We start from the raw sequence: 57,297 nt of genomic DNA on the forward strand, positions 1-57,297 counted from the left end.
TCCGCCTCGAAGGCCTTGAGCGCCTTGGGGCCGACATAGTCGGACCAGCTATAGATGTTGAGGACCTTCTCCTCGGCGTGGGCCGGTAGCGTGAGGGCGGCGAGGAGGGGCAAGAGGATGGCTTTCATGGCAAGGCTCCCAGGGGTAGGTGAGGGGGAGCATGGAGGGGCTGAAACATTGGTGAAATACAAATTCATTCAAGCTGACATTCGCGCGGTTTAATGTTTCTCGCCCGATTCGTCAGCCTTCCTGACGGCCATTTCGGGTCGCGTTTCGACCGTCCGGTGCCTACCGTTTGAAACGGTTTTTCCCCCTGCGACAGCGCGATGCGGCGTTGTGTCGCAGCTGCTGCGACAGCTTCCTGAGACTGTCGAATTCAACCTTGATCGAGATCATTGGCGGTGGCGATTTTGAGGGGTAAAGGGCGCTTCGCTGAAGCGTGACAATCCGGCGCCATGCCGCGCCGATTGGGGCTTCTGACAGAATTGGATGACATTCGGAATTGGCCTTCAGAGCGCTCCGCAGACCCTTTCGTAATCCGTCAGGATTGGTCATTTCTTCGCCGCTTTTTCCGGCGACTTTTAACCCTGCGGCGATAATGTCTTGTTAAAAATGAGACGGCAGGGCCTTGCCAGTCCTTTCTGAAATGTCTTGTAATACCGCCCGCTCACTCAAGACCCCATAGCGCCCCGGTTCCAGCGTCGCGGATCCGTGGCAGGCACTCGCCGCAGGGTGGTGCCGAATAACAACGAGGGGCTGACTGTAGTGGGTTTCTGCTCAACAACGAGTAGGGCAATCCGCTCGTGAATCAGGTACCGGCAGTGCTCGGTTTTTCGGAGCCGGCAGGGCAGGTGCCACCACGCTGAATAACACGGAACGAATCAGCACACGGATCGGTTTCGCTTCGCGAGAGCCGGGCTGGGTTCCTTTTGCCTTGTCTTCTTGCAGCGCCGATTCGCTACCCCATGGATCTACTAACGTCGCGCCTTGGATGTCGCGGCGGGCAGTTCGTCGAGCATGAACCCTGCGTGGGTAAATCTCATGGGCGGTGTAGCTATGTTCATCCATTAAGGCCGCAAGATGAAAATAGACCAGTACTCTGGATACCTGAAGAGATTGTCCTTGCTGCTCCCCCTGCTCTCGCTGGGCGGTTGCAACATGGTCCTGTTCGACCCGAAAGGGCAGATCGGCGCCGACGAGAAGTCGCTGATCATCACCTGCACCCTGCTGATGCTGCTCGTGGTAGTGCCGGTCATCTTCATGACCCTGGCATTCGCCTGGAAATACCGCGCATCCAACACCAAAGCCACCTACATGCCCGACTGGTCGCACTCGACCCGTATCGAGGTCGTGGTCTGGCTGATCCCGTGCATCATCATCGCCATCCTCGGCTGGATCACCTGGGAATCCACCCACAAGCTGGACCCGTACCGTCCGCTGGATTCCGACGTCAAGCCGGTTACCATCCAGGCCGTCTCGCTGGACTGGAAGTGGCTGTTCATCTACCCGGACCTGGGGATCGCCACCGTCAACGAGATCGCGTTCCCGAAAGACACTCCGGTGAACTTCCAGATCACTGCTGACACCGTGATGAACTCCTTCTTCATCCCGCAGCTCGGCAGCCAGATCTACTCCATGACCGGCATGCTGACCAAGCTGCACCTGATCGCCAACGAAGAAGGCGTGTTCGACGGTATCTCCGCGAACTACAGCGGCGCAGGCTTCTCCGGCATGAAGTTCAAGGCCATCGCCACTTCCGAGCAGGGCTTCCAGGACTGGGTCGCCAAGGTCAAGACCGCTCAAGCCGGCCTGACCGAGGAAGGCTTCCCCGAGCTGGCCAAGCCGAGCGAAAACGTTCCGGCTACCTACTTCTCCTCGGTCACCCCCGACCTGTTCATGCACATCCTGACCAAGCACGAGCGTGCCGGTCTGGCCATGGGCAAAGGCAAGGGTGAGCACGCCGAAGGCGAAGCTGCCACGCAATCCAATCCGAGTATCCAGGAGTAACCGCGCAGATGTTCGGGAAACTGACTCTGTCGGCCGTGCCCTATCACGAGCCGATCATCATGATCACGCTGGCCGTCGTCGCCCTGGTGGGCCTCGGCGTCTTCGGCGCGATCACCTACTACCGCAAGTGGACCTACCTGTGGACCGAATGGCTGACCTCCATCGACCACAAGAAAATCGGCGTGATGTACATCATCGTCGCCCTGATCATGCTGCTGCGCGGCTTTGCCGACGCCATCATGATGCGCGGCCAGCTGGCCCTGGCCGAAGGCGCCAACAAAGGCTTCCTGCCGCCTGAACACTACGACCAGATCTTCACCGCTCACGGCATGATCATGATCATCTTCATGGCCATGCCCTTCATGACCGGTCTGATGAACCTGGCCGTGCCGCTGCAGATCGGTGCCCGTGACGTTGCCTTCCCGTTCCTGAACTCCCTCAGCTTCTGGCTGCTGGTGGTCAGTGCGATGCTGGTCAACGTATCCCTGGGCCTGGGCGAATTCGCCCGTACCGGCTGGGTCGCCTACCCGCCGCTGTCCGAGCTGGCCTACAGCCCGGGCGTGGGTGTGGACTACTACATCTGGGCACTGCAGATATCCGGTATGGGTACGCTGCTGACCGGCATCAACTTCCTGGTGACCGTGTTCAAGATGCGTACTCCGGGCATGAAGCTGATGCAGATGCCGATCTTCACCTGGACCTGCACCTTCGCCAACGTCCTGATCGTTGCGTCGTTCCCGATCCTGACCGCTGCCCTGGGCCTGCTGTCGCTGGATCGTTACTTCGACATGCACTTCTTTACCAACGAGCTGGGCGGCAACGCCATGATGTACATCAACCTCTTCTGGGCCTGGGGCCATCCTGAGGTGTACATCCTGATCCTGCCGGCTTTCGGTATCTTCTCCGAAGTCACCTCGACCTTCGCCGGCAAGCGCATGTTCGGCTACACCTCGATGGTGTGGGCGAGCGCCGCGATCACCTTCCTCGGCTTCACCGTGTGGCTGCACCACTTCTTCACCATGGGTTCGGGCGGCGACGTCAACGGCTTCTTCGGCGTTGCGACCATGCTGATCTCCATCCCGACCGGCGTGAAGCTGTTCAACTGGCTGTTCACCATCTATCGCGGTCGTCTGCGTTTCGACACCCCGATCCTGTGGACCCTGGGCTTCATCATCACCTTCAGCATCGGTGGCATGACCGGCGTTCTGCTGGCCATTCCGGGCGCTGACTACCTGCTGCACAACAGCCTGTTCCTGATCGCCCACTTCCACAACACCATCATCGGTGGTGCGGTGTTCGGCTACCTGGCCGGCTTCGTCTTCTGGTTCCCGAAAGCCTTCGGCTTCAAGCTGGACGAGAAGTGGGGCAAGCGCTCCTTCTGGTGCTGGCTGGTCGGCTTCTACGTGGCCTTCATGCCGCTGTACATCCTCGGCTTCATGGGCATGACCCGTCGCCTGAACCACTACGACAACCCGATGTGGAAGCCGTACCTGGTCGTGGCCTTCTTCGGCGCCGTGCTGATCTTCTGCGGCATCGCCTGCCAGCTGATCCAGCTGTTCGTCTCGATCAAGAACCGCAAGGCTCTGGCCGACGTGACCGGCGACCCGTGGGGCGGCCGTACCCTGGAATGGTCCACTTCCTCGCCGCCGCCGTACTACAACTTCGCCGAACTGCCGGTCGTGCGTGACATCGACGCCTTCCACGAGATGAAGCAGAACGGTCGCGCCTACCAGGCTCCGGCCTCGTACAAGCCGATCCACATGCCGAAAAACACCGCAGCGGGCTTCTCCATCGCCCTGGGTGCCTTCATCTTCGGCTTCGCAGCGATCTGGCACATCTGGTGGCTCGTGGGCGTCGGCTTCGTCGGCATGATCGCCTCCGTCATCGTGCGCAGCTACGTCACCGACCTGGACTACTACGTCCAGCCGGACGAGATCGAGCGCATCGAGAACCGCCACTTCCAGCAACTCGCCAAACAGGTCTAATCCATGTCTTCGGCAGTATTGAGCCAACACTCGGTCGCCCACGAAACGGGGCATGACCACGATCACGACCACGAACACCACGATACGGGTGGCATGACGGTATTCGGCTTCTGGCTGTACCTGATGACCGACTGCATCCTGTTCGCCAGTGTCTTCGCTACTTACGCTGTGCTCGTCGGCCATACGGCCGGCGGCCCCAGCGGCAAGGACATCTTCGAACTGCCCTACGTGGCCGTCGAAACCGCGATCCTGCTGATCTCCTCCTGCACCTACGGCCTGGCCATGCTGGCCGCGAACAAGGGTGCCAAGGGCAAGGCCATCGCCTGGCTGGGCCTGACGTTCCTGTGCGGTGCCGCGTTCATCGGCATGGAGCTCAACGAGTTCCACCACCTGATCGCCGAAGGCTTCGGCCCGCAGCGTAGCGCCTTCCTGTCGTCCTTCTTCACCCTGGTCGGCATGCACGGTCTGCACGTGACCGCCGGCCTGCTGTGGATGCTGGTGCTGATGGCGCAGATCGCTACCCGCGGCCTGACCCCGCAGACCAACACCCGGATGATGTGCCTGAGCCTGTTCTGGCACTTCCTGGACATCGTCTGGATCTGCGTATTCACCGTCGTCTACCTGATGGGGGCCCTGTAATGAGCGCTGCTGCACACGATTCCCATGGCGCCGGCCACGGCAGCCTGGGTTCCTACGCGATCGGCTTCGTGCTGTCGGTGATCCTGACCGCGATTCCGTTCTACATGGTCATGGACGGTGGCTTCTCGCGTCACGCGACCATCCTCACCATGGTCATCCTCGGCCTGGTTCAGGTAGTGGTGCACCTCGTGTGCTTCCTGCACATGAACATGTCCTCGGAAGGCCGCTGGAACGTCATGGCGTTCATCTTCACGCTGATCGTCATCCTGCTGGTCGTGGGTCTGTCGCTGTGGATCATCTTCAGCGCCGACATCCTCATGATGGCGCCGATGCACTGAGGCCGATGACGTGAAACTCAAGCGTTACCTTCTGATCGCCAAACCGGGGATCATCTTCGGCAACCTGATCGCCGTGGCGGGGGGGTTCTTCCTCGCCGCCCGCGGCAGCGTCGATCCGATGCTGCTGCTGGCGACGGTGATCGGTCTGTCCCTCGTGGTGGCCAGCGGGTGCGTGCTGAACAACTGCATCGACCGTGACATCGACCGCCACATGGAACGCACCCGCGGGCGCGTCCTGGTGACCGGGCAGATCTCGCTGAAGGCCGCCCTGGCCCACGGCGTGGTGCTCGGCATGGCAGGCTTCGGCCTGCTGTGGTGGAAGACCAACGTGCAGGCGACCCTGCTCGCGGCGTTCGGCTTCATCGTCTACGTCGGCTTCTACAGCCTGTGGCTCAAGCGCAGCTCGGTGTACGGCACCCTGGTCGGCAGTCTCTCCGGAGCCATGCCGCCCGTGGTCGGCTACTGCGCCGCCAGCGGCCAGTTCGACATGGGCGCGGCGGTGCTGCTGCTGATCTTCTGCCTCTGGCAGATGCCGCACTCCTACGCGATCGCCATCTTCCGCCTGGCCGACTACCAGGCCGCGGGCATCCCGGTCTGGCCGGTTGCCCGTGGCATCGAAGCGACCAAGCGGCAGATCCTCTACTACGTGCTGGCCTTCGGTGCCGCCACCCTGCTGCTGACCCTGACCGGCTTCGCCGGCTACGGTTACCTGGTGGTAGCCCTGGCGGTCAGCGCCTGGTGGGCGTTCATCGCCGTCTCCGGCTTCAAGGCCCAGGACGACCGCCTGTGGGCGCGCAAGCTGTTCGCGTTCTCGATCATCGTCATCAGCGCGCTGAGCGTGATGATGTCGATCGACTTCCGCGTAATGCCCGGCCATGCGCTGATGGGCCTGCTGTAACAGGCGCACCGGCAACGAAAAAGCCGCCCCTCGGGGCGGCTTTTTTGTGCCTGCGATTCGCAACGCCGTAGGAGCGGATCTCATCCGCGAATATCCCTGAGCCGATGCCTCCCAGTAGGAGCGGGCCATGCCCGCGAAATCGCGGAAAAGGTCCGCTCCTACATATCCAGGGAGATGGCGGACCTTAGCGTCAGTGCAGCTTCAGCCGCGGCTCGGTGCTCCGCCCAATGCGGTCACCGATCATCATCAGCGTCGTGCGGGTGAGGCCGTACAGCGCCACCTGGTGCATGCGGTACAACGACACGTAGAACATCCGTGCGAGCCAGCCTTCCAGCTTCACGCTGCCCATCAGGTTGCCCATGAGGTTGCCCACCGCGCTGAAGCGCGACAGCGAGATCAGCGAGCCGTAGTCGGTGTAGCGGTACTCCGGCAGCGGCTTGCCTTCCAGGCGCGCCACTATGGCTTTGGCCAGCAGCGATGCCTGCTGGTGCGCAGCCTGGGCGCGCGGCGGAACAGTGCGCTCGCTGCCATCGCCAAGCGGACAGGCGGCGCAGTCGCCAAAGGCGAAGATGTCGTTGTCGCGGGTGGTCTGCAGCGTCGAGCGCACCACCAGCTGATTGATGCGGTTGCTCTCCAGGCCATCCAGGTCCTTCAGCAGGCTGGAGGCGCGGATGCCGGCGGCCCAGACCTTGAGGCTGGCCGGGATGAACTCGCCAGTCGCTGTCTTCAGGCCTTCGGCGGTGACTTCCTTGACCGGCGCGCCGATCATCACGCGCACGCCGAGCTTCTCCAGGGTGCGGTGCACCGGCTGGCTGATGCGCTCGGGCAGCGCCGGCAGAACGCGCGGGCCCGCCTCGATCAGGGTGATGCGCATGTTTTCCGGCTGGATGCCGTTCAGACCATACGCAGCCAGTTCGCGGGCGGCGTGGTGCAGTTCTGCCGACAGCTCAACACCGGTGGCACCGGCGCCGACGATGGCGACGCTGATCTGGTCGTCCTTGTCGCGGTTGGCGTGGGCACGCAGGTAGTGGGTGAGCAGTTGCTTGTGGAAGCGCTCGGCCTGCTCGCGGGTGTCTAGGAAGATGCAGTGCTGAGCGGCTCCGGCCGTGCCGAAGTCGTTGGTAGTGCTGCCGATCGCCAGGACCAGGGTGTCGTAGCTCAGGGTGCGTGCAGGCAGCAGCTCACGGCCGTCCTCGTCGAGGGTGGCTGCCAGTTGGATGCGTTTGGTCGCGCGCTCCAGGCCGCTGAGGCGGCCGAGCTGGAACTCGAAGTGGTTCCATTTCGCCTGGGCGACGTAGTTCAGCTCATCCTCCGAGGAGTTGAGCGAGCCAGCGGCGACTTCGTGCAGCAGGGGTTTCCAGATGTGGGTAAGGTTGGCGTCGACCAGGGTGACCTGTGCCTTGCCTTTTTTACCCAGGGTGCGGCCAAGACGGGTCGCGAGCTCCAGCCCGCCGGCGCCGCCGCCGACGATCACGATACGATGGGACATGGGACATTCTCATAGCTTGGGGAATCCTGTGCGGGCCGGGCGGTGAGTCAGTTCACCAGATAGGCCAGGAGGCGGCTGAGCAGTCCCAGGGCGATGACCACGAGGGTGAGCCCGGCCATCATCAGCCAGGGCTTGAAAGGTGCACGCTCGACTTGGTGAACAGGCGAGCTCAGGTACTGCTCGACCTTCTTCTGGTCTTCGGGGCTCAAGCGACTGGGCATGGGCGGCCTCCGTTTCTAATGCCGAGCATTCTAGTCGGACGCCCGGCGCCGCTCAATCCGACTCGCTGGTCAAATTCCGACGCCGTTATCCAGCACGACCACGCGACCTAGGTTGTCGCGAAGGAATTCCGGCGCGCTCCGGTTGGCGAAGATCACCCGGGCGAAGTTCGGCCCGACCAGCGACAGTGAGCGCCAGCCCTGGCGCAGGTACTCGGTGGGCGGCGGAAAAGGGGTGTTGAAGTCCGGCGTGTCGCGCTTGAGGCTGACGAAGGCGAGCAGGTCGAGTTCGCCCGGATCGATCCCGCGTTCGCCATAGTTCTGCGCCTTCTTGCGCAGGGTCGGGGCCAGGCGTCGTTGCAGTTCGCTGCAATTGATCCGTTGCGGTTTCTGCTCGCGGCGGATCAGCTGGCGCAGGCTTTGTGCCAGGCGCCGGCGCTGCAGTTCATCGCGCCATTCCTCGTTCAGCCGGCGGCCTTCGTCGAGGACGAGGAACACCTCGAAGCAGGCGTCGCGGAACAGCACGTCCGGCGGCTGCTGCTCCGGCTCGACGAACTCCTCCTGGTGATAGCTCACCTGGAGCGTCTGCAGCAGCCGCTGGCAGATCCAGCACTCCCGCTCCCACTTGCGCGCATTGGAGAGGAAATCGTTGGCGAGTTCCGCCTGGCGCCGCAGCAGGTACAGATAGTCGGTCTCGTTCATGCCCCAAGCTTAGCCTGCGTCGACGCGGACCTGCGTGGCGCCGGTCCGAATGCGAGGCGCTGTGTAAACTATGGCGATTTAGCCGAGGAGTTCCGCCATGCGCCTGCGCAGCGTTACCGCCACCGATCATGCCGCGCTAGTTTCGCTCTGGAAGCGCACGCCAGGCATCCAGTTGCGCCGCGACGACGAGTACGAACCCTTCGTCGCCTATCTGGCGCGCAACCCCGAACTCAGTCTGTTGCTGGAAGAGGACGGAGAGGTGATCGGCAGCCTGCTGGTTGGTCACGACGGCCGCCGCGGCTATTTGCAGCACCTTGTAGTGGACCTGCCGCATCGCGGGAGCGGTTACGCTCGCCTGCTGCTCGACGAAGCGCTGGCGCGGCTTGCCGCCCAGGGTATCGGCAAATCCCACGTATTCGTCCTGCGCGACGCCCCCGAGGCGCTGGAATTCTGGGAAGCGCAACGCAGCTGGGGGCGGCGTGAAGACATCCTGGTTTACTCGGTTGGAGCCTGAAGCATGAAAAAGATCTGCATGGCATTGCTGTTGTCGCTGGTCCCGCTGCTGGGGATGGCCGCGGAGGAGGGCGCCCCGGCGGGCTGGACGCTGCTCGACCAATACGACAAGCCCTACACCCAGGACAACGACCTGCGCATCCTCCTGGTCGCACGCGACATGGCGGGCGGCAAGCTGGTCAAGGCGGCGCTCGAAGGGCTGCCGAAGGACTACCTGGAGCGGCGCCACGCGATGTTCGTCGCGGACATCAGCAAGATGCCGGCGCTGATCTCGAAGATGTTCGCCGTGCCGGCCATGCGTGATTACAACTACCGCGTGCTGCTCGACCGCGAGTCGCGCGTAGTCAGTCATTACCAGGTTCCCGAAGACGGCGTGCTGTGGATAACCCTGCAGCAGGGCAAGGCGGTTTCGAGCCAGGCCTTTGCTGCCGCTCCACAACTGCGTGATGCCCTGGAGCGCACGCCGCAGTGATCGCTGCCCAGCTGCTCTCTGCGCAAAGCCTGGAGCTTGGCTGGGCGGTCTATTTGCCGGCGCTGGCATTCGCTGCCTGGCGCGCACCCTGGGTCGAGTTGGTCAGCGACTTCCGCCGCCAGCACCTGGTGTTCGGCACCATGCTGGCGCTGTTCCTGCTCTGGCTGGTGCGGCGGGATTTCGCTTCCGGGGTGTCGTTCCACTTCATCGGCATGACAGCGGTGACCTTGCTGCTCGACTGGCCTCTGGCGGTCCTTGTTGGCCTGGTCGCACAGGCCGGCCTGTGCTTGCTCGGCCGCCAGGATTGGGCGGCCATGGGCGTCAACGGCGTGCTCCTGGTGTTGGTGCCGGTGACCATCACCGAGCTGGCGGCGATCTACGTGGAACGTCGCCAGCCGCGCAACCTGTTCGTCTACATCTTCTGTTCCGGCTTCTTCCCGGCGGCGCTGGTCGCGTTATGCAGCATCCTGCTGGGGCTGGGCCTGCTTTGGTGGGATGGCATCTTCCCCATGCCGCTCTCGCTGGAGGACTTCATCGGCTACCTGTGGCTGGTGATGTTCCCCGAAGCCTTCATCAACGGAATGGTCGTCACCGCCCTGGTGGTCTTCTACCCGGACTGGCTGGAAACCTTCAACCGTACCCGCTACCTGCAGGCGCCGTGGAAGGACGAGAGCAAGGACGACGGTCCGGATGATCCCTCGTGATGGCTACCGATTCGCTGCGCGCATCCGCTCTTGAGGTTTGATCCAGGTCAGTTCGCTGCCAGCGCTGCGCCGGGAAACTCGGCGGCCCCACAGCAATGGAGACCGCCATGAGCATTCACAGTTGGGCCGAACAACGCCTTCACGACCTGCTACTGGAAGCGGAAGCCGCAGGAATGGACACGCAGCTGGTGCTGCGCGCCCTGCTGAGTGCGGTGGTGCAGGGCAACGCCCAGGTGCGTAGCGAAGAGGACCTTGCGCACGAACTGCACTTCCTCGCCGACAACCTCGACGAAGAGCGGGACTACGCCTTTATGCGGCCGTGATGGAGAGGTAAGGCTGAGCGAGCTTGCTCGCGAACGCTTCGTCGCGGGGCCGATCAATGCCCGCGCAGCGGCGGTGCATCCAGCTCGGCGGAGAACACATCGTCCTCCAGTTCGTTGCCGGGAATGGCGTGCTCCTCGGCGGCCCAGGCGCCAAGGTCGATCAGTTTGCAACGCTCGGAGCAGAAGGGGCGGTTGGCGCTCTTCGCGCTCCACTCCACCGGGGCGCCGCAGGTGGGGCATTCGACGGTCAGGGGCTGGCTCATGGGCGTCCTCCGCGCAGGTTCAGATAGAAATCGTGCAGGCGCTCCACTTCGCGCTGCAGGTGGCCGAGGTCGCTGTCGTTGAGCAGTACTTCGTCGGCGTGCTTCAGGCGCTCTTCACGCTGCGCCTGCGCCTTGAGGATGGCGCGGACCTGCTCCTCGGGAACGCTGTCCCGACGCATGGTGCGCTCCAGTTGCAGGTGTTCCGGGGTGTCCACCACGAGAATGCGCTTGGTCATCTGCCGCTGCCCGGACTCGACCAGCAGCGGCGAAACGAGGATGGCGTAAGAGGATTGCGCCTGCTCGAGGTTGGCGGCGATCTCCTGGCCAATGAGCGGGTGCAGCAGCAGCTCCAGCCAGCGGCGCTCCTCCGGTGACTGGAAGATGCGCTCGCGCAGGGCGGCGCGGTTCAGTGTGCCGTCGGCTTGCAGCATGCTCTCGCCGAAACGCTCGACGATGCTCGCCAACGCGGGCCGGCCGGGTTCGACCACCCACCGCGCGGCATGATCGGCGTCCACCGTATGCACGCCCAGGCTGGCGAAATGCGCGGCGGCGGCGCTCTTGCCGCTGCCAATGCCGCCGGTGAGGCCAAGGATCCAGGGTTTCATCGTACTCCTCGTGCCGGCCCGCGAGCCCCGAACCCGCGGTCATCCCCGCAAATGCGGGGACCCAGCAAAAGGCAGCGAGGAAAAATCAGCGGAAACCGGCGAACTGCAGATAGGAAGTGGTTATTTGATCACCCCAGAGCAGCGCAATCCAGCCGGCAATGGCCAGGTAGGGCCCGAAGGGGATGGGCGTGCCGCTTTCGGCATTGCGAAGGCGCAGCATGATGACACCCAGCACCGCCCCAACCAGCGAGGAAAGCAGGATGGTCAGCGGCAGCACTTGCCAGCCACCCCAGGCGCCAAGCATGGCCAGCAGCTTGAAGTCGCCATAGCCCATGCCTTCCTTGCCGGTGACCAGCTTGAACACCCAGAACACCGTCCACAGGCTGAGGTAGCCGAAAACGGCGCCCCAGAGCGCATCGCTCAGCGAGGTGAAGAGGCCGAAGGCATTGACGATAAGCCCGAGCCAGAGCAGCGGAAGCACCAGGGCATCGGGCAGCAACTGGTGATCGACGTCGATCATGCTCATCGCCAGAAGCCCCCAGCTCAGCAGCAACATCGCGCCCGCCTGCCAGGTGAAGCCAAAGTGCCAGGCAACGAAAGCGGAGAGGAGGGCGGTAGCCACTTCAATCAGCGGATAACGCGCACTGATCGGCGCCTTGCACGACGAACACTTGCCCCGCAGAGCGAGGTAGCTCACCACCGGGATGTTCTCCCAGGGGCGAATCTCATGGTCGCAATGCGGGCAATGCGAGTTGGGCAGGATGAGGTTGTAGGTTTCGCGCTTTTCGGGTTGCGGAAGAGCCAGCGTATCCCTGGCCTGCTGCTCCCAGTCGAGCTGCAGCATCTTCGGCAGGCGGTGGATGACTACGTTGAGGAAGCTGCCAACCAAAAGGCCAAGTAGGGCAGCACACAAAACAAAGGCCAGCGCGTGGCTGGCCAGAAAGTTAAATATTGTCATTGTCAGCGAACTGCATTGCCCAATTGGAATATGGGGAGATACATCGCAATAATAAGTCCGCCTACAAGCACCCCTAATACTGCCATAATCATTGGTTCCATCAGTGTAGTTAAATTGTCAACGGCATTGTCGACTTCTTCCTCGTAAAAAGATGCAACTTTGTCTAGCATGGCATCGAGAGAGCCGGACTCCTCACCGATGGCTGTCATTTGAATAGCCATGTTAGGAAACACTCCAGTTGTACGCATTGAGAAGTTCAACTGCGTGCCGCTGGAAACGTCTTGTTTTACCTTTTCAACTGCATTTCTGAATACTACGTTTCCAGTCGCTCCGGAAACAGAGTCGAGAGCTTCTACTAGCGGGACGCCTGCTGCAAACGTCGTAGAAAGCGTGCGGGCATATCTCGCAATGGCCGATTTGTAAAGTATTCCTCCGATGACTGGAATTTTTAAGGAGGCCTTGTCGAGAGCGTCTCTAAATTTCTCAGATCGTGTGTGAAATTGTTTTAGAGAAAATGCGGCTGCGAATAGTGCAACCAAGACTATCAGCCACCATTTTTGAAGGATCTCTGATAAATGGATCACCATCAAGGTAAATGCGGGTAATTCAGCGCCAAAATTGGCAAATACTTCTTGGAACTGAGGTACTACCTTGATTAGCAAAATGGCAGAAACGATGACTGCAACTACTACCACTGCGATGGGATAGGTCATTGCTTTTTTGATTTTTGCTTTAAGGGACTCTGTTTTTTCTTTATAGGTGGCAACTCGGTCAAGTAGTGTTTCTAGTGCGCCAGACTGCTCTCCGGCGTCTACGAGATTGCAATAAAGATCATCGAAATATTGCGGTTTCTTTCGGAGAGAGTTGGCAAGACTATTGCCCGAAGCAACCTCTTGCTTTATGTCGTCCACCAGTTTGCGCATGTTAGGGTTGTCAAAGCCATCTGCAATTATATCGAAGGCTTGAAGCAAAGGGACACCTGCACCCATCATGGTGGCCATTTGCCTGGTGAAGAGCGCAATGTCCATAGGTTGGATTTTTTTGCCCTTACCGAGCAAAGATATGCCCTTCTTGCGCACTTTGGTTGGATTTATGCCTTGCTTTCTAAGTTGCGCTTTGACTAGCGCAGCATTTGTTCCCGAAAGCTCCCCTTTTATTTTGCCGCCCTTGCGATCCGTGCCTTCGAATATGAAAACACTGGTTTTCAACGCTTTTTCCGCCATGGATTAATCCTTGGTCACGCGGTTGACTTCCTCGAGGCTCGTAATGCCTTGCATAGCTTTCAGGAGGCCCGAGGTACGCAAATCATTGAAGCCTTCCTTGCGGGCTTGCTCCGCGATCTGAATGGAGTTGCCTTCTTCCATGATAATCCGCTGCAGCGCCGGCGTGATTTTAACCACTTCATAAATACCCACACGGCCCTTGTACCCACCGTTGCAATTTTCACACCCCACCGGCGAGTAGAGCTTGAAGGTACCGATCCTGTCTTCCGGGAAGCCTTCGTGGAGCAGGGCTTCGCGCGGAACCTCGTGTTCCTTCTTGCAAGCCGAACACAACTTGCGTGCCAGACGCTGGGCAATGATCAGGTTGACCGAGGTAGCCAGGTTGAACGAGGCCACGCCCATGTTCAGCAGGCGGGTCAGGGTTTCCGCGGCGCTGTTGGTGTGCAGGGTGGACATCACCATGTGCCCGGTCTGCGCGGCCTTGATCGCAATCTCGGCGGTTTCCAGGTCGCGGATCTCGCCGACCATGATCACATCTGGGTCCTGACGCAGAAACGCGCGCAAGGCTGTGGAGAAATCCATGCCCTGCTTGGGATTCACATTGACCTGGTTGATGCCTTCCAGGTTGATCTCCACCGGGTCTTCGGCGGTGGAAATGTTGATGTCCGGGGTATTGAGGATATTCAGGCCGGTATAGAGGGATACTGTCTTGCCCGAACCGGTGGGGCCGGTTACCAGGATCATGCCTTGCGGTTGCTTCAGCGCCTCCAGATAGAGTTGCTTCTGGTTGTCTTCGTAACCTAGAGCATCGATACCCATCTGTGCGCTGGCCGAGTCGAGGATCCGCATCACGATCTTCTCGCCCCAGAGGGTCGGGAGAGTGTTGACGCGGAAGTCAATGGATTTGGTTTTCGAGACGCGCATCTTGATGCGGCCGTCCTGCGGCTTGCGGCGCTCGGAAATGTCCAGCCCGGCCATGACCTTCAAGCGTGCGGAGAGACGGCTGGCCAACTGGATCGGCGGCTTGGCTACTTCGTGCAGCATGCCGTCAGTACGAAAACGCACGCGGTAGATTTTCTCGTAGGGTTCGAAGTGCAGATCTGATGAACCGCCCTTAATAGCATCCAGCAGCATCTTGTTGACGAATCGCACCACCGGCGCATCGTCGGCATCGCCACCGATTGCCTCTTCTTTGCGTTCAACATTCCCACTTTCGATATCAAGTCCTTCGAGGTCGACCTCGCCAAGGTCATCCAGTCCCCCAGTCGGGCTCTCGAAAAGCTTCTCGATGGCGTCCCCGAGTTTGTCATCCTCGACCAGGATTGCCTCAGTAGTAAGGCCCGTACTGAATTGTACGTCGGTGATGGCTTGGTGATTGGTAGGATCGGAAAGCCCTACAAACAGCTTGTTGCCTCGCCGCCACAAAGGGAGGACTCGATGCTGGCGGACCAGTCTCTCGCTTATCAAGTCCCTTGGAATGCTTTCTCGATCAAGGCTGCCAAGGTCGAAGTAGGCGATGCCGAATTGCTCTGCTGCAAGCTCAATCAGAGGTCGGCTTTTCACCAGCTTGTTTTGCACCAGGTAGGTTACCAGCGGAAGCTTGTTACGTTGCGCTTGTTGCTGAGCCTGCTGTGCGCTCTTTTCGTCGAGCAGCTCAGCTATCACCAGTTGGCGTGCGAGGCCGGTAAGTACGGCTTGGTCGTTCATGGGAAGGGGCCGAGGAGGAATGTGCAGATTTTATAACCTTACAGTGGATGTGGTGCCAAATTGCATTGCTTGAGGTGTCATTTTTTGTCAGTTATTGCCTAGTCGCGTTTGTATCCAAGAGAGGAGAGCTGCTTTCATCCGATAATCTCGTGGCTGCAGGCTTGGCACAGCTTGTGCATTGTCAAGCTTAGGTCAACAGACCGTATCTCACCTAAGGAGAGTCATATGAAAGCTCAAAAAGGTTTCACCCTTATCGAATTGATGATCGTAGTAGCGATTATCGGCATTCTGGCCGCTGTGGCCATTCCCGCCTACCAGGATTACACCGTACGAGCTCGTGTTTCCGAGCTTATTCTTGCGGCGAGCAGCGCTCGTACCTGTGTAACAGAGGCATCGCAGCTGGCCAGTGCTGTATCTGCAGGCAACTGCCAGGCTCCGGCTGTGGTTGGTATGGTCGCGAGCTCCAGTATTACCGGCGGAACAATTTCGGTCACCGGTACTACCGGTAGCAATAGCCCGCAAGGCACTAATATCACTCTGACTCCCACCTGGAACAGTACTGCCAATACTGTTACCTGGGCTTGCACTGGCTCGCCGGCCAAGTATCTGCCCGGTTCTTGCGCCGCTGCTGCGGCTCCTGCTCCGTAAGTAAACAGCGAGAAATATAGAGTGCGCCGCATCGCGGCGCATTTTTTATGGGTGACTCTATGCTGGCTCGCAGAAAAGTTTTTTTCTCCCCTCTCCTAGATTTTTTTTTGATAGGTGGCGGTGCTCTTGTTGCATATTTTATTGTCTTGGCGTGTCAGCTCGACAGGGCAAGCTTCGATATAGTTTGGCTAGCATGGATATTGGCATTTTTTGTCAACGGACCACATTTTTTGATCAGCTATGAAATCTTATATCTTGGGCATAGGCATCGCCTGATAAGTGATCCGAAATTCTTTTGGGCTGGTGTTCTGGCTCCTTCGCTGTTAATCGCTTGTGTCGGATATGCTCTTTGGGAGGGTAATGTAAGTCTGTTTAAGGCTGCACTATATACAATGTTTTTCACGGTGGGTTGGCATTATATTAAGCAAGCCTATGGTTGTTTTGTTGTTTATTCTGCGGGGCAGGGAGTCTTCTTCAGTGCTTTAGAGCAGAAGATTATAAAATACGCGCTATTTCCATTGTGGTGGTCGTCATTTCTTCGGTTGTTCACTGTGGATGCGGTAGGTGAATATTGGGGGTTAAAGTATTCTCTTCCTCCGGTTCTCATACAATGGGCGGGTTGTGTTTATTGGTTGTCGCTAATCGGCGTCCTTCCGCTTGCGTGGGTTTTTCTACGGCGCTGGAAAAATGGTAAAGAATGGCCCGGATTGACAGCCGTAACCCCGTTGGTAGTGGTCTATATCTGGCTCTCTCCATTGCTGCGCCATGATTTATTCTTCTACATAATTCCATTATTTCATTCTCTGCAATATCTATTGTTCAGTGGGGCATATACCCGTGGTAAAGTTCGTAGAGCGGGCTCTGGCTACCGTGGTTATATTATGTGGTGGGGGATGGCCTTCGCCCTGGCGGCCTTGCTTTTCTACCTTGTTCCTACTCGACTGGATGCTCTTAAAATTCTCCCTGGTGGGCTTCCGTACAATTCATTTTTGATAGTATTCATAGTCTTTATAAATATTCACCACTATATTATAGATAGTGTAATTTGGCAGGGTGGTAATAAAGAGGTTCGAGATAATCTGCAGATGCGTCCGTTGAAACCTTCCGAAGGCCTTGGGCAATTGAAAATGGATTGAGCTTCGTTTGGAAGCTAGGTATCATGCGGCAGCTTAAATGCAGTTCCATCCCGCCGGTGTAGCTCAGTCGGTAGAGCAGCTCATTCGTAATGAGAAGGTCGGGGGTTCGATTCCTCTTACCGGCACCAGATGTACCGCTCCGAATGATCCTGAATCATCTCGGAGCTCAGGAAAACCGGCCTCTTGGCCGGTTTTTTTGTGCCCGTATAAATCTGTATGCTGATACACAATCCAGGTTTTTAGGGGTACAAATAGGGGTACGACCCAGTTCGATATTGCTCGTACCCCTAAAAGTGACGCTATGGCCCGTCCCATCACGCCTCTGAGCGATTCCAAGTGCGAAGCTGCCAAGCCGCGCGAGAAAGCCTACAAACTCGCTGACGGCCAAGGCCTGTACCTGTTTGTCCGCCCTAACGGCAGCAAGGTCTGGCGGATGAAGTACACCCGCCCCAATGGCAGCGAAAACACGCTTACCTTCGGCGAGTACGGCCGGCAGGGTATTTCCCTTGCCAAGGCACGTGAGAAGCGCAGGAAGGCCCGCGATCTGCTGGCGCAGGGTATCGATCCGGCCGAGCAGGCAAAGCGCGAGGAAGCCCAGGCGAAAAACGCCACTACCTTCGAAGCCGTCACCCGTGAGTGGCACGCCGCCCAGGTGAAGCGAGGGAAGTGGTCAGCGGGCCACGCGGAGCGAATTCTTCGCGAGATGGAAGGGGATCTGTTCCCCGCCCTGGGCAAACGGCCGGTGGAGCAGTTGAAGACCCGCGATCTGCTGGCGCCGCTCCTGGAAGTGGAAGCGCGCGATGCACTCGACATGGCGGCCAGGCTCAGACAACGGCTTTGTGCCGTCATGCGCTACGCGACCCAGACTGGAATCATCGACTACAACCCCGCCCAGGACCTCTCTGGTGCGATTTCCACGCGTAAGACGGTCCATCGGCCGGCTTTGCCTCTGGAGCGCCTTGGCGAGCTCCTGGAGCGCATTGACGGCTATAGCGGTCGCACGCTTACCAAGTACGCGCTGCAACTCACCCTGCAGGTGTTCGTGCGGTCGAGCGAACTGCGCATGGCCCGGTGGCCTGAATTCGATTTCGATCGGGCCCTGTGGATCATTCCGCCGGAGCGCGAAGCTTTGCCGGGAGTGAGGCACTCCACCCGTGGCAGCAAGATGCGAGACGAGCACCTGGTGCCTCTGTCACCTCAGGTCCTGGCGATCTTGCGTCAGGTGCACGAACTCACGGGGAAAGGGCTGCTGGTGTTTCCGCATGACGCCTACGCCTCCAAGCCCATGAGCGAGAACACCATTAACGGCGCTCTCCGTCGGCTCGGCTACGACACGAAAACTGAAGTCTGTGGCCATGGCTTCCGGACCATGGCGTGCTCCGCATTGGTTGAGTCGGGACTGTGGTCGAAAGACGCGGTAGAGCGGCAGATGAGCCACAAGGAGCGCAACGGCGTGCGCGCGGCGTATATCCATCGCGCTGAACACATCGAGGAACGCCGGCTGATGGTGAACTGGTGGAGCAACTACCTGGACGAAAGCCGTCACCGGGCGATCACGCCTTTTGAGTACGCCAGGCCGAGCGGGAGCAACGTCACGGAGCTAAGGAGAGTCGCCGAGTGAGCAAGTTTTTCAAATTCAAAAAGCTCCTCAGTGCGGAGGAGGCAATCGTTTTGCTGACCGACCTAACGGAAGAGCAGGTAGTCCATGAGACAGTCAACGAGCTTATTCTTGAGGATTTCCTGCATCCGATAATCGGCGCCAACAAGGTTCTGGTTGGATTCACTGGAGGGGAGACCGACAAGATCATGGACGGAGAGAAGGGCGCTATGTCCCTTATCTGCGACATCGGAATTCCATGCACCAGTTGGCTAGAGTACGACTACCCTGGCGGCTTCACCTTTAGCAGCGCTGAAGACGAGGCAGGGGAGACTTTTTACTTCGCTATCGCTGCCAGCACTGCTCCCGTCAAAAAGCATTATGAGCTGGCGGACCTTGAGAGCCTTAATCCGTTAAATCCTGAGAATCAGAGCTTCCCGCCGCAAGACCTCTACAAGATTGCAGACGCAGCGAATAGCCCATCGGCAGAGGCTGCAGCGCGCAGCGCAACGAGCAGACGAATTTCTCATCACGAGTTCTACGTTCGAGAAATTCAAGGCATGCCCTTCCCTTACTACTCGCACTCCGAACACCAGGTTCGCCCCGCTGATTTGGACGATGGCTCTGCCAACGAACGCCCCTCCAGCAAACTCTTGGTCGCTGCGCTCGTGGCTATGTTGGTAGAGCAGGGCGGCAGACGGATCACCCAAGACCTAATTGCTGCAACCATCGACGAAAAGTACAAAGGCATTAGGGGGCTGGGGCCGACCACCACCAAGACTTACTTCGCCGAGGCCAAGAAAGCTCTTAAAGCGGCAATGGCCAATCGGCTGAAGTGAAATCCCAATTGGAAATCTATTTTTTCCGATTGGAATGACTGTTTATTTATACAGTTGAAAGATGGCGCCGTAGCCATACGGAGCCATCTACATGCACACCCAATCGAAGCAATCGCCTGCAAAGGCGCTGATTCGCAAAACCTCTCTCTGCAACTGGCTGGACATCACCCCAGGCGGTCTCGACAAGCTCAAGGCGAAGGACCCCAGCTTCCCCAAGCCGATCAAAGACAGCCCCACCCGCCAAGCGGCCGCCTACTACGTTGTTGCCGAGGTTGAAGCCTGGCTGCAACACAAGATCGCCAAGCGCGATGGTTCAGCGGTATGAGCGCCCGCGATACCTCCTCCGAGGCGCAGCGTGCACGCCTGCTCGCTCGGGTTCAAGAAGGCCCTGTAGATACCCTCACTGCTCGGGCCGAACTCAACATCCTTCATCCGGCCGCGCGCATCCAGGAGCTCCGCGACCGTGGTTATCCGATTAAGACCCACCTGATCTCCAAGACCGACGAGCACGGCCGCAAGCATCAGCGCGTGGCGCTCTACTTCATCGGCGCGCTGCCTAGCGATGTGGCGGCCGTAGCCGAATGCGGGAATATCCCGCAATTAGATTCCTCGCAGTGTTGCCGGAAGGATCGGCTTAGGGCGCTGCTGCACATCGGCACGGTAAGCAAAGTGGACCAAGAGCACTTTGCCGTAGTGCGAGCCACCCGGGGCGCTCGCCTCGAGGGCGGTGTGTAATGGACACGCTTGCACTCACTTCCTGCCAGCGCTATGGTTTGCGCGTCACGGTAAATCCCGTGGCCGACCTTGGCCGGTCGAGAATCGTTAGGCGCACAAGCGCCCACCATCCCATTGCTGGCGCTTTTTTTGTGCCCGCAGTGTCGTGTTATGGCGGCTGTGCGTGGGACACCTTCGGGTGTGCCGGGGTCCTAACGTCCCGGTCGGCCAACCCGCGTACAGCTGCCACCCTCCTTTCGCTTGGCCGCGAACGGTGGCAGCTCCTCAACGTTAGGAGTTACACCATGCGCACCCGCAATCCGTTTGCACACGTCGCAGCTCTCCGAGCTATTGCCCTAGCGGCACTCCGTGCTGATTCATCCCTCGCTGTTCGTCTCGCTCGCTACAACGCCGCCATGGCCAAAGTCCGCGCGCTCGAAGCGCAGGGGGTGGACCATGCAGCAAGCTAACCGCCTCGGTTTCATCGAACTGCTCGGCGATGCTCGCCTCTCTGACTCGGACATGGCCTACATGAACGCCGCCCGCACGGAGTTCGAACACTTGGCCAACCTGATCCGCCAGGTCGTCATCCCCGCGGTGGGTGGCTGGCAATCCCCGATCAGCAAAGAGCTCGGCGCTCACCTGGAAAACGTCCAGGTGCTGTCCTCCAACTTCTGCTGGCGCCATCGCCATGTGGGTGCTGCTCACGATGCGCGTGAGGTGCTCACCTCTGGCCCATCCAAGGTGCTGGCGCAGGGAGGTGCAGCATGAAGGCATTCGCCCATAAGCGCGGCCAGTCCGTAGGTTACTTCTTCATCCTTGATGAGCGCCGCCCCGTCCTGCCCTTCGGGGTCTGTGGTCCCTTCGCCAAGCGCCGTGAAGCGAAGAAGGCTGCGAGCAAGTTGCGGGGCGTTCGCCCTGAGAGCGTGCTGAACGTGTACGGCGGAACGGTGTTCGGCGTCGCGCAAACCTGCGAAGCGATGACTCAGGCCCGACTGCGAGCGCGCGATGAACTGAGCGCCATGCTGCAGGCGCCCACTCCCACTGCCCAGGCATTCAACAGCCTGACCAAGGAGTAAACCCATGACGACTTTTCAACAGCGCCGCGTAGCGCTGACGGGATCGGCTTGCCTGCAGAAAGTGGAGCACGCTTTCCGCGAAGCGCTGCAGGGCATCTTCGGGCAGTTGGATTGGCTGCCTAAAGGCGACGGGAGCATTCACCGCTTCCACGTGCCGGGTGATCGTGTCGGCAGCCGCAATGGCTGGTACGTGCTGTTCCTGGACGGGGTAGCGGCTGGCGCCTTCGGTACGTGGAAGAGCGCCCAGGTGCATCACTGGAGCAGCGCCGGCGAATTGTCCGCTACTGAGCTTGAGGAAAGCCGGCAGCGGATCGAGCAGGCTCGCTCACAGCGGCAAGCCGAACAGCAGCAACGCCAGCAGGCCACGGCAGAGCTTTCCCACCGCTGGTGGGAAAGTGCCCGCCGCGCCGATCCCGCTCACCCCTACCTCACCAGCAAGCACATTCGCTCCTACGCCTTGCGACAACGAGCCGGCGAACTGCTCGTGCCGCTCTACCACTCCGGCGAGCTGGTCAACCTGCAGCGAATCAGCGCCACTGGCCGTAAGCGCTTCCTCTACGGCGGACGAGTCACCGGTTGCTACTCGCCGCTCGGCCAGATCAGCCCCGGCAAGCCGCTGTACATCTGCGAAGGCTGGGCGACCGGCGCGACAATCCATGAGAGCTCCGGCATGGCCGTGGCCTGCGCGATGAACGCCGGCAACCTGATGCCCGTGGCGCTGGCGCTCAAGGCCCGCTACGGCGACCAGGTGCAGTTAGTGATTGCCGGCGACGACGATCGAAATACGTCTGGAAACCCAGGGCGCACTGCGGCCACCGCTGCTGCACTCGCCGCCGGCGCACTGGTGACCTTCCCCGAGTGGCCGGACGACGCGCCGCCATCGCTCACCGACTTCAACGACCTGCACGTGTGGAGGGCTGGCGCATGAGCAGCCCCATCGCCTTGAAGGCCAAGAGCCCGATCCAAGAGGCCATCCACAACCTGTCTGAAGACGCTGGCGCCTTGTACGCGCCGGCCGTGCTCGAGGAGCTGCGTTCGATGCGCAGCAAAGACCCAGCAGCCTTCGCCCGCCTGCGCATCCAGGTGAAGGAAACCAAGATGCTGAGCATGGCGGAGTTCGATCGCCTGACCGTCTCTGCCGAGTCGGAAGCGGGAGCAGCTGCAGGGCAAAGCATCTTCGCCGACGTGGAGCCCTGGTCGCAGCCGGTAGATGGCGCCGAGCTGCTGGATGACGTCACCCAGGCGCTCGCTCGCCATGTCATCGCGGAGAAGGAGACGCTTCGCGCCGCAGCGCTCTGGGCAACGTTCACTTGGTTGGTCGACGTGGTCCAGATTGCACCGATCGCCAACATTACGGCTCCAGAGAAACGCTGCGGTAAGTCGGTCCTGCTCACCGCCTTGGGCAAGCTGGTCAACCGCCCGCTGCAGGTCTCGAACATCGGACCGGCCGCGCTGTTCCGCTCCATCGAACTGTGGTCCCCGACGCTGCTGATCGATGAAGTGGATGCTTTCCTCGCCGCTCATGAAGACGCGCGCGGCATCCTCAATGCCGGCTTCACCCGGGATAGCGCAGTGGTCATCCGCTGCGTGGGGGACGACCACATTCCCACCCCATTCAACGTGTGGGGGGCGAAGGCTCTTTGTGGCATAGGACGCATCGCCGACACGCTGGCCGATCGGAGTGTGCCCCTGCGCCTCCGCCGTCGCACACCCGGCGAAAGCGTGGAAAACTTGCGCCACTCCGACCCCGCCCTCTGGGAGCAACTGCGTTCCCGGCTGGCGCGCTTCGCCCTGGACAACTCTGAGGCGATCGGCAAAGCACGCCCGAAGCCCATCGAAGGGCTAAACGATCGCGCCAACGATGCCTGGGAGCCGCTGCTGGCGATCGCCGATCAAGCTGGCGACCACTGGCCGAAGTCCGCACGTACCGCCGCAATCGCATTGCATGGCCTGGAGGGCGAAGCGCCTAGTGTGGGTGTGGAGTTGCTGGGTGACGTGAAGGCTGCATTCGACGCCAAGAAAGCCACGAAGCTGTTCAGCGCCGAGTTGCTGGAATACCTCATCGCGGATGAGGAAGCACCCTGGTCGACATGGAACAGAGGCAAGCCAATGTCGCCCCGTCAGCTGTCCGCAAAGCTGGCTGATTTCGGCGTGAAGTCGGGCACCGTTCGCGTCGGTGTCATGACTAAAAAGGGCTACTCCCTCGACCAGTTCCGTGACGCCTTTGGTCGATACCTTTCCCCTAGTACCCCTGTCACAAGCGTCACATCGGCACAAACCAGTAACGGCGCGGCCTCCAGCCAATCTGGAAGCGTCACACAGCCCCCATCCGTGACGGATAAAAAATCGCTGAAAGCCACGGCTGGTGCGGGTTGTGACGATGTTACGGATAAAACACCCCCTCCAAGGAAAGGGACAGGCAAGGCAAAGGCAACTTCCCACGATGAAACCGATCGGGAGGAGTTCTGATGTCTGCCCTCGACTTCCTCACCGAACGCGGTTTCGCCGCCCGCATCAGCGGCAGCAAGGTCAGCATTTCACCCGGTAGCCGGCTCACCGAAGAGGTCCGCCAATACGTGCGCCGGCACCGCCTCGAACTGCTCGCAGAGCTGGGCTCGATGGATGGCAAAACGCGCCGCATGCACTGGGCAATTACGCAGGCCGGTAAGCCGCTCTGCACGATGATCACACCGCCCCTTACATTCGAAGAAGCACTGATCGAAGCGCGCTGGCGCTGGCCTGGTGCCGAGATCACTGAGTAACACCAACCCTGCGCTGGCCGCAGGGCTGGCGCTTACTTTGACCGATGGAGGTCACATGAAAGCTGCAACCCGCAAACACCCGCTGCCCAATCGCACCGAGCAACTGCGCCAACAGCGGGACGATTATCTGGGAGAGATCGACCAACTGGAGGCGCGAGTGCCCGGCCTGGAAGCCAAGCTGGCGGATCTGCGAAAGAAGGTCGTGCGAACCAACTTGCACCAGATCGACAACGGCAGCCACGAGGTCATGGTAGAGCTGTCGAACACCAGGGCGCGTATAAACTCCCTGCGCGGCCATGTGGAAGAGGCCGACCGCAGCCTGGAGTTGGTCGAGAAAGCCGAGTCGGCATCTGCCGCCATTGCCCAGGCCATGGAGCAGATCAACACGGAGCAGCGCCTGCAAGCCACGCTGCAGGTTCGTATCGAGCAGGCTGCAACAAGAAGCCAGGGAATCGACGAGGAAATCGCTACCGCGCAATCCGCAGCGGAGTCGGCTGAACAGGCTGCCGGCCAGGCACTCGCCCAGGCGGAGGACGCCAAGGCCGAGAAAGCCGCACGCACGCAACTGGAGAAAGCTGTGGAGCTGGCGCTGGCGACCGAGGCCACCATCCGAGTGAAGCGCCGCACCATCGAGACCATGGAGAGCGAGGCGGCCAATATGAAGCAGCAGGCCGCCGACTCTCGGCAACGTGAACAGGAAGCTAAGGCGGCGCTGTCAGAAGCGCTGTGGACCAAATACGCCGAGGAATGGAACGCTGCAGCCAAGACCTTGGCCAACATCGGCGCTCACCTGGTAGCGGCGGATCGGATCAGCGGCGGCTGGGGCGCGCACCTGACGAAGCTACATATCCCTCTGTTCGGCACGCAGGACCGCGAGACCCTCACCCGCACGGAGGTGGTCGATGCCTCCGACGAGGTTTCCCTGGAGGACCTGGTGAAAGCGACGGGCTGATACCATCCGACAATAGAAGGCGCCTTACGGCGCCTTTTTTTGTGCCCCTAGTAGCAGGGCAAGCTCAGGAGCATCAGCGGAAGAACGCGTAGCAGCGCCATGCAAACAGGCAACGGAACATGGTTCTTCTTCGTTGAACAAACAACGAAGTAACTGAGTTCTAGCTAGTCGACATTAAAGTCTTCAGAAGGTTACTCCCAGCAACAAGAGCACCGGAAACTTCGGCTGTCATCGACAGAGTAGAGAGCTCAATTATTAGCTACCCCACTCCTTCGCAAGCTTCCAGTTAATTGACTAGAGCCACTGCCCGACGCCATGTCGCTGGATCAAGTCCACAACTTGCTGCCCAAGTACGGCACCGCCCGCGGCGGAGCCCGCAATATCAATCAATGAAGTCAGAACAACACTAAAAGGGAAGTCCTGAACTGCGACCTTGATCTCCTCCGCCTTCGCTGGATTAGTATTTATCTCGGAGTCGTAATCCTTCAATAGTGCCACCAAGCTAACCAACGCATCCTTCCTACCCTTAGGCAAACGCCGTGGAAAGGAGGTATCATTCAACCCAAACACACGAATAGATGCATCCCCTTTCGGGCTCAATGCCATAAAATTCCCGTTTGCAGGAAGCAGAAGCAAATGAATCCGGGGATCTTCCACAGTGGGATCTATTAATAATGCCCCACCATTAGCGTCGAGCGGAAACTGCGTGCGCTTTAAATTACTATTGCAGTAACTGCAGGCAAGAAGGTAGTTCTCCCAATTAAAGGCTTCATGAGGATAATCCGCCTTCGGCTTGAAGTGATCTATATCAGTTCCTAGGCTATCTTCGCAATACATACAACGGCTTCGCCCTGAAGCCATCTCTTCCAACGAAGAACGGACCTCTTTGAAGGCAACCTTTGGCTTCCTGCCCCATCTCGTTTCCGCATCCTGCTTCGGATCATGGGCCTGCGCTACCTTGGCGGTGGACCTGGCAAGCGTCCTAACAGTTTTTTTACTCAATGCAGGCCTATTCAGACGGCGCATTATTCCTGAGCTCCAAGAACCGCCCGTAGCTTTCTGTCGGCGAGTTCGCCGAGATCCGCGCTGAGCAATTCTTTTATTTCGCCGTATCGATCAATTTCCGACTTATCAGCCGTCCCGCGCATAAGCTTACTTTCTAGGAATGCAATTTCTTGACGAAGGCGTTCAGCTTCCAATGAGTGCGCATGCTCTAAGCCGAAGAGTTCTGTCATGACAGCATCGTCAGCACCTCCGTTTACTACTGCATTCCAAGTAACTTCATCTATATGCTCAATTGTTCTTTGCTCGCCTGGCCCTGGCAGTCTGACAATGCCGTTACTGCTGGCCGCCTGACATATAAATGGGCTATGAGTAGTGACCAAGAACTGAATAGCGGGAAAAGTCTCAGTCAACCAGAAGCCGATCTTCTGTTGCCATGCAACATGTAGATGAGCATCTACTTCATCAATCAATACAACTCCCGGCTGGCTGCAAACCAACCTGCCGAATTCATTTCTTGAAACCTCTAACCCGCCATAGGTCTCATAGATACGCCTGATAATATCCACAACTAAGGCCGCGACAGTTCTATATCCGTCACTAACCTGCTCCAAGGGCATAGTGACGCCATCACGCTCAATCCAAAGCCCTTCCGAATCAACTTTCCTTACTAGGCTTCCGTCGGGAAGAAGTCCGTCCCCCAAAATTTCAAGAACAGTACTCTTCAGTGACTCAGCCCCGGAACGATTCTCCAATGCACGCAAATGAACCTGTTTTAGCCAATCTACGGCATCTGACAGAGTTGCTGTTTCATTAAAAAGATTGACTAGGCGAGCCACTACAGGATCACCACTTAGCTTGATGACGTCAGCTGGTGGTGGGCCAAGGTGCCGATAAGGCCCATACCCGGCTATAAACCAGCCTGACGGGCCATCAGCCCAAGGGCCGCGATCAGGGATTCGTTGTCTGTTCTGTGTTTCTTTATCCATCCATCGCTCAAGAACATCATGCCCGTGACTCGATGGACTCCACTTTAACCCCGCCCAAAAAGGCGTTTTCGTCACTCGCCCGCCAGCCCGGAAAGTGTCCTTTTGCTCTGTGAATGCAATCCTCGACGCGACCATTCCCGATTCGGCACCTTTCCGAACCCAATCGGTAAAGACACCCGCAAGCGATCTCGAGGCAAGGGGACCGATAACGGAGAGCGCAATAGCTTTGAGGAGAGTGCTTTTGCCGGCCCCATTTCGCCCCGCAAAGACGGTCCAGCCAGGGTAGGTACCATCCGAATGAGCGAGCGAAACGGAGTGAGTTCCTCGAAAACTCCGCAAGTCGGTGATTTCAACTTCAGTGATGTACATACGTTAGGCCGCGATGAATGATGAGCGTGAAGGAATCATAAGGCTTTGTTAGCCTGACGCACTACGGGAACGCTTACTTGCCCGCAGCCTAATTAGCGGTGCTGGTCGCCATCGCGGTAATGGCTATGACCCTGCCGAAACGATGCGGGAGTTCGGGTGGCGATGACCTGCACCGTGGTCTCCAGCATTTGCGGTGGCGCCTTCCTTGCGCGCTGGCTGGATATCGGGAGCTGGGTTCAGGACGAATTCGGGATGCTTGCCCCGTGCGGCACCATTTTCGTCTGCGGCTTGCCGGCTTGGGTGAGCGTCCACGCCTGGTTTGCCTGGAGCGAGGCCCGCAAAGGCGTTGGCCTGCCGGAGCTTTCAAAGGAGTTCCGTGAGGGGTCCGGCCTTTGACGCACACCGTCCTGGCGCCCCCGGGGCCCCTGGCTTACCCCCGCCCCCACGGGGAAGGCGTCGAGCCTCGCGGTAAGGCAGAATTTTTCGATTTTTAGGATGCTCCACCACAAGCCCTCTCGCATTTCGCTGCAGGTCCCGTCATTCGTGGGCTGCAGCGATTCTCGACGAGTGGGCAGGGTGAGCATTTCGCCTCGCACCGATGTACAGGGTGAACGTCACACACGAATCGCTGTAAGCCCCGTCGCTGCTGGGCTCAATAGGAGTTTCATGGGTGTGCCCCTTGTACATCGGGGGCGCGCTTGTGGTCCATCAGCGCATTGGCGGAGGAGTTCGGCGTCGATCGTCGAACGGTGAAGCGCCGCGTGGAGGGCATCCCGCCCGCAGGCGAGACCAACGGCTACCCCGCCTGGCATCTTCGGGACGTCGCCCTCGCGGTGATGGGCACGCAGGTCGCCGACGATCCCGAGGGGTATGACCCCGACAAGCTTCACCCTACTGACCGTCTCAGCCAGTACCGCGCAGAGCGCGAGAAGATCAAGTGGGCGGCGGAGCAGCGCATTAGCATCCCGGCCCCAGAGGTCGAGCGCGTGGTGGCGAGCGCGTTTCAATCGCTCTCCCAGGGCTCGACACGATCCCCGACGTACTGGAGAACGATTGCGCTCTCGGCGCCGCGGAAGTCGACCGCACGATCGAGGTTATCGACGGAATCCGTGAGGGTCTCTATCAGCAGCTCACCGAGCTCTGCGACATGATGGAAGTGAACGACGATGCACGCGAGCCCGGCTAGCATCGTCCGCAGCATCGCCATAATGAAAAATATGATATGACTAGTACGGTACAGGAAGCGATTTCCTAACTAGCGTCTCCCTATCTAAAACTCAAAATAGATGATGATCATGGAAGAGTTTATAATTAATGAGTCAGGATATTTTTGGTGGAGTGAAGAGCCTCTAGAGGAAAGTGAACTTATCCCCAGAAACTCACTTGCAGGAAACTTCAAGCTGGATGCGAACGGCCTGGCAAAGCTAGAGCTACATGGAATGCTGAGCGGGGGCAGAAGTTTTTTTGATCGCCAAGACGGAAACCTCTCCGGCAAAAGCATTCGTGGAATATTAAAAGAATCAAAACGTCACGTGCTATTGATGGAGCTTTATCCCAACGGCTCAAGCTTCTCAAACATAGGGATTTCACACGAAGGGTACCAGGCCTTTAAGGCTTTAGTTTCCCAGAAAGCCTTTCCTGGCAGACTTCCCCTTAGATGCTATGAAGTAAGCTTTGATCTTTCCGGATATGATGACTGGGTTCTTAAGAACTCATTAACTACGAAAAGAAAGAAAAATCGCCTAACTGTATCTTATGCCGCGCCGAAGAATCGCTCCTATAGAGTAGGAGGAAGTGGCTTAATAAAAATATCTCATAATTTGTCCTCGCCTTTTGATGGTGACAAAAGACGGCATGTAGAGCTAACAGAGATCACGACTCTTTCCTACAGTCGTAGAAAGCCATTCCCTCTCAAGGAAGCAACCACAATATATAATCGATTCCAAGATTTGCTTTTCCTCCTGACGGGAGCCAGCAAAAACTTGGATTGGCCTCGATTGAAGCTTGGAAGCCCGCGCCATTTCTGCACGTATTACTTCTTTAGACAAGAATTTAAACAGTCGGAAGTCAAGTGGCATGAGTGCTGGCTGCGGCTTATTGACGTAGAAGATGATTTCGGAGAAATTTTTTCTACTTGGCAGGCTAGGCACGAGGAAATAGGTCCTGGATTCTATCTTTTTATCGGCACTGCTCGAGCTCAAAAGAACTACCTGGAGAATAAATACGTTAGCTTGATATGGGGGTTGGAATCCCTTCATCGTAAGACAAAAATCGAGGCTAGCGAGAATGAAGCACTAAAAGAAAAAATCAAAAGAATCTTGGATTCCATCCCAAAGGCCAAGGACAAGACTTGGCTTTCGAAGAAACTTGCCCATGCAAATGAGCCTTCGTTGCAGCAGCGGCTTACCGATATATTTAGTGTGTTGCCTTTTAACTTCCCTCAAAAGGAATTGGCAGACTTCTGCAAGTCATGTGCAGATCGCCGAAATGATATTTCGCACTTTGGCGGGCAAAGGCATAGCCAGAGTTATCAAGACTTCGTGGATGAGTTAAAAATTAAAAGCGATGCATTAATGATACTTTACCATGCCTGCATTCTTCTGGAGATAGGTATAGGTCGCGAAGTTCTAAGGTCAATATTCAAGAGCTCTCCTGGTTCCTTCTATAAAAATGAAATTCTTAAAAGGGCAGGCCTTACAGTTACATAGCTGGAGTTCCTGCGGCTGAATTAGATCAAAAACTAAAGCCTCAGCTTTAGATGCATGATGATCGTTTAACGTCTAAATGTAGAGGGCTTCTGATGCCTGCAAAAAAAGCAGTCGTGCAGGCTGGAGTGAAAGCCGCGGAGAAGCACGGGTGAGGGGGCTCCGCGGCAGCCGCCCGCAGAAACCGGCAGATAAAGGTCATGATAATCGCTCGCCACTCTCGTCTGCTGAAATGCCCCAAAAGCAGCAATGTCATCACAGTGCTGCTGCAGCACGCCCCACAATACCGACCCTTTGCTTAACGTTTCGCAGTACTGGCCGCCTATTGAGGAGACAGTCAGCAAGCATAACGACAAGGTGTGGAAGATATCGCCCTTGCGCTGAGGCGATAATCGGCAACATCCGGAGGGCCCTCGGTGCGACTTGGATCAGATTCAAGCCATCGATTTCCTCAGTTTGAGGGCATCGATGCTGGGGCCAGGTTGCCACAATTTGTGGGCCCCTCCCCGGCCACCCCCATGACGTAGTTCAAACCATCGGGGGCCCCTAGCGAATCTGGAGTCGCTGAGGGTAATTCGAGCCCCGCCCTCCAACTACATACGGCCAAATTTCGGCGGTTGGTTGTTGTGTTGTTGTCGGTGCCGTCGGGGCTGTTGACGTCCACCAATGCAAGGCAGCAAAGGCGGCGCGCACCGACCATGAAAGATCGCCCGAGCCCCTGAGCGGCGAGGCCTTCAGGAGCGATCAGACAACGGAGTGCACACCAAGCAAACTGCCAATTGAGCGTGTTGCGGTGGCTGTCCTAGCGAAGTGGAAACACCAACCAACGATGTCCTGACTCAGGACGCCAAGACTTCCTCAAAGCGAGGACGTCTCACGCTGATGAGCTTCCCTACGAGGGAGGAAACCTGGGTGAATCCTCAAGCTGAGGTTGGAGTCTCGCCAACCTCTAGGTGAAATCCAGCTCGAAATGGAAGCACCCTGCTCACCTCAGCCGCTGGCTGAGGTTTCCACAATCTATGGAGACCCTTGGCCAACCTGATGGCGCAGAACTGCGCCATGTACCGCCCTGGTGATTCTCTGGACCAGTCGCGTGGCGGCATCACCGCGGTGTTGGCGACAAGTCTTCCAAGTCAGTATCGTGCTGATTAATCATCGCCTTCCTTGATAGCTCGTTCCGCGGAACGTGGAGAAGCTTCGAGCAAGGACGTTCAACATCAGTTTTAAGGGAACCTGATGGAAGCTCTTGGGCACGAACTTCGGCCGATCGCCATGCGGATCAGCCAGTATTTCCGCGACTTTCTGGAGTCCGACTTCAAGCGTCAGCAAGCACCGCGCCGGCGAATCATATTGACAACCGACACAGGATTCCGGTCCGGGATGCGAACGTCCCCCTACCCCGAGCTGGATCGCGACCTCTGGAGTCTTCTTGGCCGGCCATCGAGTGAAGATCTGTCGCTGACGATCGAGCCGCGGCGATATACACGCCCAATCAGCGACGTGCTTCGCAAGGTGATCAAGGAACAAGTCAACGCGATCCCTGCGTCCTCCGTGGAGACCGTCCAGGACGAGGTAGAGCTCCTGGCCCTCGAGACTTACACCAAGGCTGTCGATGATCCGGAGTTGTGGGTTGAGTCGATTCAGGCTCACCTAGGAAGTAAGGCTGCCGAACACATCATCAAGCCCCTTCTCGCCCACCTGGATGGGCCATTGAGGAATCAGGCCTACTGGGTGATGGATTCGCTGTTTGCCGCGGAGAAGGACCTTGTAGAGCGAGTCTGCGGCGATTTGGCCAGAGTGCTACCAGAGCTTCTGGCCAAGCTGCTTGCCACCCAAGATTCGGTTCCACTGCGGGATGCAATCCCGCAGTTTCTAACGCTGGAGGGTACTCGCCAGGCACTGATGTCCTTCTTTGAAGGGTTCGTCGCGGCAGATGCCTACCATGAGTTCCGAGACCTCGAGACCTACGTTGCCACCAGTGACGGGTTGCAGCTGTACCTCTACATCGGTGCGCTAAAGTTCCGCGGCAACCAGTACCCACTGTTCTTCATCCCGGTTGAGGTGAACAGGTCCGAACGCGGTTCGGGTTACACGCTGAAGCTACACAATCAGCTCTATGCGAACCGGAAAGCGATCGACTTCGCCCTCCAGGAGCTGGCAGCTGGGATGGAGCGGGCCTGGATTGCCCCGATCCCTGAGCGGATCACCTACATCAAACCGGAGCAGTCCATCTACGAAGAGGCCCGGGTACTGTTCCAGCGGGTCGCCAATGCGATGGACCTGGGAGGTCGCATCGATCTCTCTTCCTCCGCCTCTGATGCCTCGACCGCGGCTGCCGGCCTATCCAGCGCCCTATTTCTTGCCGCCTATGAGCGCTCAGACGAAGCCCTGCTCAACGACTATGAGGAAATACTCGAATCGCTCAAACGCGGTGGGTCTGCAGTGGTGGATCTGTTCGAGGGCATCGTAGGCGGCGTGCTCCGAGAGAACCCGAAGTCCATTTCGCGGATGGTCGAGAGTGAGTGGGACTCTCTGCCGATGGTTGATCGCATGGTCTTTGACTCACCGATCCCACTGAACGAAGAGCAGCGAAAGGTACTGATCGCAGTACGTCGCCAGGAAGGCAAAATCGTGGTGGTCTCGGGGCCTCCTGGTACTGGCAAGAGCCACACCATCACAGCGATCGCAGCGGACTGTGCATTCAACCAACGCACATGCCTTGTGCTTTCTGACAAGACCGAGGCCCTGGACGTGGTCTACGACAAGCTTTCGGAAGCCATGTCCCGCGTGCGCCACAATCCGGATTTTCCGAACCCAATACTCAGATTGGGACAGCAAGCACACAACTTCCGCAAATTGACCTCTAACCAGGCCGTGACGCAGATAGGTGCTTATGCCAAAGCAATGAAGGCGAACCAGCCCAAGCTGGAGGCTGAGCGTTCGAGCCGTTCAGAACATCTAAAGGAGCAGATCCAGAAGACTGTGACGACCTTGGGGGCGGTCGAACTGGCCAGCATCCAGGCGTTGTATCAGGACGAGGCCCAATTGGCCGACAAGGCTCCTAGGCTGTTGGAAATGCTGAAACGAGCTCGTGGCTCCAACCTCATTGCTGAGCTGCAGAGTAGCTTTGAGCAATTGGAGGACGTGGGGCAGTACCTCACCGACCTATTTGCTGAGGATGATTTCACGCCCCTGAGCTTGTGGAACAGGACCAGGAGGGACGCGCTTCTGGTGAAGTTTGTCGAGGACAATCCAGGCCCTCAATGGAATGTTTTTGAGTCGCTGTCTCCAGGTCAGCTACGCGCGCTTGGAGACCTGCTGCTGAACTTCAAGCAGCTGAAGATGCCGCTGTTCGGCTATCTGTTCCGCGGCGCTCAGGTTCGGAACCTGCAAAGCCAACTCAATGCCCTTCCCGTCTCACGCCCCATGCAGCTCAAACAAGAGCACATGCGGCTTGACGAGGTTGCGGAAGCAGCCAGCAAGCTGCGCCAAAAGCTGCAGACCGAAGGCCTCGAGGAGGAGTTTGAGAGCTGCTACCGGATGCTGTCGCGCGGCACTGTGCCGAACCCCATTTCAGCGGTAACCATCAAGGTTGTGGCAATTCTCCGCCGCATCGATGCGGAGATAGTCGAAGCCCTGCTCGAGCAGCCCAAGGACGATGCTCAACTCTGGCCACTGGCTGTGCGGTTTGTTCTCGGCTGGCTTAAAACCCGAGAAGCCTTCGCGTCGGCGCCTCAGTTCGACTACGCGGGGACCAAGAACCAACTCGAGCGCCTCAACACCTCAGTGATGAATGCCCACGTGGACAGTCGCCTGCTGAGCTTCATGGAGAACTACCGGTCTGATGCCCGAGCCTTGGCCGGGGTGATAGCGAGCCGGCAGAAGTTCCCCGAGGACAAGTTTGATCACGTACGGGAGAGCTTCCCGGTCATCATTGCGAGCATCCGGGAGTTTGGGGAGTTCATGCCGTTGGCCCCAGACATGTTCGATGTCGTGGTCATCGACGAGGCATCTCAGGTTTCGGTGGCGCAGGCTCTGCCGGCACTGCTGCGTGCGAAGAAGGTCGTGGTGCTGGGGGACGACAAGCAATTCTCGAACGTTAAATCAGCGAACGCCAGCATCGAGCAGAACGAGAAGTATCGCAGTGAGCTGAAAAACTATTTCATGTCTCATGTCAGCGATGCAGCAGACGCCCTACAGCGCCTGTCCATGTTCGACGTCAAACGCTCCATCCTGGAATTCTGCAACCATGCAGCGTCGTACTCGATCATGCTGCTTAAGCATTTCCGGTCCTACCAGGAACTGATTGGGTATTCGTCGGGTGAGTTCTACCGACACCAGTTACAGGCGATCAAAATCCGCGGTGTACCGATAGATGAAGTCATCCGGTTCGACCAGGTGGACCCTTCAAGCTACACAGTTACTCGCGGAACCAACGAAGCAGAAGCTGCTTTCATTCTGGAGCGTCTCCTTGAGCTGATCGAAGAGGAAGACCCACCGACGGTGGGCGTCATTACACCTTTCCGTGAGCAGCAGACCCTCCTGTCCAAGAAGCTGTTCAATCACCCCCATGGGGCGGACTTCGAGCGTTTGCTTCGCTTGAAGGTCATGACGTTTGACAGTTGCCAGGGCGAAGAGCGACACATCATTTTCTACTCAATGGTGGCCACCGCTGAGGCTGACGCTTTGAACTATGTCTTCCCGGTTGCAATCAGTGACGCGGACCAGGAAGTCGAGCAGAAACTGAAGGTGCAACGGCTTAATGTCGGCTTCAGCCGAGCACAGGAAATGGTCTGGATTGTGCACTCCAAGCCCTTGGATCAGTTCCGCGGTGAGATTGGCAAAGCTCTGAATTACTACGCGAACGTACTGGCGAACTCGAACCGACTGCCGACTGCCGCGGACACTGATCAGTCCTCACCTATGGAAGCAAAGGTTCTGGACTGGTTCCAGAAGACCAGGTTCTATCAGTCCAACATGGACGTCATAGACGTATTTGCCCAGTTTGACCTCGGGGCATACCTCAAGCAGCTCGACCCGACCTACGCGCATCCGAATTGGAGAGTGGACTTCCTGGTCACTTACCAATCTGAGAAGGGCCCCATCCAGATTGTGATCGAGTACGACGGCTTCGAGTATCACTTCGTCAAAGGCAAGCACATCCATGTGGGCAACCACGAACGCTACCTGAGCGAGGCAGACGTGGAACGTCAGCTGACCTTGGAAAGCTACGGTTACCGCTTCCTCCGCATCAATCGCTTCAACCTGGGCGAAGATCCTGTTGAGACGCTATCGGAGCGCTTATACCAACTCGTCGAGCTGGCAGTTGGGGAGCCTATTTCTGACGCCGTGAATCACATACAGTCCCAGGCTCAAGGCTTGGCAAGCAAGGATCTCAAGACCTGCACGCGGTGTGGTGAAATCCGAGAGAAGGCCGACTACTTCGATCCAGCGCTGGCTGGTGGTGAAGGTGGGTATGGTCGGGTCTGTATGCCCTGCAAGTCGGGTCCGGTGAGAGTGAAAGCGAAGCGTACCGGCCGGCGGAGCTATAACAAGCGGCGCTGGCGCTGATCAGAGTGAGGCAGCCTTTGTGGCGACCTCTGCTCTGTCCACTAGCTCTGGGACAGACCAGGGAGTTTTATTGAACAGCACGGAACGGAGGGTTGATGCATGCGCCATGGAAAGGGAAATCGACGTATCAGCTTGCCGCTGAAGCGTGTCAATGGTCAGTGGGAGTTTCTGTACGGCGGTGATGTTCCATTGCGCGATGGTGCTATTGCTGATCTGGTGGTCGACATTGACTCTATCCAGGACCGCGACTTTCGGGAGCTTATCAGCCAAGAACTGTCCGTGAAGGTGCTGCCCTTGGGGGCACCATTACTAGTAGCGCTTAGCGACCGAGCGCATGCCTTGCAGCAAGCCGAGCTAGCAGAGATGCCTAATATTCCTTTGCAGTATTGGCCGCCAGGTTGCTCTCGTTTTGTCACCGTGCACATCGGACCTAAGAGCAAACGCCAGAGCGACTTGTTTGCTGAGGACGAAGGCGGACTTTGGCTCTATCAGGTGGGCCTTGACCGATGTGAGCTAGAGTGTAGCCCCATCCAGATGCCCGAGGGCTTTCCCCAAAAGGTGGCGCAGAGTCCAAACCACGCCGTCACCATGCTCTCCGAACAGTACGAGTCGCATCGTCTGTCTCACACGGGCAATGCTTACACTCAGTGTTTTTATCAAGAAATCGACGGCAAATGGCTGCCACTATCGGTCCTGCGCGATGGGGTTTTCAAACGCGCTGAGCGCTCCCTGATTGATCAAGCTTGGCGTCAGCTTGAAGAAAAGCTGGGCTGGTGCCATTTGCCACCAGTGCAAAAGAAATCTGTGCCAAAACAGGCCAATAGGGAGTCCGGCGATGAGTAGGGGCGATTCACGTAATTCAAGCCCCGGTTTCCCACTAGTATGAAACTTTCCGGGGATGGTTGTTGTTTTATTGTCCGTGCCATCGGCCCTGCTGGATTCCCGCAATGCGGGGCTCCATCGGCAGTGTGTGGAGTGCTTAATGAATGACCCTAGCCCTTGAGTGGCGGGGCCTTAAGCGGATAGCAGGCGAAGGAACTCACGCCAAACGGACCGCCTACTGAACACATCACGGCGGCCGTCCTGGCAAAGCGGAAACACCAACCAACGGCGCCCCAGGCCTGGGACGCCAGGATTTCCTCAAAGTGAGGAAATCCTACGCCGATCAGCTTTCCTCCGACGGAGGAAACCCACGCCCATCCTCAAACTGAGGCCGAAGCCTTGCCCAGCAATGGCGGACTGGATCAGCCATCGACAGGTGCGCCCGCAGGGGCCTCCACAGTTTGTGGAGACCCTTGGCCAACCTAGCCCCCCCTACGTGGGTCCTTCCCAGGGGTGGGCCCATCGAGGGTGATTCGAGCCCCGAGTTTGGACTACATACCAGCTTTTCCTGGGCAAGCCGCTTCCGGTTCCGGTTTATGGCGAAACCCGCGAGAGGACTGGCGGCGCGTTACTCATTGAACCGGAAGCGCCTGGGGCGCTACGAGTGATTTACTCACCACAGACGCTTCTACTAGTCCTCACCTAGATCATCACTCTCACGTTGGCGACGGCTTTCCAGTTCCAGCGCAAACAGCCTATGGTCAAGCAGATTCTCAAGATGGGGGTAGGCGGAAGGCTGATCCGGGAGGGAGATTTGCCGTCCAGCCAAAGACTCGTAGTCACTGCCAGCGAGTCGAGAAGAGATCGCCACAGTTCGCGATTCAGTTAGCCACAAAAGCCCTTTATCAAAGAGGGTATGGATGTCCGCCCGTAGCAGCAGACCATTATTTGTGTGATTTGAATCCGGACCGAGGTAGGGCTTGATGTGTGCGGCTTCCAAGATCTCGACGACAGGGCAATCGGTGATGGCGCAGCGAGACTTGTAAGCACGATGTAATGCGGAGCTAAAGGCTGACCTACCGTCGCGCTGCGCAATCAAGCGCAGCGCTTTCCTCCTGCTATCAACATCTGTTGCTTTTGGGGTGAGGACTTCGAGGCGTTGCTGTTCGGCGTCGACCTCCTGCAGAGCCTTGACGATTTCCGGCTCAACCAGACAGAAGGGGAGGTACTTCCCTGGGGAGACCTCGCGCCGATCCCACACACCATGCTGAACTGGGTCGTAGAGTTCGTAAGTCGTGTTCTGATGTGTTCCTCTGCGGTAAAGCCTGTCCTTTGGGTGACCCTGGTCTGAGCGATAGTCCTCGCGAATACCGCAACGATTTCCCTGAAAGCGATTCCTGTCATTCACCGTGTTAGCAGATGCAACGGCGTTTGGGTCGCCCATGGTTACGTTTCGTAGAGAGCACCAGTTGGAAAGCTCGGAAAGTGCTCTACGCCCGCCCAGGGCTTGCATCGCACTGACTAGCATTTCGCTTTGAGTTGCGGTCATCTTTTGGCTCTGAAATGGTCTTGTCGGAGAAGCAAGTATTACCGACCTCGTTTAGCAATATCTCTATTCCTGCCCTCTGCGGCGGCAGAGGTTCGGGTTTTATTGGAGAGATCTGAGTGCTGCGCCCTGTAATTTGCATATCTCCCGACCTCATTGCCAATGGAGATGCTGCAAATGCTTGTCATGGGGCCGACATGGCCGCAGAAGCCTGCCAGAAGTGTCCTTCGGGTGTTTTTTAGTTTAGGGGTACGAATAGGGGTACGTGGCAGACATGGATAGATTAATGGCTGAATAACAAAGGGTATTGTAGGTTTATTCGATTCCTCTTACCGCACCAGCTTCAACAGAAGGCTCCGCTTTGCAGACTGTGTGAAAACCTAGCCGTCTGAGCACAAGCCAAAGACAATGCCCGTATCGATCGATACGGGCATTGTCTTTTATGGGCTATATCCGCGGTGAAGGGCGTGATCAGGGCAGCTTGTTTCCAGTGTCGCTGGATGAGTTGGTTCCCGAAGAACATCTGGTCCGTGTGATCGAGGCCTATGTGGCGCGGTTAGATCTGCAGCGGCTGGGCTTCAGCAAGGCGCAAGCGAGCAAGGTCGGGCGCCCGGCCTATGATCCGGCCGACTTGCTCAAGCTGTACCTGTATGGCTACTTCCAGCGAATTCGCTCCTCGCGCCGACTGGAAGCCGAATGTCAGCGCAATGTCGAAGTGATTTGGCTGCTGGGCCGCCTGGCGCCGGACTTCAAGACCATTGCCGATTTCCGCAAAGACAATGGCGCGGCGTTTCAGGCGAGCTGTCGTGCAGTTTTGCCGCCAGGTCGGGTTGCTCGGTGGTCAGTTGGTGGTCATCGATGGCAGCAAATTCCAGTCCAGCACTCAGACAACCTGACCTGCCAGGTGCTGATGCAAGCCCAGGAGCTGGAGCAGTTCGTGATCGGCGAGGCCGATGCCCAGTTGATGCGAACCCCGCAGGGCGCGCGGGTCGCCTACAACGTGCAGAGCGCGGTCGATGACAAGCACTGACTGGTCCTGCACCACGAGGTGACCCGGGACGGCAATGACACTCGCCAGTTGTAGCCGATGGAAGCCGCTCAAGCCGTGCTGGAACAGGCGCAACTGACGGTCACGGCGGACGCCGGTTACTCCAATGGCGAGCAATTCCAGGCGCGCGAGGCTGTGGGCATCACCGCATATGTACCGCCGAACCGCGGCGTTAACAATCATGGCAATGGCACGGCGCTGTTCGACCGAAGCGCCTTTACCTACGACGCGGAGCATGACCGCTATCAGTGCCCGACAGGCCAGTGGCTCCCGCTCAAGCGGGTGCGCAGCACAGAGAAGATTTATGCGATCGCCGGCGACTGCCGCGCTTGCCCTTTGAAGGCGCGTTGCACGAATAGCCAGCGTCGCCATCTCAGCCGTCATGCCCATGAATCCGCTTTCGAGCGCATGCAGCAACGCCTGAAGGCCCGGCCGGAGATGATGGCCAAGCGCCGGGCGATCGTCGAACACCCCTTCGGTAACCTGAAACAGTGGGTATTCGGCAACGGCCGTTTCCTGCTCCGGCAGTTAGCGGGTGCCAGGACAGAGATGGCCCTGGCCGTGCAGGCCTACAACCTCAAGCGCGCGATCCAGGTGCTCGGCGCGCGTCGCCTGATTGAGCTGATGGGATGAACCCTCAGAAAAGCAAACGCCCCGAACCAGTCGGGGCGCTTGCTTAGCCTTGCTCACAGCGTGTTTTCACACAGTCTGTTTGGCGGGGCCTTCTGCTTTCTGGCTGCCCTGTTTTCACTGCTTCCCGCTGGTTGGCTGTCGAATTGCCATCAAGGCCCGGACTATACTGCCACAACCTTTGTGGGCTTTCGGTACGGGATGGAGCGGTCGGTGAAGCAGTCGAGCGAAAGCGCCAGGTTCAGTCGTTCCTTTGCCCGGCGCGTGCTTTTGCCGCGGGCCATCGGTTTGGCGGTCGGGTTCTTCTGCGTCGCGGCGGTGATCTGGGAGCAGGGACGGTCGGCCTGGGTCTGGGCGCTGCTGTTGTGGTTCTGCTTCCTGTGGCCGCAGGTGGCTTACCAGATCTCGTCACGTTCGGCTTCAGTGAAGGTGCTGGAGCGGCGGTTCGTGCTTTTCGACTCGCTGATGGGCGGCTTCTGGATCGGCACCATCCAGTTCAATGTGCTGCCTTCGGTCATGATGTTGTCCATGCTCGCGATGAACAACACGGCCAACGGCGGTGCGCGCCTGGTGGTCAATGGCTTCCTGCTGCAGGCGGTCGGCATGCTGGTTGCGGGGCTGCTGTTCGGGTTCGGCTTCTCTCCTAATACGTCCCAGGCCGTTCTCTACGCGTGCATTCCTATGTTGGTCATCCACCCGATGACCATTGGCCTCGTGCTCTACCAACTCGCCATCCAGTTGTCGAAGCACAAGAAGGCGCTGCGCGACCTGAGTCGTACGGATAGCCTCACCCAGCTGTTCAATCGCGGCTACTGGAAGGAGCGCCTGCAGCAGGAGTTCGAGCATTGCCGGCAGTCGCGGCAGGACGCCTCGCTGGCGGTGATAGATGTCGACCACTTCAAGGCTGCCAACGACCGGCACGGCCATGTGGTGGGCGACCTGGTGCTGCGCCGGTTGAGTGAGTTCATTCGGCAGCACCTGCGGGCCGAGGACCTTGCCGGGCGCTTCGGCGGCGACGAGTTCTGCATCCTGCTGCCGCGGGTGAAGCCGGAAGCCGCGCGCGATGTGCTGGAGCGGCTGCGTCGTGAGCTGATCGCGCAGCAGTGGGACAACGTGCCGGAGTTGCGCGTCAGCCTTAGCATCGGCATCGCCGGCTTCGATCCGGCGATGCAGGACTCGACCGAGTGGCTGCGCCGAGCGGACCAGGCGCTCTACGAGGCCAAGGGGCAGGGGCGCGACCGCATCGTGCTCGCCTCCGCGGCGGAGGCAAGTCGTCGGGCCTGATTACAGGCTCAACCGCATCGACAGGTCGAGCGCCTTGACGTCCTTGGTCAGCGTGCCGAGGGAGATGTAGTCCACGCCGGTTTCGGCGATGGTGCGCAGGGTGCTTTCGTCGATGCCGCCCGAGGCTTCGAGCTTGGCGCGGCCGGCGCTTTGGCGGACGGCGGTGCGCATGTCTTCGAGGCTCAGTTCGTCGAGCATGATGATGTCGGCGCCCGCCTGCAGTGCCTGGCTGAATTCCTGCAGGTCTTCCACTTCCACTTCCACCGGCTTGCCGGGGGCAATGCGGCGGGCTTCCTGGATGGCCGCTGCGATGCCGCCGCAGGCTGCGATGTGGTTTTCTTTGATGAGGAAGGCGTCGTAGAGGCCGATGCGGTGGTTGTGGCAGCCGCCGCAGGTTATTGCGTACTTCTGTGCCAGGCGCAGGCCGGGCAGGGTCTTGCGGGTGTCCAGCAGTTTCACGCCGGTGCCTTCCACCAGGTCGGCGTAGTGGCGTGCGCGGGTGGCGGTGCCGGAGAGCAGCTGGAGGAAGTTCAGCGCGCTGCGTTCGCCGGTGAGCAGGGCGCGGGCCGGGCCTTGCAGGGTGAACAGGGTCTGGTCGGCGCTGACTTGCTCGCCATCGCGGGCTTTCCATTCCACCCGCACGCTCGGGTCGAGTTGCCGGAACACTTCGTCCACCCAGGCGCAGCCGGCCAGGGTCGCGTCTTCGCGGGTGATGACCCGGGCGCTGGCGCTGCGCTCGGCGGGAATCAGCTGCGCGGTGATGTCGCCGCTGCCGACGTCCTCGGCCAGGGCGGCACGGACGTTGGCCTGGATTTCCCCGGTGAGGTCGGCAAGGGTGAGGTTCGGCATGACGGGCTCCTGTTTCGCGGTGGCGCGATTATACGGGCAGGCGCGGCGCTCGTGTGTTTCGTCGGGGAACGCTGTCGGTAAGAAGGAGTCTGACGGACGGTGACTGAACTTGTGTGAATTTCCTCAAGAATGCGTAAGAAGGGTCTTGGTTGTCATGGAGGCTTCTCTATAATGCGTCTGGGAATTTCTATTTTTGACGCCATACAATTGACGTTACGGACAACGCTTCACTGAACCGTTGTGCCACCGGCAGCCAGAGCCCGGTCGGTGGCAGGAGACTTGCGATGCAGAACGACGCGAACGTAGTGCCGCTGAACAAAGCGGCTCCGGGACAGTCGCCGACTTCTACTGCCGGCCGTCTGCCGGCTGCGCTGGTCACCGTGCGCGACAAGGTCGTCTTGCAGCTGCGCCAGGCCATGCAGGCGCTGTTCGACAACGCCGACGACACCCTCTTCGAGATGGCCGATCGGGCCACCACCAATACCGAGCAGAGCGCCTTCTTCGAGGCGATGCGTGACCTGCGCCTGAAGCGCAAGGGCATCGAGCGCGGCTTCCTGCACAAACTTGTAGAGAACTTCGCCAACCTCAACCAGTACGAGATCGGCAAGGCGCCGCAGCTGGATGCGGTGTCTTTCGACAACCTGTCGCTGGTGCAGAACGACGAGCTGGAAGAGTCGGTAGCCGTCGATGCCATGGTCAACAAGGTTCTCAGCCGCGACGGCGTGGCCCTGGCGCACCTGACCACGCGCCTGAACACCCTGGTCAGCCGCAAGGTGGAGGACAAGACCAACCCGATGGGCCCGCGCCCGCTGTGCGAGGCGTTCCTCGAGGCTTGTCGCGGCCTGGGCGTGGAGATCAAGGTCAAGCTGATCATCCTCAAGCTGTTCGAGAAGTACGTCCTCAGCGAGGCCGATCAGCTTTACGCCGAAGCCAACCATTCACTGGTGGCCCATGGCGTGTTGCCGGAGCTGAAATCCGCGCCGCAGCGTCGCTCGCCGCAACAGCAGCAACGCACCGCGCAATCGCGCAGTGCTTCCGAATACGTCGCTGAAGGCGCAGCGCTTGCCGATGGTGGCGACTACGTCGACGTCGAGCACCAGGAAGCCTTCGGCACCCTGCAGGCGTTGCTCGCCCAGGCGCGCGGCAGCTTGGCTCCGCGTCGTGCGATGCCCGCCGATGCCATGCCGATTTCCAGCGGCGACCTGATGCGCCTGCTGTCGCACCTGCAATCCCACCTGCCGGTGCAGAGCATCGAGGAAGTCGACGTTCGTCAGCAGCTCGATCACCTGCTCACTCGCGTCAGCAGCAAGAGCGGGCGCTCGCGCGTGGTCGGCCAGGTCGACGAGGACGTCATCAACCTGGTGTCCATGCTCTTCGAGTTCATCCTCGACGACCGCTCCCTGCCGGACTCGCTCAAGGCGCTGATCGGCCGCATGCAGATCCCGATGCTGAAGGTCGCGGTGCTGGACAAGACCTTCTTCAGCCGTGGCAGCCACCCTGCACGCCGCCTGCTCAACGAGATCGCTTCGGCGGCCCTGGGCTGGGCCGAGCAGACCGATCTGCAGCGCGACAGCCTGTACCAGAAGATCGAGCAGGTGGTGATGCGCCTGCTCAACGACTTCGTCGACGACCCGGCGATCTTCGCCGAGCTGCTCGAGGACTTCACCAGCTTCAGCGGTGACGAGCGTCGCCGCAGCGAACTGCTCGAGCAGCGCACCCGCGATGCCGAGGAAGGTCGCGCGCGGGCCGAGATGGCGCGCCAGGAAGTGGAGCAGGTGCTCAACCAGCGCCTGTTCGGCCGCACCCTGCCGGAAGTGGTGGTGCGCCTGCTGCAGGAAGCCTGGAGCAAGGTGCTGCTGCTGACTTGCCTCAAGCACGGCATCGAGTCCGAGCAGTGGCAATCCGCTCTGGCGACCATGGACGACCTGATCTGGAGCGTCGAGCCGCACGAGGACCCGGAGTCGCGCATGCGCCTGCTGGAGATGGTGCCGCAGTTGCTCAAGTCGCTGCGTGACGGCCTGGCCAGCGCGGCCTTCGATCCGTTCTCCACCGGCGAGTTCTTCAGCCGCCTGGAAAGCCTCCACGTGCAGGCTTTCCAGCGCTTCAAGCAGGTTGAGGAAGCGCAGGCTTCCGCCGAACCGGCAGCGCTGCTGGATGACGGTATCCCGCTGCTCGACGAAGAAGTCGAGGCGGTGCCGGCAGGTCCGGCGATGGTTGCCGTGGTGGAGGAGATCGTGCTCGTCGCACCGGGCGAAACCCGAGCGCCGGAGCCTGAGGAGCTGCTGGCGGAGGACGACGAGTCGCTGCGCAAGGTCGATGAGCTGCGCGTCGGCAGCTGGGTGGAAATCCAGGAAGACGAGGAGCACAAGCTGCGTTGCAAGCTGGCTGCAGTAATCAAGCCGAGCGGCCGCTACATCTTCGTCAACCGTACCGGCATGAAGGTGCTGGAGAAGACCCGCATGGGCTTGGCCGTGGAGTTCCGCCGCAACGCGGTGCGCCTGCTGGACGACGCCCTGCTGTTCGATCGCGCACTGGAATCGGTGATCGGCAACCTGCGCCGGCTGAAGAACGCCTGACAGGCAGCGACACCTCCCTTTGGGGGCGGCCATGCCCGCGCTTCGCGGACAAGGTCCGCTCCTACAGGGTTTTCTCGGTGTGGCTTTCTGCTGTAATTCTCTTCTGTCAGTAGCTGCTTTAGAGTGGGCCCAGCCAAGGAGCCCCTATGCAGTTCGATCCCCAGAGCGGCTGGTGCCAGGGCGTCAGCCACTGCCCCTCGCCGAATTTCAATGCGCGCCCGGAAGGGACGCTCGTGTCCCTGCTGGTCATCCACAACATCAGCCTGCCGCCCGGGCAGTTCGGTACCGGCAAGGTGCAGTGCTTCTTCCAGAATCGCCTGGACGCCAACGAGCATCCCTACTTCGAAAGCATCGCCGCGATGACGGTGTCGGCGCATTTCCTCATCGAGCGCGATGGCAGCGTCTTCCAGTTCGTTTCCTGCAATGAGCGCGCCTGGCACGCCGGGGTTTCCCTGTTCGACGGACGTGACAACTGCAACGACTTCTCCATCGGCATCGAGCTGGAAGGCACTGACGATGAGCCCTACAGCGACGCGCAATACGCCGCGCTGGGCGAATTGGCCAGGCAGTTGCTGAGCGCCTATCCGGGCATCACCGCCGACCGCATCCGCGGCCACAGCGACATCGCTCCGGGACGCAAGACCGACCCGGGGCCTGCGTTCGACTGGCCGCGCTTTCTCGCTTCGCTCGACTCGCCCAAGGAGTCCGCATGAGTTTCATCGTGTTGTTGCTGGTCCTGCTGGTAGAGAAATTTTCTGGCTGGCGCGTGCGCCTGCAGCGGGACGGTCTTTTTGTCGGCTGGCTGCGGCGGGTAGAAGGCATGCCTGCGCTAGCTTCGCGCCCTTGGCTCGGGCTGCTGGTCCTGCTGCTGGTGCCGCTGTTGCTGTTGGCGCTGCTGCTGACCGTGCTGCAGCCGGTGGCCTACGGGCTGCTGGCGCTGCCGGTGCACCTGCTGGTGGTGGTCTGGAGCCTGGGGCGTGGCGATGTGCACCGGGCCATCGGGCCGTTCCGCGACGCCTGGCGCCGTGAGGATGTGCAGGGCGCCTACCATGTTGCCGAGCGCGACCTGGGCGTGCAGGCGGACAACGACGGCGAGCTCTTCGCCCAGGTCCACGGCATGTTGGTCTGGCAGGCGTTCCAGAGCTTCTTCGCGGTGATCTTCTGGTATGCGCTGCTCGGTCCGCTGGCGGCGCTGGTCTACCGCCTGCTGGCGCTGAGCGTCGAGCATGCTTCGCACACGGAAATCCGTGAGCGCGCCGCGCAGGTGCGCCACGCCTTCGACTGGCTGCCGGCCCGCGCCCTGGTGCTGAGCTTCGCCTTGGTCGGCAACTTCGTCGCGGTGGGGCGCATCCTGCTGCACGACCTGCTCGCCTGGGACGTGCCGGCGGCGCGCCTGCTTGCGGCGGCCGGTTATGTCGCCGAAGACGTCAACGACAGCGACCTGGGCGCACGTGGTGTTGCCAGCCTCGATGCCCTTTGGCAACTGCTGGTTCGCGCGGCCTTGCTCTGGTACTCGATCTTCGCCCTCGAGGCACTGTTCTTCTGAGCAGTGCCGCACGTCGCCCGTGATGGCCCTTTAACCTTAAGTTACAGAACTGCCTGCCGATATCGGTTACACAGGGGCCTGCGCGCGTTCGGGGTGTGACCGGACACCGCTAGAAAATCCTGACAAGAACAATAAAGTGAACAGGAGTCGTCTTACGTGAAGACAGTGCTCGCCCCCGCCATCGCGCTGATGAACCGCCTGAGCTTCGGTATGAAGTTCAGCCTGATCAGCGTGTTGTTCTTCCTCCCGATGCTGGTTACCAACTTCTACCTGGTGCGTGATTCGTATCGGCAGTTCGTTTCGACGCGCGCCGAATTGCAGAGTCTCCAGCTGATTGCCTCCAGCCTGCAGATGCGCCGCGACGCCGAGGCCTTCAACGACCTGTTGCAGATCAACGTCAGCCTGGGTCAGTCCAAGCGCACCAATGACCTCGACAGCCGCATCACGCACTTGCAGCAGGGCCTGCAAGAGTCGCTGAGCGGGATGCAGCCGGTCGTGCAGGATGCCGATCAGGTGGACGCCTTCAATGCCAAGCGCGACGAGTTGCTCAATGCGCTCAAGGCGCTGGTCGCCGAAGGCGCGCTGCAGAGCAAGGCGGCCATGGCCGGGCATCTGCTCTCCAGCATCCAGGTGTTCAACAAGATGCTTGTCAGCCAGGCTGGATTGAGCCAGGACGACAGCGGCGAAGTGCGCCAGCTCGCCGAACTGATCACTGCTGTGACGCCCAAGGTCAGCGAAACCATCAGCCGCGGCCGCGTCATCGGTTCCGGTGCCCTGGGGCAGGGCTTCCTCAACTCTTCCTCTTCGAGCAAGTTCGATGACCTCCTGCAGGATCTCGAGAAGCTGCATGGCGATTACGGGCTCAAGGTCCAGGAAGTGCTCGACTCCAGCCCCGCCGCGCACGCCGCGCTGGGCGAGCAGGCCGTGGCCAGCCGCGAGACGCTGAAGAGCCTCGGCAAGTTCTTCGAGGAGAAGGTCGTGATGGCCGACACCCTCGACATGCCCTGGACGCAGTTCTACGACCAGGTCAGCCAGGCCATGGACCAGACCTACCATCTCAACGACAAGGTGCTCGGCTACCTCGACACCCAGCTGCAGCAGCGCCTGGCCAGCAAGAAGGCCCAGATGGTCCTGCTGGTGGTGGCCCTGCTGGTGGTGTTCCTCGCCATCGTCTACCTCTACGGCGGCTTCTACGTTTCCACCCGTTCGACCCTGAAGAGCCTGGGCAAGATGATGGAGCGCGTCGCCGCCGGCGACATGACCGTCAACTACCAGGCGCAGAGCCGAGACGAGCTGGGCGAGCTGGGCCAGGCGTTCAACGAGACGGTGCGCAAGATCCACGACCTCATCGAACAGGTTGGCCGCACCGTGTCGGAAGTGGAGCGGCAGACCGAGCGCGTGGAGTCGGTGTCGACCCAGAGCAACCAGGCGGTGGCCGGCCAGCGCAACCAGATCGAGCAGGTCGCCACGGCGATGAACCAGATGGCGGCGACCGCCCAGGAAGTGGCGCGCAGCGCCGCGGCCGCGGTGGGCAGCGCGCACAGCGTGAACGAGGAAACAGTCAGCGGACGCAACCTGGTGGATTCGCAGGTCAACAGCATCCAGCGCCTGGCCGCCGAGCTCGACCAGTCGGTGACGGTGATCAACCAGCTGGCGGCCGACAGCGCTTCCATCAGCCGCGTGCTCGACGTGATCAAGGGCGTTGCCGAACAGACCAACCTGCTGGCGCTCAACGCCGCCATCGAGGCGGCGCGCGCCGGTGAGCAGGGCCGCGGCTTCGCGGTGGTGGCCGATGAAGTACGCACCCTGGCCAAGCGCACCCAGCAGTCCACCGAAGAAATCGAGCAGATGATCGACAAGCTGCAGAGCGGTGTGAATGCGGCGGTAAAGGCGATGGGCAGCAGCCACCAGACCGCTGACGGTACCGTCAGCCAGTCCACCCAGGTGCAACAGGCGCTGGAGAACATCCTCGGTTCGGTCGGCATGATCGTCGACCAGAACCAGCAGATCGCCGCTGCCGCCGAGCAGCAGACCGCGGTGGCCCACGACATCGACCAGAACATCGTCGAGATCAACCAGGCCGGCGAGCGCACCGCCGAAGGCGCCAGCGAGACCGAGCGGGCCAGTCGCGAACTGGCCGGCCAGGTGGTCGAGCTGAAGCGCCTGATCGGTGCCTTCCGCGTCTGACCCAGGGTTTTCGCTTGCAGCCCGGCATCCGTGGTTCCGCACGGATGCACCCCATCCCACGGATGCCGGGTTGTTGGTGAAAGTAGCGATGTGCACGATTCATGTAGGAGCGAGCTTGCTCGCGAACCGCATGACACCGATGCCGCCGATGTAGCCCCTTCGCGAGCAAGCTCGCTCCTACGAAAAGCGGTTCTTCAGCTCCAGCCGAACACTTCCCGCGCGTTGCGCGTGCTGGCCGCAGCCAGCTCTTCCGCACTCACACCCCGCAGCTCCGCCAAGGCTTCGCAGATCGCTGGCAGGTGCTCCGGGCTGTTTCTTTGTCCGGGGTACATCGCTGGCGCCATGTCCGGTGCGTCCGTCTCCAGCACTATCGCTTCCAGCGGCAACTCCGCGACCACCTTGCGCAGGCGGTTGGCCTGCGGCCAGGTCGGCGCGCCGCCCAGCCCCAGGCGGAAGCCGAGCTTGAGGTATTCGCGGGCTTCTTCGCGGCTGCCGGCGAAGGCGTGGACGATGCCCCGGCGTGGCACGCGCAGACGCTTGAGCGTGGCGATCACCGCCGCGTGCGAACGGCGCACGTGCAGCAGCACCGGTAGCTCGACATCGATTGCGATGCGCAGCTGTTCTTCGAACAGCGCCTGCTGCGCTTCGCGGTCGAGTTCTTCGACGTAGTAGTCCAGGCCGATCTCGCCCACCGCGCATAGCTTCGGGTGCCCGGCCAGGCGTTGCAGCATGTCGCGCAGGTCCCGCAGGTGCTCGGGCTTGTGCTGCGCCAGGTAGATCGGATGCAGGCCGAGCGCGGCGTGCAGTTCGGTGTGTTGTTCGGCCAGCTCGATCACCCGCTCCCAGTTCTCGCGGAACACGCCCAGCAGCACCTGGCGCTCCACGCCCAGCGCGCGGCAGCGCTCGAGCAGGGCAGGGCGGTCGGCGTCGAAGTCGGGGAAGTCGATGTGGTTGTGGGTGTCGATCAGGCGCATGGCGCTTACTCGGCGCGCAGTTTCAGGGTGCGCGGAATCGGCTGCACGCCCGGTTGGTAGTGCGCGTCCTCGATGGCGCCCAGCGCCAGTTGCAGGACGCGCTCGGCGATCAGCCCGTGCTGCTGGGAAATCGCATTGACCTTCAGCGGCACGAAATCGAGCAGCTGGGTGTCGCCGAAAGTGGCCAGGCGCAGGTCCTTCGGCCAGCCACCGGGCAGCGCCTGGAATACGTCGAAGACGCCTTCGAGCAATACGTAGGACGTGGTGATGAGCGCATCGGGCAGGTAGCCCAGGCGCTGCAGCAGGTCATCCATCAACTGGCGCCCGCATTCACGGCTGAAGTTCGCCCCGTGCTCGATGAAGCGCTTGCCGGCGAAGCCCCGCGTGGCCAGTTCGAATCCGGCTGCGCGCTCCTGGCTGATGATCAGTTCGGGGCGGGCGCCGAGCAGGGCGATGTGACGCGGCGTCGGTTGCAGCAGGGTGCTGGTGAGGCGCCGGGCGGCGTCGCGGTCGTCGCTGACCACCGAGCAGAAGCGTTGCGGATCGAGCTGGCGGTCCACGGCGATCACCGGCACGCCCTTGGCCAGCAACTGCTGGTGGGCCTCGTCGTCGGCCGGCAGGCAGCTGGCGACTATCAGTGCGTCGCAACGCCGTGCGCGGAACAGGTTCAGCGCCTGGCGCTCGCTTTCCGGTTCGTCGTCGGAGCAGGCGATCAGCAACTGGTAACCGCGCGCCCGGGCGCCCTGTTCGAGCAGCTTGGCCAGGCGCGCGTAGCTGGGGTTTTCCAGGTCCGGGAGGATGAAACCGAGGGTGCGCGTCTGCCCCCGGCGCAGGCTCGCGGCCTGCTGGTCGGGGTGGTAGCCGTGCTCGTCGATCACCGCGCGCACGCGCTCCACCGTGGCCGCGCTGATGCGCCGTTGCACGGCCTTGCCGTTGATCACGTAACTGGCGGTGGTCACCGAGACCCCGGCCAGGCGAGCGATATCACTGAGTTTCAACGGGTACCCCTGACACTTGCCGACAACTGGAGGCTTCCAAGGATCACGCATTATCGAGTAACGTGCCAGTCTCAATAGGTGAAACGATTCAGCAAAGCGCTTCCCCTCGCCTGGACCGGCCTATGCTGGTCAATCGGGGACAGCGCGAAGGCTGTTCACCACACAAGCGGATGACCGCCCCGTTACGGCCGCCCCGGCTCCTGCCCGGCGTGCCGCTGAGGAGAACGATGTGCTCGAACTGACCGCGCAGCAGGTCCGCATGCAACAGCGGGCCGCGGACAAGCCGACCGCCCTTGAACTGCTCTGCCGGGCCCTGGAAGCCGACGGCCTGGTCGAACCGGGCTACCTCGCCGGCCTGCAGGCGCGCGAGGCGCAGGGCTCCACTTACCTGGGCCAGGGCATCGCGATCCCCCACGGCACGCCGCAGACCCGCGACCTGGTGGTGCGTACCGGTGTGCGCCTGCTGCACTTCCCCGAAGGCGTCGACTGGGGCGATGGCCAGATCGTCTACTTGGCGATCGCTATAGCCGCGCGCTCCGACGAGCACCTGAACCTGTTGCAGCTGCTGACCCGCGCCCTGGGCGAAGGCGACACCGGCGCGCAGCTGCGCGGGGCGCAGACCGCCGATCAACTGCTCGCGGCCCTGAGCGGTGGCGCCCGAACGCTGGCGCTCGACTCCAGCCTGGTTGGCCTGCAGCAGAGCGCCGAAGACCTCGACGAACTCCTGCTGCTCGCCGCGCGCCGGCTGAAAGCCGCCGGTTGCGCGGAAAGCGGTTTTCTCGCGGCGCTGCAGCAGGGCGAGGCGCTGTACCTGGGCAATGCAATCTGGTGGCTGAGCGGTGGCGACAAGGTCAGCCGGCCGGGCCTCGCCTTCGTCACGGCCCAGCGCGAACTGCAGCATGCCGGCCAACCGCTGCTTGGCCTGTTCTGCCTGGCTGAGCATGGCGACGCGGCGCGTCCCGTGCTCGACCGCCTCTGCTCGTTGCTGGTGGAAGGGCGCGGCGCTGAACTGGCCAACAGCACTTCGCCGCGCGCCGTGCTCGAAGCACTCGGCGGCGAGTTGCCGGTGGACTGGCCGAGCCTGCGTGTGCCGCTGGCCAACCCGCACGGTCTGCACGCACGGCCGTCGCAGGTGCTGATGTCGATGGCTCGCGACTTCAGCGGCGAGGTGCGTGTGCGCGTCGCCGACAGCGATGCTGCGCCGGTGTCGATTCGCAGCCTCAGCAAGCTGCTCAGCCTGGGCGCTCGCCGTGGGCAGATCCTGGAGTTCTTTGCCGAACCCGAGATTGCCGAGGTCGCGCTTCCCGCGCTGCGCGAGGCGGTGGAGCAAGGCCTGGGCGAGGAGGTGATGCCCCTGCCCGCCGATGCGATGCCGGCAACCGTGGTTGCCGCTGCGCCGGAAGAGCCGCCGCAGGCTCTGGCCAGTGGCGAGTGGCTGGCGGCCATCGCCGCAGCACCGGGCATCGCTAGCGGGCCCGCGCACCTGCAAGTCACCCGGCGCTTCAGCTATGCGCCGCGCGGCGAATCCAGCGAACGCGAGGCGCTGCGGCTGAATGAGGCCAAGGCGGCCATCGCCGACGAGCTCGACACCCTGGTGCAGCGCAGCCAGTCCAAGGCGGTGCGCGACATCTTCGTCACCCACCAGGCCCTGCTCGACGATCCCGAGCTGGCCGCCGAAGTCAGCGAGCGCCTGGTCCACGGCGACAGCGCCGAGGCAGCCTGGGACTCGGTGATCGAACAAGCGGCCAAGCGTCAGGAAGCACTCGGCGATGCCTTGCTCGCCGAACGTGCCGCCGACCTGCGCGACCTCGGTCGCCGCGTGCTGGCGCGCCTGTGCGGCGTGGCGCTGGCGACCGAGCCGGAGCAGCCCTACATCCTGGTCATGGAAGAGGTGGGGCCATCGGATGTGGCGCGCCTAGATCCACAGCGTGTCGCGGGCATCCTCACCGTACGCGGCGGCGCCACCTCGCATAGCGCGATCATCGCGCGCGCCCTGGGCATTCCCGCGCTGGTCGGTGCCGGCGAAGGCCTGCTGCAGTTGCAACCGGGAAGCACCTTGCTGCTCGATGGCGAGCGCGGCCAGTTCATGCTCGCGCCGAGCGCCGAAACGCTTGAGCACGCCTTGCATCAACGCGACCAACAGCAGCGTCGCCGCGAAGTTGCCGAAGCGCGCCGCCATGAGCCAGCGCACACCCGTGACGGCCATGCCGTGGAGGTCTGCGCCAACCTCGGCGACAGCGCCGGCGCCGCCACGGCGGTGGCTTTGGGCGCGGAAGGTGTGGGCTTGCTGCGCAGTGAGTTCGTCTTCCTCGACAGCCCCTGCGCGCCCGACCTGGTCGCCCAGGAGGCCGAATACCGCCGCGTACTCGACGCCCTCGACGGTCGCCCGCTGGTGGTTCGCACCCTCGACGTGGGTGGCGACAAGCCGCTGCCGTACTGGCCGATCCCACACGAGGCGAATCCCTATCTCGGCGTGCGCGGCATTCGCCTGACGCTGCAGCGCCCGCAAATCTTCGAGACCCAGCTGCGCGCCCTGCTGCGTGCGGCCGACGGACGCCCGCTGCGGATCATGTTCCCGATGGTCGGGCTGGTCGAGGAGTGGCGCCAGGCCCGCGACCTGGCCCTGGCCCTGCGCGCCGAATACGACTGCGCCGACCTGCAGCTCGGCATCATGGTCGAGGTGCCGTCGGCGGCGCTGCTGGCGCCTGTCCTGGCGCGCGAAGTGGACTTCTTCAGCATCGGCACCAACGACCTGACCCAGTACGCGCTGGCCATCGACCGTGGCCACCCGAGCCTCTCGGGGCAAGCCGACGGCCTGCATCCGGCGGTGCTGCAACTGATCGACATGACCGTGCGCGCGGCCCATGCCCACGGCAAGTGGGTCGGCATCTGCGGCGAGCTGGCGGCCGATGCTCAAGCGTTGCCGTTGCTGCTCGGCCTTGGTGTCGATGAACTCAGTGTTTCGGCGCGCAGCATTCCGCTGGTCAAGCAGGGCGTGCGCGAACTCGACCAGGCTCGGGCCCGCGAACTGGCGCAGGCCGCGCTTGGCCTGGCGTCTGCCGGCGAGGTCCGTGCGCTGGTGTCCAATGCCTTGGGGGAGGATCGCTGATGGCCCGCATCCTGACCCTGACCTTGAACCCGGCGCTGGACCTGACCGTACGCCTGCCAAGGCTCGAGCCGGGCGAGGTGAATCGCAGCGAAGCGGTCATGGCCCAGGCCGCCGGCAAGGGGCTGAACGTCGCCCAGGTGCTTGCCGATCTTGGCCATCAGCTGACCGTGGCCGGCTTCCTCGGTGCCGACAATGCGGCTGCCTTCGATGCGCTTTTCCAGCGTCGGGGTTTTCGCGATGGCTTCGTCCGCGTGCCCGGTGAAACCCGCAGCAACATCAAGCTGGCCGAGCACGACGGCCGCGTCACCGATATCAATGGCCCGGGTCTCCTGGTCGACGCTGGCGCGCAGGAGCTCCTGCTGGATGAACTCGCGCGCCTCGCCGCCGGGCAGGACATTGCCGTGGTCTCCGGCAGCCTGCCGCGTGGCGTCGATCCGCAATGGCTTGCCGAGCTGATCCTGCGCCTCAAGCGGCTCGGTCTATGGGTGGCCTTCGATAGCAGCGGCGAGGCACTGCGGCATGGGCTCGCGGCCAAGCCTTGGCTGGTCAAGCCAAACGCCGAGGAGCTGGCCGCCGTGTGCGGTCCGGCGGATGCCGAGGGTGTCGATGCCCAGGTCCGGCAACTGCAGCACGGCGGCATCGAGCATGTGGTGCTTTCGCAAGGCGCCGAGGGTGTTCACTGGTTCGCGCCCGACGCATGCCTGAAGTCGAGCCCTCCGCGCGTGCAGGTTGCCAGCACCGTGGGCGCCGGCGACTCGCTGCTCGCGGCCATGCTCCACGGCCTGCTCGCCGGTTGGCCTGCCGAGCGTGTGCTGCGCCATGCAACGGCGGTCGCGGCGCTGGCTGTCACCCAGTTCGAGTTCGGTGTTGCCGACCCCGTGCGCCTGGCCGAGCTGGAAGGCCAGGTCGTGGTGTCCGCGCTGGATTGATTCGCCATCCGCCCGCTTGCGGGCCCGAGGTGGCGCCATAACAAGAGGTACGACGATGAAACTTGCCCTGATCACTGCCTGCCCCAACGGCCAGGTCACCAGCCTGCTCAGCGCGCGCCTGTTGCGCGCCGCCGCCGAACGCATGGGCTGGTCGGTGTGCGTCGAGAGCAACGAGCCGCAACGCCCGGAACTGCGCCTGAGCGCCGAGCAGATCGCCGCTGCCGAGCTGGTCATCGTGATCAGCCCGCAGGCACTGGAGCTGAGCCGCTTCGCCGGCAAGCGCCTGTGGCAGGCGCGGCCGGCCGAGGCGCTGAGTGATCCCGCTGCCTTCCTGCAACGCGCTGCTGCCCAAGCGCAACCCTGGCAGGGCAATGCCGAAACGCAGGCACCTGTGCCGGCCAAGGTGGCGCGAGTGGTGGCGATCACCGCCTGTCCGACCGGAGTGGCGCACACCTTCATGGCCGCCGAGGCGCTGCAGCAGGCGGCGCAGAAACTGGGCTGGGAGTTGAAGGTGGAAACCCAGGGCTCGGTCGGCGCGCGCAACCCGCTGGCCGCCGAGGACATCGCCGCCGCCGACGTGGTGCTGCTGGCCACCGATATCGAAGTGAACACCGAGCGTTTCGCCGGCAAGCGCATCTTCCGCTGCGGCACCGGCGTGGCGCTCAAGCAGCCCGAGGCGATGCTGCGCAAGGCGCTGGAGGCGGGCGTCGAGGAAAGCGCTGCGAGCACGGCGGGAGCCACGGCCAAACCGGCGAAAGGCGAGGCGCGCGGTCTGTACAAGCACCTGCTGACCGGCGTGTCCTTCATGCTGCCGATGGTGGTCGCCGGCGGCCTGCTGATCGCGCTGTCCTTCGTCTTCGGCATCACGGCATTCAAGGAACCGGGCACCCTGGCCGCCGCGCTGATGCAGATCGGCGGCGAGACCGCCTTCAAGCTGATGGTGCCGATGCTCGCCGGCTACATCGCCTGGTCCATCGCCGACCGCCCGGGGTTGGCGCCGGGCATGATCGGCGGCCTGCTGGCCAGCAGCCTGGGCGCGGGTTTCCTCGGCGGCATAGTCGCCGGCCTGCTCGCTGGCTATTCGGCGAAGGCGGTCAGCCAGTACCTCAAGCTGCCGCAGAGCCTGGAGGCACTCAAGCCGATCCTGCTGATCCCGCTGCTGTGCAGCCTGTTCACCGGGCTGGTGATGATCTACGTCGTGGGCAAGCCGGTGGCCGGGCTGATGACGGCGCTGACCGACTTCCTCGCCGGCATGGGTACCGCCAACGCCATCCTGCTCGGCCTGCTGCTTGGCGGGATGATGTGCGTCGACCTCGGCGGGCCGATCAACAAGGCGGCCTACGCCTTCTCCGTCGGCCTGCTCGCCTCGCAGAGCTACGCACCGATGGCCGCGACCATGGCGGCCGGCATGGTGCCGCCGATCGGCATGGGCATCGCCACCCTGCTGGCCCGGCGCAAGTTCGCCCAGAGCGAACGGGAGGCCGGCAAGGCGGCGCTGGTGCTGGGGCTGTGCTTCATCTCCGAAGGCGCGATTCCGTTCGCCGCCAGGGATCCGCTGCGTGTGATACCGGCCAGCATCGCCGGCGGTGCGCTGACCGGCGCACTGTCGATGTTCTTCGGCTGCAAGCTGCTGGCGCCGCACGGCGGACTGTTCGTGCTGCTGATCCCCAACGCGATGAACCACGCGCTGATGTACCTGCTGGCGATTGCGGCGGGGAGCGTGGTGACGGGTGTGCTTTATGCGGTGCTCAAGCGGGATGAGTCGGCGTTGCCGATGGCGGTGCCGGAGCGGGCGTGAGGTTCATGCGTGCCGCTCGCGGACAAGGTCCGCTTGTATGGCGTTAGGGTAGGAACCTGTCGGGGTGTGGAGGGACAAGATCCGCTTCTGCAAGCCAGACGGTAGGAGACTTCCCCCACCCACCCGCTCACGACAAGCGCCGATAAGGAATCCATCGGATTGAGTAGCCGCTCAAACCGACAATACCGGCAAGCCTGCGCCAATGTGAGCTCCCGACAGGTTGGACCATCTTCACTGTCGGAGAACCCCATGACAAGCCAATCCCCGGTTATCGGTATCGATGTCGCCAAGGAGTCGCTGAGCCTCTGCGATACACGCTCGGGCGAGGTATTCGAACTGGCCAATGACGTCCGCACCATCAAGGCCTGGCTGAAAACCCTTCCTCCCTGCTGCGCCATCGCGATCGAAGCGACCAGCACCTATCACATGGATGTTGCGACCCTGGCGCATGCGCGGGGACATCGGATCTACGTCATCAATGGCTTTCGCCTGAGCAACTACCGCAAGGGGATTGGTGGGCGAAACAAGGATGATCGCAGCGATGCCCTGCTGCTGGCCCGTTACCTGACCCACGAACAAGCGCAACTGGAACCTTGGCAGCCGCCAAGCAAGGCCTACTGCCGCCTGCAGACACTGCTGCATCGGCGTGCTGCACTGGTCCGTAGCGCCATCTCGTTGCGCCAGAGCTTTTCCCAGGATCGCTCCTTGGCCAAGGCGCTGAGGCCTGTTCTCAAGCAAATGGCCACACTGGAGTTACGCCTGGAGAAAGAGATTCAACAGGCGCTGCGAGAGGCCGGCCTAATGGAGCAAAGCAGGCGCTGTCAGGCCATCGAAGGGATCGGACCACTGACGGCAGCGGCCCTGAACCTGGCATTTCTGCGGGGGCATTTTCGCAATAGCGATGCCTTCATCGCCTTTATCGGATTGGATGTGCGGCTCAAGGAGTCCGGCCGCTATAGCGGCCGACGAAAGCTGACCAAGCAAGGGGATCCTGAAATCCGTCGGCTGCTCCACAACGCGGCCATGGCAGCAGCGCGCACGCAGCGCTGGCAAGTCCTTTACCAAAGCTACTTGGCGCGCGGCCTGAAGAAGATCGAGGCCCTGACTATCCTCGCCCGCAAATTGGCCCGAATTGCCTTTGCCCTGATGCAATCCCAGATCAGCTACCAGCCTCCAAAGCAGGAGCCGTCATTGACATAGAATCTCCTACACGTCTCCGACATCCCCGCGAACGCAGGGACCCCGAAAACGGGTTTCCATCCCGGCACGAAAATGGCGGATAACCCCTTCGGGGTTATTCGCCCTACGAAAAGCGCATACGCGCTTCGCTCTTGGGATTTCCAGCGAAATGTCCGCACGCGCCGAACGCCCCTTTCAGAAGGCCGAGCGAAACCCCCGTAGAGGAGGTCGGGCGACATGGATGTCGCACAAGCCCCGATTTGTACAGGGACGTACTTTCGGGGTGGGCCTCCGGTGCGGGGGAGTTCGTGAGGGGAGCCCGGCTTCATCGGGCCCGTATGACGGGGCGAAGCGTTCTTGGTTACTTCTTAGGCGTTTGTAAGAAGTGACTCGCCGAGAGGCGAAACAAGAAGCG

General features: G+C 60.7%; 50 protein-coding genes, 1 tRNA gene and 1 pseudogene (1 of these 52 cut by a window edge). 37 read left to right on the forward strand and 15 right to left on the reverse strand.

Translation table 11 applies throughout. The features are described 5' to 3' along the window. Positions 1 to 128 carry the 5' end (the start) of a polyamine ABC transporter substrate-binding protein gene (locus ACA097_RS17590; RefSeq protein ID WP_371364828.1) on the reverse strand. 952 nt of this gene lie to the left of the window's left edge, so only the first 128 of its 1,080 coding nucleotides appear in the window; it begins with the start codon at positions 126 to 128; its stop codon lies off the left edge, out of view. A gap of 952 nt (positions 129 to 1,080) precedes the next feature. Here ACA097_RS17590 and cyoA point away from each other — a divergent pair. The 5 genes from cyoA to cyoE are packed head-to-tail and all read left to right on the forward strand — an operon-like array spanning position 1,081 to position 5,867. Next, positions 1,081 to 2,007: a ubiquinol oxidase subunit II gene (gene cyoA, locus ACA097_RS17595; RefSeq protein WP_371364830.1), complete on the forward strand. Its 927-nt coding sequence runs from the start codon at positions 1,081 to 1,083 to the stop codon at positions 2,005 to 2,007. A gap of 8 nt (positions 2,008 to 2,015) precedes the next feature. After that, complete coding sequence (gene cyoB / locus ACA097_RS17600) at positions 2,016 to 3,992, forward strand: cytochrome o ubiquinol oxidase subunit I (protein ID WP_371364833.1); 1,977 nt, start codon at positions 2,016 to 2,018, stop codon at positions 3,990 to 3,992. Between the two features lie 3 nt (positions 3,993 to 3,995). After that, complete coding sequence (gene cyoC / locus ACA097_RS17605) at positions 3,996 to 4,631, forward strand: cytochrome o ubiquinol oxidase subunit III (protein ID WP_160288296.1); 636 nt, start codon at positions 3,996 to 3,998, stop codon at positions 4,629 to 4,631. Beyond that, positions 4,631 to 4,969, forward strand: coding sequence for a cytochrome o ubiquinol oxidase subunit IV (gene cyoD, locus ACA097_RS17610; RefSeq protein ID WP_160288295.1), 339 nt, complete (start codon positions 4,631 to 4,633; stop codon positions 4,967 to 4,969). The genes cyoC and cyoD overlap by 1 nt, the downstream gene beginning before the upstream one ends. Before the next feature lie 10 nt (positions 4,970 to 4,979). After that, on the forward strand, positions 4,980 to 5,867 hold the full coding sequence (cyoE, locus tag ACA097_RS17615) for a heme o synthase (RefSeq protein WP_371364836.1): 888 nt from the start codon (positions 4,980 to 4,982) through the stop codon (positions 5,865 to 5,867). A gap of 190 nt (positions 5,868 to 6,057) precedes the next feature. On the opposite strand, the gene ACA097_RS17620 is transcribed toward cyoE, so the two are convergent. The 3 genes from ACA097_RS17620 to ACA097_RS17630 all read right to left on the reverse strand — a co-directional run bounded on the left by ACA097_RS17620 (position 6,058) and on the right by ACA097_RS17630 (position 8,276). Then, complete coding sequence (locus ACA097_RS17620; protein ID WP_371364838.1) at positions 6,058 to 7,356, reverse strand: NAD(P)/FAD-dependent oxidoreductase; 1,299 nt, start codon at positions 7,354 to 7,356, stop codon at positions 6,058 to 6,060. Positions 7,357 to 7,403: 47 nt separating this feature from the next. Further along, positions 7,404 to 7,577 (reverse strand): DUF3094 family protein, encoded by a 174-nt coding sequence (locus tag ACA097_RS17625; protein WP_043254973.1) that lies wholly within the window; start codon positions 7,575 to 7,577, stop codon positions 7,404 to 7,406. A 69-nt stretch (positions 7,578 to 7,646) separates the two neighbouring features. Continuing rightward, on the reverse strand, positions 7,647 to 8,276 hold the full coding sequence (locus ACA097_RS17630; RefSeq protein WP_160288292.1) for a DUF1780 domain-containing protein: 630 nt from the start codon (positions 8,274 to 8,276) through the stop codon (positions 7,647 to 7,649). 97 nt (positions 8,277 to 8,373) lie between these two features. Here ACA097_RS17630 and ACA097_RS17635 point away from each other — a divergent pair, with 97 nt between their 5' ends. The 4 genes from ACA097_RS17635 to ACA097_RS17650 all read left to right on the forward strand — a co-directional run bounded on the left by ACA097_RS17635 (position 8,374) and on the right by ACA097_RS17650 (position 10,288). After that, entirely contained in the window at positions 8,374 to 8,790 is a 417-nt protein-coding gene (locus ACA097_RS17635; RefSeq protein ID WP_371364842.1) for a GNAT family N-acetyltransferase, read from the forward strand. A gap of 3 nt (positions 8,791 to 8,793) precedes the next feature. Beyond that, positions 8,794 to 9,261: an FAD/FMN-containing dehydrogenase gene (locus ACA097_RS17640; protein ID WP_371364844.1), complete on the forward strand. Its 468-nt coding sequence runs from the start codon at positions 8,794 to 8,796 to the stop codon at positions 9,259 to 9,261. Beyond that, positions 9,258 to 9,965, forward strand: coding sequence for an energy-coupling factor ABC transporter permease (locus ACA097_RS17645; RefSeq protein ID WP_371364847.1), 708 nt, complete (start codon positions 9,258 to 9,260; stop codon positions 9,963 to 9,965). The genes ACA097_RS17640 and ACA097_RS17645 overlap by 4 nt, the downstream gene beginning before the upstream one ends. A gap of 107 nt (positions 9,966 to 10,072) precedes the next feature. Next, complete coding sequence (locus ACA097_RS17650; RefSeq protein WP_371364849.1) at positions 10,073 to 10,288, forward strand: hypothetical protein; 216 nt, start codon at positions 10,073 to 10,075, stop codon at positions 10,286 to 10,288. Positions 10,289 to 10,341: 53 nt separating this feature from the next. On the opposite strand, the gene yacG is transcribed toward ACA097_RS17650, so the two are convergent. The 5 genes from yacG to pilB all read right to left on the reverse strand — a co-directional run bounded on the left by yacG (position 10,342) and on the right by pilB (position 15,044). Next, entirely contained in the window at positions 10,342 to 10,551 is a 210-nt protein-coding gene (gene yacG, locus ACA097_RS17655; protein WP_371364851.1) for a DNA gyrase inhibitor YacG, read from the reverse strand. After that, on the reverse strand, positions 10,548 to 11,156 hold the full coding sequence (gene coaE / locus ACA097_RS17660) for a dephospho-CoA kinase (RefSeq protein WP_371364854.1): 609 nt from the start codon (positions 11,154 to 11,156) through the stop codon (positions 10,548 to 10,550). Before coaE ends, yacG begins: the two co-directional genes overlap by 4 nt. A gap of 85 nt (positions 11,157 to 11,241) precedes the next feature. Next, a complete protein-coding gene (locus ACA097_RS17665) occupies positions 11,242 to 12,114 on the reverse strand; it encodes an A24 family peptidase (protein WP_371364857.1) in 873 nt (290 codons plus the stop codon). Positions 12,115 to 12,116: 2 nt separating this feature from the next. Then, positions 12,117 to 13,337 carry a type II secretion system F family protein gene (locus ACA097_RS17670; protein WP_371364859.1) on the reverse strand — a complete coding sequence of 407 codons (1,221 nt, stop codon included), beginning with the start codon at positions 13,335 to 13,337 and terminating at the stop codon, positions 12,117 to 12,119. Between the two features lie 3 nt (positions 13,338 to 13,340). Further along, complete coding sequence (pilB, locus tag ACA097_RS17675) at positions 13,341 to 15,044, reverse strand: type IV-A pilus assembly ATPase PilB (RefSeq protein WP_371364862.1); 1,704 nt, start codon at positions 15,042 to 15,044, stop codon at positions 13,341 to 13,343. A 225-nt stretch (positions 15,045 to 15,269) separates the two neighbouring features. Here pilB and ACA097_RS17680 point away from each other — a divergent pair, with 225 nt between their 5' ends. The 13 genes from ACA097_RS17680 to ACA097_RS17740 all read left to right on the forward strand — a co-directional run bounded on the left by ACA097_RS17680 (position 15,270) and on the right by ACA097_RS17740 (position 24,771). After that, positions 15,270 to 15,692 (forward strand): pilin, encoded by a 423-nt coding sequence (locus ACA097_RS17680; RefSeq protein ID WP_371364865.1) that lies wholly within the window; start codon positions 15,270 to 15,272, stop codon positions 15,690 to 15,692. A 47-nt stretch (positions 15,693 to 15,739) separates the two neighbouring features. Next, positions 15,740 to 16,828 (forward strand): hypothetical protein, encoded by a 1,089-nt coding sequence (locus tag ACA097_RS17685; RefSeq protein ID WP_371364867.1) that lies wholly within the window; start codon positions 15,740 to 15,742, stop codon positions 16,826 to 16,828. Positions 16,829 to 16,880: 52 nt separating this feature from the next. After that, positions 16,881 to 16,956: transfer RNA gene (locus ACA097_RS17690), tRNA-Thr, on the forward strand. Positions 16,957 to 17,129: 173 nt separating this feature from the next. Continuing rightward, positions 17,130 to 18,449: a tyrosine-type recombinase/integrase gene (locus ACA097_RS17695; protein ID WP_371364870.1), complete on the forward strand. Its 1,320-nt coding sequence runs from the start codon at positions 17,130 to 17,132 to the stop codon at positions 18,447 to 18,449. Then, on the forward strand, positions 18,446 to 19,264 hold the full coding sequence (locus ACA097_RS17700) for a hypothetical protein (RefSeq protein ID WP_371364872.1): 819 nt from the start codon (positions 18,446 to 18,448) through the stop codon (positions 19,262 to 19,264). The genes ACA097_RS17695 and ACA097_RS17700 overlap by 4 nt, the downstream gene beginning before the upstream one ends. A gap of 91 nt (positions 19,265 to 19,355) precedes the next feature. Continuing rightward, positions 19,356 to 19,589: a helix-turn-helix transcriptional regulator gene (locus tag ACA097_RS17705; RefSeq protein WP_371364874.1), complete on the forward strand. Its 234-nt coding sequence runs from the start codon at positions 19,356 to 19,358 to the stop codon at positions 19,587 to 19,589. Further along, positions 19,586 to 19,999: a helix-turn-helix domain-containing protein gene (locus ACA097_RS17710; protein ID WP_371364877.1), complete on the forward strand. Its 414-nt coding sequence runs from the start codon at positions 19,586 to 19,588 to the stop codon at positions 19,997 to 19,999. Before ACA097_RS17705 ends, ACA097_RS17710 begins: the two co-directional genes overlap by 4 nt. A gap of 435 nt (positions 20,000 to 20,434) precedes the next feature. Then, entirely contained in the window at positions 20,435 to 20,749 is a 315-nt protein-coding gene (locus ACA097_RS17715; protein WP_371364879.1) for a hypothetical protein, read from the forward strand. Next, on the forward strand, positions 20,746 to 21,057 hold the full coding sequence (locus tag ACA097_RS17720) for a hypothetical protein (protein ID WP_371364881.1): 312 nt from the start codon (positions 20,746 to 20,748) through the stop codon (positions 21,055 to 21,057). Before ACA097_RS17715 ends, ACA097_RS17720 begins: the two co-directional genes overlap by 4 nt. A 4-nt stretch (positions 21,058 to 21,061) precedes the next feature. Then, a complete protein-coding gene (locus ACA097_RS17725; RefSeq protein ID WP_371364884.1) occupies positions 21,062 to 21,985 on the forward strand; it encodes a toprim domain-containing protein in 924 nt (307 codons plus the stop codon). Then, positions 21,982 to 23,526: a DUF3631 domain-containing protein gene (locus ACA097_RS17730; RefSeq protein WP_371364888.1), complete on the forward strand. Its 1,545-nt coding sequence runs from the start codon at positions 21,982 to 21,984 to the stop codon at positions 23,524 to 23,526. The genes ACA097_RS17725 and ACA097_RS17730 overlap by 4 nt, the downstream gene beginning before the upstream one ends. Further along, a complete protein-coding gene (locus tag ACA097_RS17735; protein ID WP_371364890.1) occupies positions 23,526 to 23,819 on the forward strand; it encodes a hypothetical protein in 294 nt (97 codons plus the stop codon). The genes ACA097_RS17730 and ACA097_RS17735 overlap by 1 nt, the downstream gene beginning before the upstream one ends. A gap of 55 nt (positions 23,820 to 23,874) precedes the next feature. Then, complete coding sequence (locus tag ACA097_RS17740; protein WP_371364893.1) at positions 23,875 to 24,771, forward strand: hypothetical protein; 897 nt, start codon at positions 23,875 to 23,877, stop codon at positions 24,769 to 24,771. 294 nt (positions 24,772 to 25,065) lie between these two features. Here the strand turns inward: ACA097_RS17740 and ACA097_RS17745 are convergent, their stop codons facing one another. Further along, a complete protein-coding gene (locus ACA097_RS17745) occupies positions 25,066 to 25,797 on the reverse strand; it encodes an HNH endonuclease (RefSeq protein WP_371364896.1) in 732 nt (243 codons plus the stop codon). Beyond that, entirely contained in the window at positions 25,797 to 27,131 is a 1,335-nt protein-coding gene (locus ACA097_RS17750; protein WP_371364899.1) for an AAA family ATPase, read from the reverse strand. Before ACA097_RS17750 ends, ACA097_RS17745 begins: the two co-directional genes overlap by 1 nt. A gap of 162 nt (positions 27,132 to 27,293) precedes the next feature. Between ACA097_RS17750 and ACA097_RS17755 the strand changes: the two genes are divergently transcribed. From ACA097_RS17755 to ACA097_RS17775, 5 genes are all read left to right on the forward strand, one after another. Further along, on the forward strand, positions 27,294 to 27,527 hold the full coding sequence (locus tag ACA097_RS17755; RefSeq protein WP_371364902.1) for a hypothetical protein: 234 nt from the start codon (positions 27,294 to 27,296) through the stop codon (positions 27,525 to 27,527). A gap of 302 nt (positions 27,528 to 27,829) precedes the next feature. After that, positions 27,830 to 28,282: a DUF1441 family protein gene (locus ACA097_RS17760; RefSeq protein WP_371364904.1), complete on the forward strand. Its 453-nt coding sequence runs from the start codon at positions 27,830 to 27,832 to the stop codon at positions 28,280 to 28,282. A 144-nt stretch (positions 28,283 to 28,426) separates the two neighbouring features. Further along, on the forward strand, positions 28,427 to 29,839 hold the full coding sequence (locus ACA097_RS17765) for a HEPN domain-containing protein (protein ID WP_371364906.1): 1,413 nt from the start codon (positions 28,427 to 28,429) through the stop codon (positions 29,837 to 29,839). Between the two features lie 1,233 nt (positions 29,840 to 31,072). After that, positions 31,073 to 35,407: an AAA domain-containing protein gene (locus ACA097_RS17770; protein ID WP_371364908.1), complete on the forward strand. Its 4,335-nt coding sequence runs from the start codon at positions 31,073 to 31,075 to the stop codon at positions 35,405 to 35,407. A 99-nt stretch (positions 35,408 to 35,506) separates the two neighbouring features. Beyond that, the gene (locus tag ACA097_RS17775) at positions 35,507 to 36,250 is read left to right on the forward strand and encodes a hypothetical protein (RefSeq protein ID WP_371364910.1); all 744 of its coding nucleotides are present in this window, start codon (positions 35,507 to 35,509) and stop codon (positions 36,248 to 36,250) included. 670 nt (positions 36,251 to 36,920) lie between these two features. Here the strand turns inward: ACA097_RS17775 and ACA097_RS17780 are convergent. Next, the gene (locus tag ACA097_RS17780) at positions 36,921 to 37,778 is read right to left on the reverse strand and encodes an HNH endonuclease (protein ID WP_371364913.1); all 858 of its coding nucleotides are present in this window, start codon (positions 37,776 to 37,778) and stop codon (positions 36,921 to 36,923) included. A 439-nt stretch (positions 37,779 to 38,217) separates the two neighbouring features. Here ACA097_RS17780 and ACA097_RS17785 point away from each other — a divergent pair. Next, a pseudogene (locus ACA097_RS17785) lies at positions 38,218 to 39,456 on the forward strand (transposase). A 210-nt stretch (positions 39,457 to 39,666) separates the two neighbouring features. Then, positions 39,667 to 40,737, forward strand: coding sequence for a diguanylate cyclase (locus ACA097_RS17790; RefSeq protein WP_371364915.1), 1,071 nt, complete (start codon positions 39,667 to 39,669; stop codon positions 40,735 to 40,737). On the opposite strand, the gene nadC is transcribed toward ACA097_RS17790, so the two are convergent. After that, entirely contained in the window at positions 40,738 to 41,586 is an 849-nt protein-coding gene (gene nadC, locus ACA097_RS17795; protein WP_371364917.1) for a carboxylating nicotinate-nucleotide diphosphorylase, read from the reverse strand. Positions 41,587 to 41,870: 284 nt separating this feature from the next. Between nadC and ACA097_RS17800 the strand changes: the two genes are divergently transcribed. The 4 genes from ACA097_RS17800 (at position 41,871) to ACA097_RS17815 (ending at position 47,895) form a co-directional block, all read left to right on the forward strand. Further along, complete coding sequence (locus ACA097_RS17800) at positions 41,871 to 44,162, forward strand: DUF1631 domain-containing protein (RefSeq protein ID WP_371364919.1); 2,292 nt, start codon at positions 41,871 to 41,873, stop codon at positions 44,160 to 44,162. Positions 44,163 to 44,308: 146 nt separating this feature from the next. Beyond that, complete coding sequence (gene ampD / locus ACA097_RS17805; protein WP_043254933.1) at positions 44,309 to 44,875, forward strand: 1,6-anhydro-N-acetylmuramyl-L-alanine amidase AmpD; 567 nt, start codon at positions 44,309 to 44,311, stop codon at positions 44,873 to 44,875. After that, entirely contained in the window at positions 44,872 to 45,708 is an 837-nt protein-coding gene (gene ampE / locus ACA097_RS17810) for a regulatory signaling modulator protein AmpE (protein ID WP_371364922.1), read from the forward strand. The genes ampD and ampE overlap by 4 nt, the downstream gene beginning before the upstream one ends. A gap of 156 nt (positions 45,709 to 45,864) precedes the next feature. Then, a complete protein-coding gene (locus ACA097_RS17815) occupies positions 45,865 to 47,895 on the forward strand; it encodes a methyl-accepting chemotaxis protein (RefSeq protein ID WP_160288278.1) in 2,031 nt (676 codons plus the stop codon). Positions 47,896 to 48,089: 194 nt separating this feature from the next. Here the strand turns inward: ACA097_RS17815 and ACA097_RS17820 are convergent, their stop codons facing one another. Further along, positions 48,090 to 48,869 (reverse strand): TatD family hydrolase, encoded by a 780-nt coding sequence (locus tag ACA097_RS17820; protein WP_371364926.1) that lies wholly within the window; start codon positions 48,867 to 48,869, stop codon positions 48,090 to 48,092. 5 nt (positions 48,870 to 48,874) lie between these two features. Further along, the gene (gene cra, locus ACA097_RS17825) at positions 48,875 to 49,867 is read right to left on the reverse strand and encodes a catabolite repressor/activator (protein WP_371364928.1); all 993 of its coding nucleotides are present in this window, start codon (positions 49,865 to 49,867) and stop codon (positions 48,875 to 48,877) included. A gap of 229 nt (positions 49,868 to 50,096) precedes the next feature. On the opposite strand from cra, the gene ptsP reads away from it, so the two are divergent. The 4 genes from ptsP (at position 50,097) to ACA097_RS17845 (ending at position 56,903) form a co-directional block, all read left to right on the forward strand. After that, complete coding sequence (gene ptsP, locus ACA097_RS17830) at positions 50,097 to 52,976, forward strand: phosphoenolpyruvate--protein phosphotransferase (protein WP_371364930.1); 2,880 nt, start codon at positions 50,097 to 50,099, stop codon at positions 52,974 to 52,976. Continuing rightward, positions 52,976 to 53,905, forward strand: coding sequence for a 1-phosphofructokinase (gene pfkB, locus ACA097_RS17835; protein WP_371364933.1), 930 nt, complete (start codon positions 52,976 to 52,978; stop codon positions 53,903 to 53,905). Before ptsP ends, pfkB begins: the two co-directional genes overlap by 1 nt. 55 nt (positions 53,906 to 53,960) lie before the next feature. After that, positions 53,961 to 55,703 carry a PTS fructose-like transporter subunit IIB gene (locus ACA097_RS17840; protein WP_371364936.1) on the forward strand — a complete coding sequence of 581 codons (1,743 nt, stop codon included), beginning with the start codon at positions 53,961 to 53,963 and terminating at the stop codon, positions 55,701 to 55,703. Positions 55,704 to 55,952: 249 nt separating this feature from the next. Beyond that, the gene (locus tag ACA097_RS17845) at positions 55,953 to 56,903 is read left to right on the forward strand and encodes an IS110 family transposase (protein WP_371364938.1); all 951 of its coding nucleotides are present in this window, start codon (positions 55,953 to 55,955) and stop codon (positions 56,901 to 56,903) included. Positions 56,904 to 57,297: the final 394 nt, after the last annotated feature.

It is taken from the genome of Pseudomonas sp. QL9 (assembly GCF_041409665.1).
Classification (GTDB): Bacteria; Pseudomonadota; Gammaproteobacteria; order Pseudomonadales; family Pseudomonadaceae; genus Pseudomonas; species Pseudomonas knackmussii.

Excerpts from the sequence above, each read along its gene's own strand:
- cyoA (WP_371364830.1), top strand. The coding sequence starts at position 1,081 with ATGAAAATAGACCAGTACTCTGGATACCTGAAGAGATTGTCCTTGCTG.
- cyoB (WP_371364833.1), top strand. The coding sequence starts at position 2,016 with ATGTTCGGGAAACTGACTCTGTCGGCCGTGCCCTATCACGAGCCGATC.
- cyoC (WP_160288296.1), top strand. The coding sequence starts at position 3,996 with ATGTCTTCGGCAGTATTGAGCCAACACTCGGTCGCCCACGAAACGGGG.
- cyoD (WP_160288295.1), top strand. The coding sequence starts at position 4,631 with ATGAGCGCTGCTGCACACGATTCCCATGGCGCCGGCCACGGCAGCCTG.
- ACA097_RS17620 (WP_371364838.1), bottom strand. The coding sequence starts at position 7,356 with ATGTCCCATCGTATCGTGATCGTCGGCGGCGGCGCCGGCGGGCTGGAG.
- ACA097_RS17625 (WP_043254973.1), bottom strand. The coding sequence starts at position 7,577 with ATGCCCAGTCGCTTGAGCCCCGAAGACCAGAAGAAGGTCGAGCAGTAC.
- ACA097_RS17630 (WP_160288292.1), bottom strand. The coding sequence starts at position 8,276 with ATGAACGAGACCGACTATCTGTACCTGCTGCGGCGCCAGGCGGAACTC.
- ACA097_RS17635 (WP_371364842.1), top strand. The coding sequence starts at position 8,374 with ATGCGCCTGCGCAGCGTTACCGCCACCGATCATGCCGCGCTAGTTTCG.
- ACA097_RS17640 (WP_371364844.1), top strand. The coding sequence starts at position 8,794 with ATGAAAAAGATCTGCATGGCATTGCTGTTGTCGCTGGTCCCGCTGCTG.
- ACA097_RS17650 (WP_371364849.1), top strand. The coding sequence starts at position 10,073 with ATGAGCATTCACAGTTGGGCCGAACAACGCCTTCACGACCTGCTACTG.
- yacG (WP_371364851.1), bottom strand. The coding sequence starts at position 10,551 with ATGAGCCAGCCCCTGACCGTCGAATGCCCCACCTGCGGCGCCCCGGTG.
- coaE (WP_371364854.1), bottom strand. The coding sequence starts at position 11,156 with ATGAAACCCTGGATCCTTGGCCTCACCGGCGGCATTGGCAGCGGCAAG.
- ACA097_RS17665 (WP_371364857.1), bottom strand. The coding sequence starts at position 12,114 with ATGACAATATTTAACTTTCTGGCCAGCCACGCGCTGGCCTTTGTTTTG.
- ACA097_RS17670 (WP_371364859.1), bottom strand. The coding sequence starts at position 13,337 with ATGGCGGAAAAAGCGTTGAAAACCAGTGTTTTCATATTCGAAGGCACG.
- pilB (WP_371364862.1), bottom strand. The coding sequence starts at position 15,044 with ATGAACGACCAAGCCGTACTTACCGGCCTCGCACGCCAACTGGTGATA.
- ACA097_RS17680 (WP_371364865.1), top strand. The coding sequence starts at position 15,270 with ATGAAAGCTCAAAAAGGTTTCACCCTTATCGAATTGATGATCGTAGTA.
- ACA097_RS17685 (WP_371364867.1), top strand. The coding sequence starts at position 15,740 with ATGGGTGACTCTATGCTGGCTCGCAGAAAAGTTTTTTTCTCCCCTCTC.
- ACA097_RS17695 (WP_371364870.1), top strand. The coding sequence starts at position 17,130 with ATGGCCCGTCCCATCACGCCTCTGAGCGATTCCAAGTGCGAAGCTGCC.
- ACA097_RS17705 (WP_371364874.1), top strand. The coding sequence starts at position 19,356 with ATGCACACCCAATCGAAGCAATCGCCTGCAAAGGCGCTGATTCGCAAA.
- ACA097_RS17710 (WP_371364877.1), top strand. The coding sequence starts at position 19,586 with ATGAGCGCCCGCGATACCTCCTCCGAGGCGCAGCGTGCACGCCTGCTC.
- ACA097_RS17715 (WP_371364879.1), top strand. The coding sequence starts at position 20,435 with ATGCAGCAAGCTAACCGCCTCGGTTTCATCGAACTGCTCGGCGATGCT.
- ACA097_RS17720 (WP_371364881.1), top strand. The coding sequence starts at position 20,746 with ATGAAGGCATTCGCCCATAAGCGCGGCCAGTCCGTAGGTTACTTCTTC.
- ACA097_RS17725 (WP_371364884.1), top strand. The coding sequence starts at position 21,062 with ATGACGACTTTTCAACAGCGCCGCGTAGCGCTGACGGGATCGGCTTGC.
- ACA097_RS17730 (WP_371364888.1), top strand. The coding sequence starts at position 21,982 with ATGAGCAGCCCCATCGCCTTGAAGGCCAAGAGCCCGATCCAAGAGGCC.
- ACA097_RS17735 (WP_371364890.1), top strand. The coding sequence starts at position 23,526 with ATGTCTGCCCTCGACTTCCTCACCGAACGCGGTTTCGCCGCCCGCATC.
- ACA097_RS17740 (WP_371364893.1), top strand. The coding sequence starts at position 23,875 with ATGAAAGCTGCAACCCGCAAACACCCGCTGCCCAATCGCACCGAGCAA.
- ACA097_RS17745 (WP_371364896.1), bottom strand. The coding sequence starts at position 25,797 with ATGCGCCGTCTGAATAGGCCTGCATTGAGTAAAAAAACTGTTAGGACG.
- ACA097_RS17750 (WP_371364899.1), bottom strand. The coding sequence starts at position 27,131 with ATGTACATCACTGAAGTTGAAATCACCGACTTGCGGAGTTTTCGAGGA.
- ACA097_RS17755 (WP_371364902.1), top strand. The coding sequence starts at position 27,294 with ATGACCTGCACCGTGGTCTCCAGCATTTGCGGTGGCGCCTTCCTTGCG.
- ACA097_RS17765 (WP_371364906.1), top strand. The coding sequence starts at position 28,427 with ATGGAAGAGTTTATAATTAATGAGTCAGGATATTTTTGGTGGAGTGAA.
- ACA097_RS17770 (WP_371364908.1), top strand. The coding sequence starts at position 31,073 with ATGGAAGCTCTTGGGCACGAACTTCGGCCGATCGCCATGCGGATCAGC.
- ACA097_RS17775 (WP_371364910.1), top strand. The coding sequence starts at position 35,507 with ATGCGCCATGGAAAGGGAAATCGACGTATCAGCTTGCCGCTGAAGCGT.
- ACA097_RS17780 (WP_371364913.1), bottom strand. The coding sequence starts at position 37,778 with ATGACCGCAACTCAAAGCGAAATGCTAGTCAGTGCGATGCAAGCCCTG.
- nadC (WP_371364917.1), bottom strand. The coding sequence starts at position 41,586 with ATGCCGAACCTCACCCTTGCCGACCTCACCGGGGAAATCCAGGCCAAC.
- ACA097_RS17800 (WP_371364919.1), top strand. The coding sequence starts at position 41,871 with ATGCAGAACGACGCGAACGTAGTGCCGCTGAACAAAGCGGCTCCGGGA.
- ampD (WP_043254933.1), top strand. The coding sequence starts at position 44,309 with ATGCAGTTCGATCCCCAGAGCGGCTGGTGCCAGGGCGTCAGCCACTGC.
- ampE (WP_371364922.1), top strand. The coding sequence starts at position 44,872 with ATGAGTTTCATCGTGTTGTTGCTGGTCCTGCTGGTAGAGAAATTTTCT.
- ACA097_RS17820 (WP_371364926.1), bottom strand. The coding sequence starts at position 48,869 with ATGCGCCTGATCGACACCCACAACCACATCGACTTCCCCGACTTCGAC.
- pfkB (WP_371364933.1), top strand. The coding sequence starts at position 52,976 with ATGGCCCGCATCCTGACCCTGACCTTGAACCCGGCGCTGGACCTGACC.
- ACA097_RS17840 (WP_371364936.1), top strand. The coding sequence starts at position 53,961 with ATGAAACTTGCCCTGATCACTGCCTGCCCCAACGGCCAGGTCACCAGC.
- ACA097_RS17845 (WP_371364938.1), top strand. The coding sequence starts at position 55,953 with ATGACAAGCCAATCCCCGGTTATCGGTATCGATGTCGCCAAGGAGTCG.